General features: G+C 69.1%; 49 protein-coding genes (1 of these 49 only partly in view). 23 read left to right on the top strand and 26 right to left on the bottom strand.

Going from position 1 to position 48,340, the window contains the following annotated elements:
* Positions 1-560, bottom strand: a 560-nt coding sequence (locus F787_RS0102745) for a metal ABC transporter solute-binding protein, Zn/Mn family (RefSeq protein WP_042805591.1), incomplete at its 3' end; no start/stop codon positions are given.
* A 25-nt stretch (positions 561-585) separates the two neighbouring features.
* On the opposite strand from F787_RS0102745, the gene F787_RS0102740 reads away from it, so the two are divergent.
* Positions 586-1,476: an ATP-binding cassette domain-containing protein gene (locus F787_RS0102740; RefSeq protein WP_019590105.1), complete on the top strand. Its 891-nt coding sequence runs from the start codon at positions 586-588 to the stop codon at positions 1,474-1,476.
* On the top strand, positions 1,476-2,300 hold the full coding sequence (gene znuB / locus F787_RS0102735; RefSeq protein ID WP_018870875.1) for a zinc ABC transporter permease subunit ZnuB: 825 nt from the start codon (positions 1,476-1,478) through the stop codon (positions 2,298-2,300). Before F787_RS0102740 ends, znuB begins: the two co-directional genes overlap by 1 nt.
* A 6-nt stretch (positions 2,301-2,306) precedes the next feature.
* Here znuB and F787_RS0102730 read toward each other — a convergent pair whose 3' ends face one another.
* Genes F787_RS0102730 through lgt form a run of 4 tightly spaced genes read right to left on the bottom strand, consistent with a single transcriptional unit; the run spans position 2,307 to position 4,725 of the window.
* Complete coding sequence (locus F787_RS0102730) at positions 2,307-2,813, bottom strand: dihydrofolate reductase (protein ID WP_028491233.1); 507 nt, start codon at positions 2,811-2,813, stop codon at positions 2,307-2,309.
* Positions 2,803-3,021, bottom strand: coding sequence for a type II toxin-antitoxin system HicB family antitoxin (locus F787_RS0102725; RefSeq protein WP_018870877.1), 219 nt, complete (start codon positions 3,019-3,021; stop codon positions 2,803-2,805). Before F787_RS0102725 ends, F787_RS0102730 begins: the two co-directional genes overlap by 11 nt.
* A gap of 42 nt (positions 3,022-3,063) precedes the next feature.
* Positions 3,064-3,897 carry a thymidylate synthase gene (locus tag F787_RS0102720; RefSeq protein ID WP_028491232.1) on the bottom strand — a complete coding sequence of 278 codons (834 nt, stop codon included), beginning with the start codon at positions 3,895-3,897 and terminating at the stop codon, positions 3,064-3,066.
* 9 nt (positions 3,898-3,906) lie between these two features.
* Positions 3,907-4,725, bottom strand: coding sequence for a prolipoprotein diacylglyceryl transferase (gene lgt, locus F787_RS0102715; protein ID WP_028491231.1), 819 nt, complete (start codon positions 4,723-4,725; stop codon positions 3,907-3,909).
* Positions 4,726-4,840: 115 nt separating this feature from the next.
* On the opposite strand from lgt, the gene F787_RS0102710 reads away from it, so the two are divergent.
* The 6 genes from F787_RS0102710 to F787_RS0102685 all read left to right on the top strand — a co-directional run bounded on the left by F787_RS0102710 (position 4,841) and on the right by F787_RS0102685 (position 11,101).
* On the top strand, positions 4,841-6,874 hold the full coding sequence (locus F787_RS0102710) for a thioredoxin domain-containing protein (RefSeq protein WP_028491230.1): 2,034 nt from the start codon (positions 4,841-4,843) through the stop codon (positions 6,872-6,874).
* Between the two features lie 96 nt (positions 6,875-6,970).
* Positions 6,971-7,384 (top strand): rhodanese-like domain-containing protein, encoded by a 414-nt coding sequence (locus F787_RS0102705; RefSeq protein ID WP_018934855.1) that lies wholly within the window; start codon positions 6,971-6,973, stop codon positions 7,382-7,384.
* A 123-nt stretch (positions 7,385-7,507) separates the two neighbouring features.
* Complete coding sequence (locus tag F787_RS0102700) at positions 7,508-8,341, top strand: GNAT family N-acetyltransferase (RefSeq protein ID WP_028491229.1); 834 nt, start codon at positions 7,508-7,510, stop codon at positions 8,339-8,341.
* Positions 8,342-8,343: 2 nt separating this feature from the next.
* A complete protein-coding gene (locus F787_RS0102695) occupies positions 8,344-9,627 on the top strand; it encodes a glycosyltransferase family 1 protein (RefSeq protein ID WP_028491228.1) in 1,284 nt (427 codons plus the stop codon).
* Positions 9,602-10,141: a phosphatase PAP2 family protein gene (locus F787_RS0102690; protein WP_028491227.1), complete on the top strand. Its 540-nt coding sequence runs from the start codon at positions 9,602-9,604 to the stop codon at positions 10,139-10,141. The genes F787_RS0102695 and F787_RS0102690 overlap by 26 nt, the downstream gene beginning before the upstream one ends.
* A 189-nt stretch (positions 10,142-10,330) precedes the next feature.
* Positions 10,331-11,101 (top strand): lysophospholipid acyltransferase family protein, encoded by a 771-nt coding sequence (locus F787_RS0102685; RefSeq protein ID WP_081694072.1) that lies wholly within the window; start codon positions 10,331-10,333, stop codon positions 11,099-11,101.
* A 20-nt stretch (positions 11,102-11,121) separates the two neighbouring features.
* On the opposite strand, the gene F787_RS0102680 is transcribed toward F787_RS0102685, so the two are convergent.
* The 8 genes from F787_RS0102680 to F787_RS0102645 all read right to left on the bottom strand — a co-directional run bounded on the left by F787_RS0102680 (position 11,122) and on the right by F787_RS0102645 (position 19,631).
* Positions 11,122-11,958: a symmetrical bis(5'-nucleosyl)-tetraphosphatase gene (locus tag F787_RS0102680; RefSeq protein ID WP_028491225.1), complete on the bottom strand. Its 837-nt coding sequence runs from the start codon at positions 11,956-11,958 to the stop codon at positions 11,122-11,124.
* A 7-nt stretch (positions 11,959-11,965) separates the two neighbouring features.
* Positions 11,966-12,349, bottom strand: coding sequence for a Co2+/Mg2+ efflux protein ApaG (apaG, locus tag F787_RS0102675; RefSeq protein WP_018946257.1), 384 nt, complete (start codon positions 12,347-12,349; stop codon positions 11,966-11,968).
* Positions 12,346-13,353: a glucokinase gene (locus F787_RS0102670; RefSeq protein WP_028491224.1), complete on the bottom strand. Its 1,008-nt coding sequence runs from the start codon at positions 13,351-13,353 to the stop codon at positions 12,346-12,348. The genes apaG and F787_RS0102670 overlap by 4 nt, the downstream gene beginning before the upstream one ends.
* A 91-nt stretch (positions 13,354-13,444) precedes the next feature.
* Positions 13,445-14,278, bottom strand: coding sequence for a 16S rRNA (adenine(1518)-N(6)/adenine(1519)-N(6))-dimethyltransferase RsmA (gene rsmA, locus F787_RS0102665; protein ID WP_028491223.1), 834 nt, complete (start codon positions 14,276-14,278; stop codon positions 13,445-13,447).
* A complete protein-coding gene (gene pdxA, locus F787_RS0102660) occupies positions 14,275-15,294 on the bottom strand; it encodes a 4-hydroxythreonine-4-phosphate dehydrogenase PdxA (protein ID WP_028491222.1) in 1,020 nt (339 codons plus the stop codon). Before pdxA ends, rsmA begins: the two co-directional genes overlap by 4 nt.
* Before the next feature lie 4 nt (positions 15,295-15,298).
* Positions 15,299-16,732 (bottom strand): peptidylprolyl isomerase, encoded by a 1,434-nt coding sequence (locus F787_RS0102655; protein ID WP_369774272.1) that lies wholly within the window; start codon positions 16,730-16,732, stop codon positions 15,299-15,301.
* A gap of 22 nt (positions 16,733-16,754) precedes the next feature.
* Positions 16,755-18,983 (bottom strand): LPS-assembly protein LptD, encoded by a 2,229-nt coding sequence (locus F787_RS0102650; protein WP_028491220.1) that lies wholly within the window; start codon positions 18,981-18,983, stop codon positions 16,755-16,757.
* A gap of 6 nt (positions 18,984-18,989) precedes the next feature.
* Positions 18,990-19,631 carry an adenylate kinase gene (locus tag F787_RS0102645; RefSeq protein WP_019021109.1) on the bottom strand — a complete coding sequence of 214 codons (642 nt, stop codon included), beginning with the start codon at positions 19,629-19,631 and terminating at the stop codon, positions 18,990-18,992.
* Between the two features lie 181 nt (positions 19,632-19,812).
* Here F787_RS0102645 and ppa point away from each other — a divergent pair, with 181 nt between their 5' ends.
* The 9 genes from ppa (at position 19,813) to lipB (ending at position 28,677) form a co-directional block, all read left to right on the top strand.
* Positions 19,813-20,349, top strand: a complete 537-nt coding sequence (gene ppa, locus F787_RS0102640) for an inorganic diphosphatase (RefSeq protein WP_018870894.1) — start codon at positions 19,813-19,815, stop codon at positions 20,347-20,349.
* A 125-nt stretch (positions 20,350-20,474) separates the two neighbouring features.
* On the top strand, positions 20,475-22,361 hold the full coding sequence (mrdA, locus tag F787_RS0102635; protein WP_028491219.1) for a penicillin-binding protein 2: 1,887 nt from the start codon (positions 20,475-20,477) through the stop codon (positions 22,359-22,361).
* Entirely contained in the window at positions 22,358-23,476 is a 1,119-nt protein-coding gene (gene rodA / locus F787_RS0102630) for a rod shape-determining protein RodA (RefSeq protein WP_019021106.1), read from the top strand. Before mrdA ends, rodA begins: the two co-directional genes overlap by 4 nt.
* Positions 23,473-24,483 (top strand): lytic murein transglycosylase B, encoded by a 1,011-nt coding sequence (gene mltB, locus F787_RS0102625; RefSeq protein WP_018870897.1) that lies wholly within the window; start codon positions 23,473-23,475, stop codon positions 24,481-24,483. The genes rodA and mltB overlap by 4 nt, the downstream gene beginning before the upstream one ends.
* A complete protein-coding gene (locus tag F787_RS0102620; RefSeq protein ID WP_081694071.1) occupies positions 24,455-25,459 on the top strand; it encodes a septal ring lytic transglycosylase RlpA family protein in 1,005 nt (334 codons plus the stop codon). Before mltB ends, F787_RS0102620 begins: the two co-directional genes overlap by 29 nt.
* Positions 25,460-25,565: 106 nt before the next feature.
* On the top strand, positions 25,566-26,801 hold the full coding sequence (locus F787_RS0102615; RefSeq protein WP_019570710.1) for a D-alanyl-D-alanine carboxypeptidase family protein: 1,236 nt from the start codon (positions 25,566-25,568) through the stop codon (positions 26,799-26,801).
* 7 nt (positions 26,802-26,808) lie between these two features.
* Positions 26,809-27,708: a D-amino acid aminotransferase gene (locus F787_RS0102610; protein ID WP_018870900.1), complete on the top strand. Its 900-nt coding sequence runs from the start codon at positions 26,809-26,811 to the stop codon at positions 27,706-27,708.
* Complete coding sequence (locus F787_RS0102605) at positions 27,701-27,976, top strand: YbeD family protein (protein WP_018870901.1); 276 nt, start codon at positions 27,701-27,703, stop codon at positions 27,974-27,976. The genes F787_RS0102610 and F787_RS0102605 overlap by 8 nt, the downstream gene beginning before the upstream one ends.
* On the top strand, positions 27,973-28,677 hold the full coding sequence (gene lipB / locus F787_RS0102600) for a lipoyl(octanoyl) transferase LipB (protein WP_196801912.1): 705 nt from the start codon (positions 27,973-27,975) through the stop codon (positions 28,675-28,677). The genes F787_RS0102605 and lipB overlap by 4 nt, the downstream gene beginning before the upstream one ends.
* 34 nt (positions 28,678-28,711) lie before the next feature.
* Here the strand turns inward: lipB and lipA are convergent, their stop codons facing one another.
* From lipA to F787_RS0102570, 6 genes are all read right to left on the bottom strand, one after another.
* Positions 28,712-29,680, bottom strand: a complete 969-nt coding sequence (gene lipA / locus F787_RS0102595) for a lipoyl synthase (RefSeq protein ID WP_028491216.1) — start codon at positions 29,678-29,680, stop codon at positions 28,712-28,714.
* 25 nt (positions 29,681-29,705) lie between these two features.
* Positions 29,706-30,923: an HDOD domain-containing protein gene (locus F787_RS0102590; protein ID WP_019570712.1), complete on the bottom strand. Its 1,218-nt coding sequence runs from the start codon at positions 30,921-30,923 to the stop codon at positions 29,706-29,708.
* Complete coding sequence (locus F787_RS0102585; protein WP_028491215.1) at positions 30,916-32,127, bottom strand: HDOD domain-containing protein; 1,212 nt, start codon at positions 32,125-32,127, stop codon at positions 30,916-30,918. The genes F787_RS0102590 and F787_RS0102585 overlap by 8 nt, the downstream gene beginning before the upstream one ends.
* 90 nt (positions 32,128-32,217) lie before the next feature.
* Entirely contained in the window at positions 32,218-32,730 is a 513-nt protein-coding gene (locus F787_RS0102580) for a hypothetical protein (RefSeq protein WP_028491214.1), read from the bottom strand.
* The gene (locus F787_RS0102575) at positions 32,727-33,131 is read right to left on the bottom strand and encodes a hypothetical protein (protein WP_019570714.1); all 405 of its coding nucleotides are present in this window, start codon (positions 33,129-33,131) and stop codon (positions 32,727-32,729) included. The genes F787_RS0102580 and F787_RS0102575 overlap by 4 nt, the downstream gene beginning before the upstream one ends.
* 18 nt (positions 33,132-33,149) lie before the next feature.
* Entirely contained in the window at positions 33,150-33,392 is a 243-nt protein-coding gene (locus tag F787_RS0102570) for a BolA family protein (protein ID WP_018870908.1), read from the bottom strand.
* A gap of 276 nt (positions 33,393-33,668) precedes the next feature.
* Between F787_RS0102570 and F787_RS0102565 the strand changes: the two genes are divergently transcribed.
* From F787_RS0102565 to F787_RS0102545, 5 genes are all read left to right on the top strand, one after another.
* Positions 33,669-34,421 (top strand): MBL fold metallo-hydrolase, encoded by a 753-nt coding sequence (locus F787_RS0102565; protein WP_028491213.1) that lies wholly within the window; start codon positions 33,669-33,671, stop codon positions 34,419-34,421.
* A 201-nt stretch (positions 34,422-34,622) separates the two neighbouring features.
* On the top strand, positions 34,623-35,108 hold the full coding sequence (gene ribE / locus F787_RS0102560) for a 6,7-dimethyl-8-ribityllumazine synthase (RefSeq protein WP_018870910.1): 486 nt from the start codon (positions 34,623-34,625) through the stop codon (positions 35,106-35,108).
* Between the two features lie 10 nt (positions 35,109-35,118).
* Positions 35,119-35,658 (top strand): transcription antitermination factor NusB, encoded by a 540-nt coding sequence (nusB, locus tag F787_RS0102555; protein ID WP_019590125.1) that lies wholly within the window; start codon positions 35,119-35,121, stop codon positions 35,656-35,658.
* A gap of 31 nt (positions 35,659-35,689) precedes the next feature.
* Positions 35,690-36,685, top strand: a complete 996-nt coding sequence (thiL, locus tag F787_RS0102550; RefSeq protein WP_028491212.1) for a thiamine-phosphate kinase — start codon at positions 35,690-35,692, stop codon at positions 36,683-36,685.
* A 55-nt stretch (positions 36,686-36,740) separates the two neighbouring features.
* A complete protein-coding gene (locus tag F787_RS0102545) occupies positions 36,741-37,274 on the top strand; it encodes a phosphatidylglycerophosphatase A (RefSeq protein WP_028491211.1) in 534 nt (177 codons plus the stop codon).
* A gap of 18 nt (positions 37,275-37,292) precedes the next feature.
* On the opposite strand, the gene F787_RS0102540 is transcribed toward F787_RS0102545, so the two are convergent.
* The 6 genes from F787_RS0102540 to F787_RS0102515 are packed head-to-tail and all read right to left on the bottom strand — an operon-like array spanning position 37,293 to position 45,877.
* Positions 37,293-38,186 carry an MBL fold metallo-hydrolase gene (locus tag F787_RS0102540; RefSeq protein WP_018870914.1) on the bottom strand — a complete coding sequence of 298 codons (894 nt, stop codon included), beginning with the start codon at positions 38,184-38,186 and terminating at the stop codon, positions 37,293-37,295.
* On the bottom strand, positions 38,183-39,055 hold the full coding sequence (locus tag F787_RS0102535) for an HDOD domain-containing protein (protein WP_028491210.1): 873 nt from the start codon (positions 39,053-39,055) through the stop codon (positions 38,183-38,185). Before F787_RS0102535 ends, F787_RS0102540 begins: the two co-directional genes overlap by 4 nt.
* Before the next feature lie 30 nt (positions 39,056-39,085).
* Positions 39,086-41,302: a CHASE2 domain-containing protein gene (locus F787_RS0102530; RefSeq protein WP_028491209.1), complete on the bottom strand. Its 2,217-nt coding sequence runs from the start codon at positions 41,300-41,302 to the stop codon at positions 39,086-39,088.
* Positions 41,302-42,843 (bottom strand): FecR family protein, encoded by a 1,542-nt coding sequence (locus F787_RS0102525; protein ID WP_196801911.1) that lies wholly within the window; start codon positions 42,841-42,843, stop codon positions 41,302-41,304. The genes F787_RS0102530 and F787_RS0102525 overlap by 1 nt, the downstream gene beginning before the upstream one ends.
* A 5-nt stretch (positions 42,844-42,848) precedes the next feature.
* The gene (locus F787_RS0102520) at positions 42,849-44,213 is read right to left on the bottom strand and encodes a tetratricopeptide repeat protein (protein WP_019021089.1); all 1,365 of its coding nucleotides are present in this window, start codon (positions 44,211-44,213) and stop codon (positions 42,849-42,851) included.
* A 23-nt stretch (positions 44,214-44,236) separates the two neighbouring features.
* Positions 44,237-45,877 (bottom strand): HD family phosphohydrolase, encoded by a 1,641-nt coding sequence (locus tag F787_RS0102515; RefSeq protein ID WP_028491207.1) that lies wholly within the window; start codon positions 45,875-45,877, stop codon positions 44,237-44,239.
* Positions 45,878-46,064: 187 nt separating this feature from the next.
* Between F787_RS0102515 and F787_RS0102510 the strand changes: the two genes are divergently transcribed.
* On the top strand, positions 46,065-46,562 hold the full coding sequence (locus tag F787_RS0102510) for an HPP family protein (protein ID WP_018870919.1): 498 nt from the start codon (positions 46,065-46,067) through the stop codon (positions 46,560-46,562).
* A gap of 10 nt (positions 46,563-46,572) precedes the next feature.
* On the opposite strand, the gene F787_RS0102505 is transcribed toward F787_RS0102510, so the two are convergent.
* On the bottom strand, positions 46,573-48,340 hold the 3' end of the coding sequence (locus F787_RS0102505; RefSeq protein WP_081694070.1) for an AAA family ATPase. 2,108 nt of this gene lie beyond the right edge of the window; the window shows 1,768 of its 3,876 coding nt (coding positions 2,109-3,876); its start codon lies off the right edge, out of view — the gene reads right to left on this strand; the stop codon is at positions 46,573-46,575.

Genomic DNA, 48,340 nt, shown 5'->3' with positions numbered 1-48,340 from the left:
TGGTCATGCCCGTGGTCGTGGTCATGGCCGTGGTCGTGGTCGTGGTCATGCCCGTGGTCGTGATCATGCCCGTGGTCGTGATCATGCCCGTGCTCATGGTCATGGCCGTGGTCATGCTCTCCGCCATGTCCTTCTTCGCGGGCCTCTTCATGCGCCGCATGATGATCGTGACCGTGGTCGTGCGGTTCCCAGACCCCGCCCGAGCGCGTGGGCAGCAGATCGAGGTCCATGTCCTCCATCAGGGTCACGACCGTGGTACCTTCTCCCCGATTGCGCAGGGGTGATTCGAGGAAGGTCTCCAGGTCGGGCCCGACCCAGACCACCACGTCGGCGTTCTGCAAACGCCGGGCTTCGGACGGGCGCATGGAGTAGCCGTGCGGTGAGGCATCCGGCGGCAGCAGGACATCGGCCTCCATGACGTCATCCACCAGGCCCGCGACCAGGCCGTGGATCGGGAGGATGCTGGAGACCACCCGCGGGTCGTCCGCCTGTGCGGGTATGGCCAGCGTGGCGCTGGCGACCAGGGTGCCGGTGAGCAGGGGGAAACGTTTGCGCATCATGACCGGGGCTCCGTCTGGGATCTGGATGTTATACAATACCATCATGTTCGCGAGCGTCCACAACTGGTTACGCGGTCACCGTGCGGGCCGCCATCCGCGGCCGCGCCCGGAGCGGGGTTCCGGGCCGCTGGTGGCGGCCCGCGAGGTGACGGTGGAGCGGGGCGGACGGACGATCCTCGACCGGGTGTCGATGGCGGTGCACGCGGGCGAGGCGGCGATGATCATCGGCCCCAACGGCGCGGGCAAGACCAGCCTGCTGCGTGTGCTGATGGGACTGTGGCAGCCGGACGGCGGCCACGTGGAACGCGCCCCGGATCTGCGGGTCGGTTACATGCCTCAGCGGCTGCAGATCGAACCGGTGCTGCCGCTGTCGGTATATCGTTTTCTGCGCATGCGCCAGCGGCTGCCGCGGCGTGAACTGCTGGCCAAGCTGGAGCGGGTGGGGGTCGGCCACCTCATCGATTCGCCGATCCAGTCGCTGTCCGGCGGCGAGACCCAGCGGGTGCTGCTGGCGCGGGCATTGCTGGGCGAGCCCGATCTGCTGGTGCTGGACGAACCGGCCCAGGGGGTCGACGTGGTGGGGCAGGGCGATGTGTTCGCGATGCTGGACGACATCCGCCGCGAGTCCGGCTGCGGGGTGCTGATCGTCTCGCACGACCTGCATTTCGTGATGGCCGGTGCCGAGACGGTGATCTGCCTGAACCAGCATGTCTGCTGCACCGGAAACCCCGAGGAAGTCTCGCGCCATCCGGAATACCGGCGCCTGTTCCCCAGCGTGGATCTGCGGGGTCTGGCGGTCTACACCCACGATCACAATCACGTGCACGGCCTGCACGGCGAGGTGCGCCCGCTGGATGGAGAGGGCACGGACACCTCCTGCAACGATCCGCAACACGGTCCGGGGTGCCGTCACTGATGGACATCGCCGGCTGGCTGGACGACTTCCTGGTGCGCGCCGTGCTGGCGGGCCTGATGGTGGCGGTGGTCGCGGGGCCGCTGGGGGCCTTCGTGGTGTGGCGGCGCATGGCCTATTTCGGCGACACGGTGTCGCATTCGGCGCTGCTGGGGGTGGCCCTGGGTTTCCTGCTGGGGCTCAATCTCAACCTGATGGTGACGCTGGTGTGCATCGCCATCGCGGTGCTCCTGGTGATCCTGCAGCGCTATCAGGAGCTGGGCTCGGACACCCTGCTGGGGATCCTCGCGCACAGCGCGCTGTCGCTGGGGATCGTGGCCGTGGCCTTCGTCGAGGGGCTGCGGGTGGACTTGATGGCCTATCTGTTCGGCGACATCCTCGCGGTGGGGCGCGACGACCTGCTGGCGATCGCCATCGGCGGGCTGATTGCGCTGGTGCTGCTGATCGCGCTGTGGCGGCCTCTGCTGGCACTGACCGTGCACGAGGAACTGGCGCGGGTGGAGGGCGTGCGGGCTCTGCCGGTGCGCCTGGGCATGATGCTGCTGATCGCGCTGGTGATCGCGGCGGCGATGCAGGTGGTCGGCGTACTGCTGATCACGGCGCTGATGATCATCCCGGCGGCGACCTCGCGACGCTTCGCCCGCACCCCGGAGCAGATGGCGATCCTCGCCGGGGTGCTCGGCATGCTGGCGGTGGGGGCGGGGATCGCCGGCTCGTTCCAGTGGGATACCCCCACCGGGCCGAGCATCGTGGTCGCGGCCCTGCTGGGCTTCATCCTGGTGCAGCTGCTACCCGCGCGGCTGCTGCCGCGCTTCGGCACGCGCTGATCCGGCTCAGCGCCGCTCCAGACGCTCGAAGGTGAACGCGCAGGCGTGCTGCTCGTCGGCCGGGTGGTATTCCGACTCGATCAGCGTCCATTCCGCGGGATCGATGGCGGGGAAATACGTATCGCCGGGATGGCGTTCGTGCACCTGGGTCAGGTGCAGGACCCCGGTGCGCGGCAGGGCCTCGGCGAACAGCCCGGCCCCGCCGATGACGAACGCCGGACCCGAATCGATATTCGCCAGCGCTTTGTCCAGGTCGGAAAAGACCTCGACGCCCTCGGGCTGCTGCCAGTCGGTCTGCCGGGTCAGCACCAGGTTGCGGCGCTTCGGCAGCGGCCGGCCGATGGATTCGAACGTGCGCCGGCCCATGATCACCGGATGGCCGGCGGTCACCCGCTTGAAGTGCCGCAGGTCGTCCGGCAGCCGCCACGGCAGGTCGTTGTCGCGCCCGATCACGTGATCCGGGTCCAGCGCCACGATGATATGGATCTCGGGTCCCCGGGCTTCAGGCTGCATCGATTCGCACGGTTTCGCTGGAATGGTGCGGTTCGGGAATCGGCTCGCCTTCGTCATGCAGGGCTTCCAGGTGCATGGTGATCGCCTCGCGAATCGCGGCCATGACTTCCTCGCGGCTGTCACCGGTCGCAATGCAGCCCGGGAGGTCCGGAACATAGGCTCCCCAGCCGCTGTCGCCCTGCTCGATAATGACCGTGTATTGCTTCATGGTCGCCTCCCGGTCCTCAGAACCAATCTAGCGCATGGCGGGCTAGATGGCGATGGGGGCGCGGATGGCGGGGTGGGACTGGTAGTCGCGGACCTCGATGTCCTCGAAGCGGAACGCGAACAGGTCGCGCACCTCCGGGTTGAGGTGCAGGGTCGGCAGCGGCAGCGGTTCGCGCTCCAGCAGGGTGTCGACCTGCTCGGCGTGGTTGGCGTAGAGGTGCGCATCGCCCAGGGTATGGACGAATTCGCCGGGCTCCAGGTCGACCACCTGCGCGATCATGTGCGTCAGCAGGGCATAGCTGGCGATGTTGAAGGGCACGCCCAGGAACACGTCGGCGCTGCGCTGGTAGAGCTGGCAGGACAGCCGGCCGTCGGCCACGTAGAACTGGAACAGGGCATGGCAGGGGGCGAGGGCCATAAGGCCGGCGGCCGCGTTCTCTTGCGGGGCACGGGTCTCGTCCGGCAGGTCGGCGACGTTCCATGCGGAGATCACGTGGCGGCGCGAGTGCGGGCGGGTGCGAAGGTTGTCCAGCAGCTCCGTCAGCTGATCGTGGGTGCCTCCGTCGGGCAGTGGCCAGGAACGCCACTGGGCGCCGTAGATCGGGCCCAGTTCACCGCCCTCGGTGGCCCATTCATCCCAGATGGTTACCTTGTTGTCGCGCAGGTAGCCCACGTTGGTGTCCCCCGCGAGGAACCAAAGCAGCTCGTGGATGACCGAGCGCAGATGGGTCTTCTTGGTGGTGACCAGGGGGAAGCCCTGCGCCAGGTCGAAGCGCATCTGGTAGCCGAACACCGAGCGCGTCCCGGTGCCGGTGCGGTCCGGGCGGTCGCTGCCGTGGTCGCGGATGTGGCGGACGAGATCCAGGTATTGCCGCATGGTGCGTCCTCAGGGCTTCCCGGAGGTGTCCGGGCGGGGTTCGGGCAGGGGATTGCGGCGCGACCAGACGATCAGGCCGAGGCCGAACAGGATCACCGGCAGCGACAGGACCTGCCCCATGGTGACCCAGCCGAAGGCGAGATAGCCGATGTGCGCGTCCGGTTCGCGCACGAACTCCACCACGAAGCGGAACGCGCCGTACAGGGTCAGGAACAGGCCCGAGACCAGACCGGTCCGCCGCGGCTGGCGCGACACCAGCCACAGCACCACGAACAGCACCACGCCTTCGAGAAAGGCCTGGTAGAGCTGCGAGGGGTGACGGGGCACGTAGTCGGCCGCGGGGAAGACCATCGCCCACGGCAGGTCGGTGGGCTTGCCCCACAGCTCGCCGTTGATCCAGTTGCCCACGCGCCCGGCGCCCAGACCGATGGGGATCAGCGGGGCGATGAAATCGGTCAGGCGGAAGAACGGCTGGTGCAGGTGCCGGGCGTACAGCCAGGCGGTGACCAGTACGCCGATCAGTCCGCCGTGGAAGGACATGCCGCCCTCCCACAGCCGGATCAGGCTCAGCGGGTCGGCCAGCACGCCGTCGAAGTTGTAGAACAGCGCGTAGCCCAGGCGCCCGCCGATGATCACGCCGATCGCGCCCCAGAACAGCAGGTCGCCGACCTGGCGCGGTTCCAGCGGATCCCAGTCGCGCGAGCGCGCGCGCCAGACCCCCAGCCCCCAGAAGGCCAGGAATCCGATGACGTACATCAGCCCGTACCAGTGGATGCTGACCGGGCCCAGGGAGAGTGCGACCGGATCGATAAACGGGTGAACAGGCATGGGCGCTTGCGGTGGCCGAAACAGCCGCACATCCTACCGGTCCTGCAAGGCATTCGCACGCATCGGGACCGTCTCCGTCCCGGCTTTCGCCACCCACGTTTCCAGGGAGGTCGCCATGAACCGTCTCGCCGGCGCCAGCAGCCCGTATCTGCAACAGCACGCGGACAATCCCGTGGACTGGTATCCGTGGGGCGAGGAGGCCCTGGAGCGGGCGCGGACCGAGGACAAGCCGATCCTGCTGTCGATCGGGTACTCCGCCTGCCACTGGTGCCACGTGATGGCGCATGAATCCTTCGAGGATCCGGCGACCGCGGAGGTGATGAACCGGCGCTACGTGAACATCAAGGTGGATCGCGAGGAGCGGCCCGATCTGGACCGCATCTACCAGAACGCGCACATGCTGCTGGCGCAGCGCCCGGGTGGCTGGCCGCTGACGGTGTTCCTGACCCCGGACCAGGTGCCGTTCTTCGCCGGGACCTACTTCCCGAACACCCCGCGGCACGGCCTGCCGTCGTTTGTCGACCTGCTCAACCGTGTGGCCGATTTCCTCGCCGAACACCCGGAGGAGATCCGGCGCCAGAACGATTCCCTGCAGCAGGCGCTCACGCGGATCTACAACCCGGAGGGCGGCAGCATCCCGGCGCTGAGCGTGGTGGACAAGGCCCGCGCGGAACTGGCGCAGAGCTTCGATGCGGAGCATGGCGGTTTCGGCGATGCGCCCAAGTTTCCGCATCCGGCCTCGCTCGACTGGCTGGCCTGGCATGCGGCGCGCCACGGCGACGGCGAGTCCCGGCGCATGCTGGACGCCACCCTGGACGCGATGGCCGCCGGCGGGCTGTTCGACCAGGTCGGCGGCGGGTTCTGTCGCTACTCGGTGGACACCCGCTGGATGATCCCGCATTTCGAGAAGATGCTGTACGACAACGGGCCGCTGCTGGGTCTGTACGCCGAGCGCGGCGCGCGCGGCGATGCCCGCTCGCGGCGGGTCGCGGAGCAGACGGTGGCCTGGCTCGAGCGCGAGATGCGGGATGCCAGCGGGGCGTTCTGTTCCAGCCTGGACGCCGATTCCGAAGGCGAGGAAGGGCGCTTCTACGTCTGGGACCCGGAGACCGTGGAGGCGCTGCTGCCGGCCGAGGAATGGGCGGTCGCCGCACGCGTGTGGGGTCTGCAGGGGCCGCCCAACTTCGAAGGCCGCTGGCACCTGCACGAAGTGGTGCCGCCGGACACCGTCGCGGATGCCCTGGGGATCTCCCCGGAGGAGGCGGCGGCCCGTCTGGACCGGGCGCGCGAGCGGCTCCTTCGGGCACGCGAGGAGCGCGTGCGCCCGCATCGCGACGACAAGCTGCTGGCGGGCTGGAACGCGCTGATGATCACCGGCCTGGCGCGCGCGGCCCGCGCGCTGGATCGTCCCGACTGGCTGGCGCTGGCACAGGACGCAATGGCGGCGGTGCGGCGCCTGCACTGGCACGACGGCCGCCTGTATGCCAGTTATCGCGAGGGGGCGACCTCGGCCATGCCGCGCGCCTGCCTCGACGACTATGCCGCGCTGCTGGAGGCGACCCTGGCGCTGCTGGAGACCGAATGGGACAGCGAGCTTCTGGACTGGGCCGTGACCCTGGCCGGGGCCCTGATGGAGGATTTCCACGATGATGCCAGCGGCGGCTTTTTCTACACCGCGCGCGACCACGAGGCCCTGATCCAGCGGCCCAAGGTGTATTCCGACGATGCCATGGCCGCGGGCAACGGGATCGCCGCGCAGTGCCTGATCCGGCTGGGGCATCTGCTGGCCGAGCCGCGCTATCTGGAGGCGGCCGAGGGTACGCTGGCCAATGCCGGGCCGATGATCGAACAGGCGCCGATGGGCCACATGAGCCTGCTGGTGGCGCTCGACATGCATTATCACGCCCCGCCGCTGGTGGTCCTGCGCGGGCAGGGCGAGACGCTGGCCGACGCGCGCCGGACGATCGCTGCCGCCGATGGCGCGGCGCGGGTCTTCCCCGTGCCCGACGATGCCCGCGATCTGCCCGACGCCCTGGCCGGCAAGGCGCCGCGCGAGGGCGGACCGCGCGCCTGGCTGTGCCGCGGTCTGCATTGCGAACCCCCGGTGGACGACCCCGCGACGCTGGCGAAGCGCCTGGCGGTGGAGTGAGCGGAGCTCGCTTGAAATCGGCCGCAAAGCCCGCAGACTGTCAGGGTTGTCCGTTTATCCCGAAACCGAAACGAACCCGAAGAAAAGGAATGCCCCATGAGCGAAAAGCTGATGAAGGACTTCGTCGCCGCGGCGCGCGAAAACATCCGCGAGATCTCCCCGGAAGAGCTGCACGAGGCGCGGCAGAAGGGCGAGGACTGGACCCTCGTCGACGTGCGCGAACCTTATGAATACGAACGCGCCCACGTGCCGGATTCGCTGCTGATCCCGCGCGGCCTGCTGGAAGGCGCGGCCGACCCCAATACCCCGCATCGCATCGAGGCGTTGTACTCCGCGCGCGAGAAGCCCGTGGCCATCATCTGTGCCACCGGCGGGCGGGCCGCCCTGTCGGTCCTGCGCCTGCAGGAGATGGGCTTCACCAACGTGGTCAACGTCGCCGGCGGGATGAAATCCTGGGAAGGCGAGGACCTGCCGGTCGAATCCGGCGCCTACACCGGCCAGCTGCCGTAGGCCGGGCCCGGCACCGTTTCCGGTATTCCATCGGGAGCGGTCACCAAAGCGTCATGCCCCGTTCAACGGGGTGCAAGAGTGCGGCCGTAATCTCCCCGGGCATGACCCGTGGAGATTGCCGCCATGCCCCACCCGAATCCTCCCGCCCCTCAGTTCGCCGATCGCACGCCGTCATCGTATGAGTGGCGCATTGCCAGCGGCCGCGAGGACCTGCGCGCGGCGCAGCGTCTGCGCTTTCGTGTCGGGGCCGCGCGGCGCGGAGGCTCGCTGTCACCGCGACTGGACGGGCTCGATCGTGACCCGCTGGATGGCCACGCTCACCACCTGCTGGTGTATGCCCGCGGGAGTCGCCTGCCAGTGGCCTGTGCCCGGCTGCTGCCGGAAGAGGGTGCCCTGGCGGGCGGTGGTTTCCCGTCCCTGGAATCGTTCGACCTGGGACCCCTGGTCACCCTGCCCGGACGCGGGGCGGAACTCGACCGCCTGCGCATTCTGCCCGCGCACGCTGGCCAGCCGGCTGCGTTCGAGGCGCTGTGGCGCGGCGTCGTTTATCTGCTTCAACGTCTCGACTGCCGGTATCTGATCGCCCGGGATCGTATCCCGGTGGCGAGTTCGATTCCTCCGGCGCTTGCGTGGCTGCGTGCTTTTCGGCGTGTACCCTCCCGGCAGCGTGTGGCTCCGCGCAGTGCGCTGCCCAATGCCCTGACCATCTGGCACGGGACGCCCTCCCCCGACGGGCTGCCGCCGTCCAGCCGTGCCTGGCTGGACCTCGGAGCGCGGGTGGCCGGCGAGCCCGCGCATGACACGCGGCGCAATGCGGCCTGTCTGCTCATGCTGCTGCAGCTTCGCGACGTGCCGGAACGCTATCGGATACGGACCCCGTACATTCCCGACGCGGCGCCCTCCGACGACATGTCATCGGGTGTCGGCAACGGCGGTTCCGCCGCCCGGGAGCTCTGATCATGACCGCGGTCATGACATCCCGCATTCCCGCCGCGGCGTCCTCGGGGGTGCAGGCAGCCCGCGGGGAGCCGCAGTTTCCGAAGGTCGCCGTGGTGACCGAGACCTGGCCCCCGGAGATCAACGGCGTGGCCCTTACGCTGTCGCGACTGGTGAACGGCCTGCGCGAGACGGGATATGCGGTTGAAGTGGTGCGCCCGCGGCAGGCCGGCGACCGCCCGCTCTCAGGGACCTCCGGGCCCGCGGCCGAGGAACACACGGTTCCAGGCGTGCCGCTGCCCGGCTATCCGGGCCTGCGTGCGGGGCTGCCGGTGCGCCGTCGTTTGCTCCGTCACTGGAAACGTGCGCGCCCGGGGGTGGTTCACATTGCTACCGAGGGTCCCCTGGGACACGCGGCGCTCAGCGCTGCGCGCCGACTCGGGATTCCCGTCAGTTCGGCTTTCCATACGCGTTTCGACGGATACATGGGTTATTACGGAATGGCCTGGGCCCGTCCCCTGGCGCTGGCTTTCCTGCGCCGCTTCCACAACCGCTGCGATTGCACCCTGGTACCCACTCGCGCGCTCGCGTCGGAACTGGAGTCATCCGGTTTCCGCGGTATCCGGGTGCTGGAACGGGGCGTCGATACCGGGCTGTTCAGTCCCGCTCGCCGTTCATGGTCCCTGCGCGACGAGTGGGAGGGCGGCGTGGATGCGCCGGTGCTGATCAGTGTCGGGCGGCTGGCCCCGGAAAAGGCGCCCGAAGACGTGATTCGGGCCTGGGAGGCGGTGCGTGCCCGCCTGCCGCGCGCGCGTCTGGTGATGGTGGGGGATGGCCCTTCACGCGCGGCGCTCGAGGCCCGTCATCCGGAAGTGATCTTTACCGGCATGCGGACCGGCGCCGATCTGGCCGCGCATTACGCCAGCGCGGATCTGTTCGTCTTCGCCTCACGTTCGGAAACCTTCGGCAATGTGGTGATCGAGGCCATGGCCAGCGGGCTTCCGGTGCTTGCCTTCGACGAAGCCGCTGCGCGCGAGCACCTGCGCGAGGGTGAAAACGGCGTGCGGGTCCCGCTCAGTGGAAACCCGGCGGACGACAGCGAGGCCTTCGCCGCGGCTGCCCTGGATCTGGCGGAGCGCCGATGCCGCGACCGCCTCGCATGGCGGGTGATGGGGCAGGCCGCGCGGCAGCGGGCCGAAGGCCTGGACTGGGAACGGATCGTCGGCCGCTTTGGCGCTCGCCTGACGGAGCTCGGCCGGATCGGAGGCGGGGAGGGTCAGCATGCGTCTGCTGCAACGGGTCGATAATCTGGATGAAAGGGTTTGCCGGCGTTTCAACCGGATCGCGCGAAAGCCGGCCATCGGGCGTTTGTTCGGGGGGGTATCGCGTCTGGGCGACGGGGTCGCCTGGTACGCCATCATGCTCTCGCTTCCGCTGATCCACGGGGCCTGGGCCTGGGTGGTCAGCGTGCACATGATGGCCGTGGGTCTGGTGTCCATGCCCCTTTATCGCGTGCTCAAGCAGGGTGCCGGCCGTCCGCGTCCCTGTCAGCGGCACGGCGACCCGCTGCACAGCATTTCTCCGCTGGATGAGTTCAGTTTTCCTTCCGGACACACCATGCACGCGGTGGGCTTCACTGTCGTGCTGGTGGCCTGGCTTCCGATCTGGGCCTGGCTGGTGGTGCCATTCGCTGCCCTGGTGGCGATGTCGCGGCTGGTTCTTGCCCTCCATTATCCATCCGATGTCGCCGTCGGGGCCCTCATCGGCGCGTTGATTGCCGGCGGCAGCCTTCTGCTTGCCGCACCACTGCTCCCTGCCTGAAACCTTTACTCTGCCCGCCGGGTCGAGAAGCCGGCCGCCTGGGTGCCGCGCTCCCTGCTGCTCCGTTGCCCCTCGCCGGGGGGAGGAACCCATATTAAACCGCAAGGCCTCCGGCTGCATGGGCGGCGGGTCGTTTACCATGGGCGCCCGCGCCGGGGTACACGCCCGGCAGTGACACGGGGGAGGAGCATGACAGGTACGGCAAGAGGGGTGTTCCGGCTGATCCGGATTCTGGGCCATCTGTTGGTCGGGGTCTGGGTCACCTGGCGACTCCAGCGACAGCGCGCCGGCCCCGAGGCACATTCGCAGGTGCGGCGCGCCTGGTACCGCAGGGCGCTGCAGCTGGCGGGCGTGTACTGCGAGGTCGCGGGGGAAGCGCCCCGCGAGGCGTCGCTGGTGGTCGCCAATCATGTGTCCTGGCTGGATATCCCGTTGCTGGGCGCGGCGGTGGACCCCTGTTTCCTGTCCAAGGCCGAGATCGCCCGCTGGCCGATCATTGGCTGGCTGGCGCGACGCCACGGTACGCGCTTCATCCGTCGCGGCGGCCACGAGGCCTCGGCGCACGTGGAGGCGATGCGCGAGGGGCTGGACGCGGGGCGGCATTTCGTGGTGTTTCCGGAAGGTACGACGACCCGGGGACACGGGCTGCGCCGCTTTCATCCGCGGCTGTTCGCCGCGGTCACGGGGACCGCGCATCCGGTGCAGCCGGTGGCGCTGGATTACGAAAGCTACAGCGACGGTACGGTGCCGGTGGCTTTCGCCGGGCATGACCGTCTGGTGCCCAACGTGTGGCGGCTGCTGTGTCGCCCGCGCACGCGGGTGAGCGTGCATGTGCTGGAGCCGCTGGAGGGGCATGATCGCCCGCGCCGCGAGCTCGCCGAGGCGGCGCGTTCGCAGATCGCCGAGGCGCTGGGCGTGCCCGCCGAGCCGGTCGACGATCCCCGCCCCGGGCGGAGCTGACGAGGTCCGTCCGGGGCTTCTCAGGTCCCCGGGCAGGGGACCTGTTCCTCCGCAGCGGTCTGTGGCGTGGCACCGTCCAGGCGTGCCAGGCTCATCGCATTCCCCCAGACGCAGCCGCTGTCCAGCGCCAGCCAGTCGGGGCCGCGGCGGTGACCCAGCGCGGCCCAGTGGCCGAATACCACCGGGGTGCCGCGGCTGCGGCGTGCGGGGTGGTCGAACCACGGGACCAGCGTTGCCGGGGCTTCTTCGGGCGGGCCGTTGCTGGCGAACTCCAGCTCGCCGTCGGGACCGGCGCCGACCATGCGCATGCGGGTGAAGCCGTTGATCGCGAAGCGCAGGCGATCGTAGCCCCGCAGGGCCGGGTCCCACTGCGCCGGGGTGTCGCCGTACATCACCTCCAGCAGGGCACGACGCCGGCGCGGTTCGCCCAGTTCGGCCTCCACTCGCCGCGCCTCGGCGGCGGCGGTGTCGGTGTCCCATACCGGCGGGATGCCGGCGTGGACCAGCGTCCAGTCGTTGTCGGGATCGCGATGCAGCAGCGGCTGGCTGGCCACCCATTCCAGCAGCTCCGCGGCATCCGGGGCGTCCAGCACCTCGCGCAGGGTGTCGCGCCGGCCGGGTTCGCGCAGGCCCTCGCTGGCGGCCAGCAGATGCAGGTCGTGGTTGCCGAGCACGGTCGTCGCGGCCGCGCCCAGCGAGCGGACCCGCCGCAGGCAGCCGGCCGAGTCCGGCCCGCGGTTGACCAGGTCCCCGACCAGCCACAGGCGATCGCGGGACGGGTCGAAGCGTACGCGTTCCAGCAGGCGCTCCAGCGGATCCAGGCAGCCCTGCAGGTCGCCGACGGCGTACAGTGCCACGCGGGCCTCAGTGCAGCGTGCGGGGGACGGACAGGGTGAACGGCGGGATGGTGGCCTCGAAGGTGTGCCCCTGCTCGTCGCGCATCTCGTAGCTGCCTTCCATCATGCCCACCGGGGTCTCGATCACCGTTCCGCTGGTGTATTCGAAGGAGTCGCCCGGGGCGATGTGGGGCTGTTCGCCGACCACGCCCTCGCCGCGGACCTCCTGGGTCTGGTCGCGTCCGTCGCGGATGATCCAGTGGCGATTGAGCAGCTGCACGCTGCGCTCGCCGGCGTTGTGGATCACCACGTGGTAGGCGAAGACATAGCGGTCTTCTTCGGGCTCGGACTGGTCTTCGACATAGGCACTGGAGACTTCGATCTCGACGGGATTTTCCTGCTGCATGGTCATGGGGCGGATGCTCCGTGGGGACGGGCGCGGGAAGCGGCGACCGCGGCTCCCAGCAGGCCCGGTTCGGGATGAATGATCAGTTCCACCGGCAGGCGTTCCAGCAGGTCTTCCATCGGCGGGCGTGCTCGGAAGGCCTCGCGGAAGGCCGGGGCGAGAAAATGGTCGGTCCAGCGCGGGGCGATGCCGCCGCCGATGAAGACGCCGCCGCGCGGCAGCGCGGTCAGCGCCATGTCGGCCAGCTGCCCGGCGTACAGGGTAACGAAGCGGCGCACCACTTGCAGCGCGGCCGCGTGGCCGGTGTCGGCCAGCGCGCTGATGGCGGCGGCGGGCTCCGCCGCGGCCAGCGCGCGCCCCAGTTCGGGGTCGTCGCGACGCTGCAGCTCGAAGCGGCCGATGCGCGCGATGCCGCGGCCGCTGAGCAGGTGTTCGCGGGTGCACCGGCCGGCCTCGGCGGTGACGAAGGCCGCCAGTTCGGTCTCGTCGGCGTCGGCCGGGGAAAAACGCGCGTGGCCGCCTTCGCCCGGATGGATCGCCGGCGGGGCATCTGCGCCCGCGGGCGGCGTCACCAGGCAGGTGCCCAGCCCGGTGCCGGCCCCGGTGACCAGCCGCGGTCCCGTGGGGTCGGCGTCGCCGTCCTGCAGGATCAGGCGATCTTCCGGGGTCAGGGCCTCGAGACAGGCGCCCACCGCGGCGAAATCGTTGAGCAGGGCCACGGGCACGCCGGCCACCGCGGCCAGGTCGGTGGTCGCGAGTTCGGGCCAGCGCAGGTTGGTGACCCGGGCGCGTCCGGCGTGCACCGGCCCGGCGACGGCCATGCCCGCGCCGCTGAAGGTCACCGCGGACTGTTCCGGGCGCGCCAGCCAGTCCTCGAGGATCGCACCCAGGCCGGCGTATTCGCGGCTCGCATAGCGGGTGGTCGCGTGCAGTTGCCACGTACCCCGGGCGTATTCGGCCTGCGCCAGGCGGGTGTGGGTCCCGCCGACGTCGGCGACGATCAGCTGCATGCGGTCCCTGCCAGTCATGTTCCCATGGTAACGCGAGCGGGGTGTGGAGTGAGAAAGACGGACCCGGGGCGGGGCCGAGCCCCTGCCCGGGTCACTCCGCCCCGGCGGATTCGGGGATCCGGCGGGCCAGGGCGTCGAAACCGGCGACGTCGACGGTCTCCGGACGCTGGCCCGGGTCCAGGCCGGCGGCCTCGATATCGGCCGCCTCCAGCAGTCCCGCCAGCCCGCGGCGCAGGGTCTTGCGCCGATTGGAGAACGCGCGGTTGACCAGTGCGGCGAAGGCGGGCAGCCGCGCAGCGGGCACCCGCGGCTCGGCATCCGGGACGATGCGCACCACGGCCGAATGCACCTTCGGCGGCGGGTGAAACGCCCCCGGCGGGACTCCCAGCAGTTCGGTGGCGCGGGCGCGCGCGGCAACCATCACGCTCAGGCGGCCGTAGCGCTTGCTGCCCGGCTCGGCGGTGATGCGTTCCACCACCTCGCGCTGCAGCAGGAAATGCATGTCGCGGATGTGCTCGCTCTGCTCCAGCAGGTGGAACAGCAGCGGGGTGGAGATGTTGTAGGGGAGGTTGCCGACCACGCGCCAGCCGGCGGGCGGGGGCGGGCCGAGCGCGGCCAGATCCAGTTCCAGGGCATCGCCGGTGTGCAGGGTCAGGCGTTCGGGCGGGAAGTGGCTGCGCAGCGCTGCGGCCAGATCACGGTCGATCTCCACTGCGTCCAGTTTCTGCAGGCGGTCCAGCAGCGGGGCCGTCAGGGCGCCGCGCCCCGGGCCGATCTCCAGCATGCGATCGTCCGGCTGCGGGTCGATGGCCCGCACGATGCGATCGAGGATGCCGGGGTCATGGAGGAAATTCTGGCCGAAGCGGCGGCGGACCGGGCCCGGTCCCTCGTCGGCTGCGGCCGGGCGCCGCGTGCGTCGGGTCATGCCGTGGTCCCCGCTGGCGGTGCCCCGCGGTGGCCCGCGAGGCGGGCGGCCAGATTCTCCGCCGCGGCCAGGCTGCCGACCTCGGCGCGTCCGCTGCCGGCCAGATCCAGCGCGGTGCCGTGATCCACCGAGGTGCGCACGAAGGGGAGGCCCAGGGTGACGTTTACCGCCTCGCCGAAGCCGGCGTGCTTGAGCACCGGCAGGCCCTGGTCGTGGTACATGGCGAGCACCGCGTCGACCCGGGCGAGGGCACGCGGGGTGAAGGCGGTGTCGGCCGGCAGCGGCCCGGTCAGGTGCATGCCGCGTTCGCGCAGGCGGGCGAGCACCGGTTCGATCACGAGCTCTTCCTCGCGTCCCAGCACGCCGCCCTCGCCGGCGTGCGGGTTAAGCCCGAGCACGGCGATGCGCGGCCGCGCCAGGCCGAAGTCGCGGCGGAGGTCGTGATCCAGGATGTGCAGGGTCCGTTCCAGCACCGGCGGGGTAATCGCGTCGGGGACCTCGCGCAGGGGCAGGTGAGTGGTCACCAGGGCAACGCGCAGATCACCGGCGACCAGCATCATCACCGGTCGGCCGGAGCCGGCGCGCTCGGCCAGCCATTCGGTGTGGCCGGTGAAATCGTGGCCGGCCCGATGGATCACCCCCTTGTGGACCGGGGCGGTCACCATGGCGTCGAAGTGCCCGTCGAGGCAGCCGTCGGCGGCCGTGGCCAGCAGGTTGATGACGTGGCCGGCATTGGCCGGTTCCAGGGCCCCGGGGGTCACGGGTGCTTCCACCGGGACCTCGAGCAGCTCCAGGGTGCCGGCGGGTGTGGCTTTGCGCGGGGCATCGGGGTCGTGCTTGCGCAGGGTGAGGTCGATGTGCAGCGCGTGAGCGCGGCGTTCGAGGACGCCCGCATCGCCGATCGCGACGCGCTGGGCCGGGCCGGCGTGGCGCGCCAGCATGGCCAGCAGGTCGGGTCCGATTCCGGCGGGTTCGCCGGCCGTCAGCGCCAGACGCGGAACCGGCTCCCCGGCCATCGGCTCAGGGCTCGAGGCCGTCGACGCGGTATTCGACATAGGCGCCCTCGCGCAGGCGGCGCAGCCACAGCTCCATCTCGTCCTGGCGCTTGCGGTTCTGCAGGACTTCGCGGGCGCGGGCGCGGATCTGCTCGCGGGTGGTGTCGACTTCGCGGCGGTCCAGCACCTCGATGATGTGCCAGCCGAACTCGCTCTGCACCGGCTCGCTGATCTCGCCCGGTTCGAGCCGGCCCATGGCCTGTTCGAAGCCGGGCACCAGTTCCCCGGGGCTGACCCAGCCCAGACGGCCGCCCTGCGCGGCGGACCCCGGGTCGTCGGAGTTGCCGCGGGCGAGATCGCCGAAGTCCTCGCCCTCCTGCAGGCGGTTATACAGGGCGCGGATCTGGCGCTCGGCCTCTTCCTCGCTGCGGACCTCGTCGGGACTCTTGAGGATGTGACGGACTTCGGTCTGTTCGACCAGGGTCTGGTCACCGCCCTCGCGGTCCTCGAGCCGGATGACGTGGAAGCCCTGCGGTGAACGCAGGACGTCGCTGACCGCGCCGGTGCGCATCAGGATGGCCTCGCGGGCCAGCACCGTGGACAGCTCGCCGGGGCCACGCCAGCCCAGATCGCCGCCCTGCAGGGCCTGCGGTCCGTCGGATGCTTCCATCGCCACCCGGGCGAATTCCTCGCCTTCACGCACGCGGGAGCGCAGCTCCGCGGCCTTTTCCCGCGCCTCGCGGATCTCGTCGCTGCCGGCGCCCTGCGGCACCGCGACGAGGATGTGCGAGAGGCGGTAGCGCACGTCGCGGTCGATGGCGCCGCTTTCCGAGGCGATGAGGTCTTCGATCTCCTGATCGGAGACCCGGACCCGGTTGTCGACCTGGCGGCTGCGCAGCTGGTTGATGGTCAGCTCGGTGCGGATCTGTTCACGAAACGCCTCGAAGTCCACGCCGTCCTGCATCAGGGCGCGGCGCAGCTGGGGCAGTGTCATGCGGTTTTCGCGCGCGATCTGCTCCATGGTTCGGTTCAGGGTCATCTCGTCGATGCTGATGCCGATCCGGCGGGCCTCCTGCAGCTGCACGCGCTCGGTGACCAGTTGTTCCATGACCTGGCGGGCGAGGGCGTCCTGGCCGGGCGGACGCTGCCCCTGTTCGGCCATCTGCTGCGCCACCAGGTTCATGCGTTCCACCAGCTCGCGCTGGGTGATCACGTCTTCCTCGACGATCGCGAGGATGCGGTCGGTGAACTGGTCTTCCTCCGGCGGAGTGATTGCCGGGGCGGGCGCACCGGCATCGGTGGCGGCACCCGGAGTGACCGGGGCCTGTACCCCGGCTTCGGCGCCGGGGCCCGCTCCGGTGCCCGTACCTTCGGGCATGGAGAGCGGGTCGTGCTGGGCCTGGGCCAGCGGCGCCAGGGCCAGGGCAAGCCCGGCCAGGAGCAGGGGGCGGGCAAGCATGCCCGCGCGGCGACCGGCGCTTTTAGCGGTCGGGGTGCGCATCATATCCGGCAATACCTTCGCTCAGGAGGCTGTCGACTCCGCCGTCGAAACGGGCCAGTCCGTCCAGCGTGATCTGGAAATGGATCGAGTTGTCGTAGCGCTGGTCGGAATCCAGCGAACGCCGGGCGACCACGCGCAAACCATAGCAGCAACTACGATACTGGAGACCGGCCAGAAGTTCGAGGTCGCGTTCACTGCGCAGGCTGTAGTTCCAGCGTCCGACCAGGTCCACGCGGTCGCCGGCCGGCCACAGTACGGACACGTCGGTCTGTTCCAGCTGATCGGCCCGCTGGCGGTAGCCGAGGTTGATGCGCCGGCGCTCATCCGGGCTCCAGGACACGCCGAGCGCGGCCAGCGAGGTGTCCTCGTGCTCGCGGTTGTAGAGCACCGAGCCGCGGCCGTCCCAGGCGTCGCCGATACGCAGGCGCCCCTCCACGGCGAGGTCCGAATGGCGGTCCTCCAGTGCCGGCGCGGAGGGGCTGCGGCGTACGCGGCGGTCGCGGAAATAGCGGATCTCGCCGACCGACAGCCGGGCGCGTTCCTGTCCGGTGGTCGTATCGAGGATGCGGCTGGTCAGGGCGGCGGTCAGCTGGTGGGTGTCGCCCACGCGGTCGGCGCCGGTAAAGCGCTGCAGGCTGAACAGGTTGTCGAAGCTGAACTCGCGCTCGCCGGTGTCGAACACCGGGATGTCGTCCTGGTCGCGGTAGGGCACGTAGCCGTAGAACAGTCGGGGCTCCAGGGTCTGCAGCCGTTCGCCGTCGGCCAGGTCGCGTTCGAAGATCAGGCCGCTGTCCACCGCGGCGTGCGGTACGGTGCGGCGGATGGACTCGGGGCCGGGCTCGCCGCGGCGGTCCAGCTCGTAGGCGGTGTAGCGCACCCCGGCGCGGGGTTCGACAAAGATCCCGCCGGTGTCGAAACGCCAGGCCAGTTCCGGGTCGAGGTCGAAACGCAGGCCGGTGGGACGGTCCGAGGCGCGTTCCTGACGGGCGAAACGCACCAGTTCGGCGTCCAGGTCCCAGGTGACTCCGCCGCCGGCCCATTGTCCCGCGTATTCGCCGGCTTCCAGGGTGATCTGCGGCAGCCGCTGGTAGGGCTCGCGCCGGTCGGCCAGCTCGGTGTCGACGATCTGATAGTCCTCGACCCGGGTGCGCAGGCGGTAGCGCGGTTGACTCCAGGTCAGGTCGGCCCGGCGACGCAGGTCGCGCACCGAGCTCGAATAGCGGTCGGCGGAGCCGAAATCGCGGAAATATTCGCTGTCGGAGACGTCCGCGGCATCGATGTCCAGGCGCAGGCCCGGGGCGATGCGGGTGCGGTGCTGCCAGGCCACAAATTGGCGATCCTCGCCGGTCTCGCGATCGTCCGGCAGGTAGCGAAAATCAACCTGTCCTTCGTGGGCAGGCTGCAGGTAGCGGAATTCGGTGCTCAGCTTGATCCCGCGGTCGGCCATGATGCGCGGTGTGAACGTGGCGTCGTAATTGGGCGCGATGTTCCAGTACCACGGCAGGGACAGATCCGCGCCGGTGCGTCCGCCGGTGCCGAAGCTGGGCAGCAGGAAGCCGGACTTGCGCCGGTCATCCAGGGGGAAATCGATATACGGGGTGTAGGCCACCGGCACGTTGCGCACGCGCAGCACGGCGTGGCGGGCGACCCCGCGTCCGCTTTCCTGGTCGAGGTCGAGGCGGGCGGCGTCCAGGCGCCAGGAGTCGCGGTTGACCGGGCAGGTGGTGTACTGCGCCTGTTCGAAGCGGTGCCGGTCGGGGTCGAGCTGCGTGCCGGCCCCGGCCTGTCCGCGTGCGGGCACCGAGCGCACCATGTAATCGATGCGGCTCAGCTCCCCGGTATCTTCGTCGAGCTGGAAGCGGCCGTCTTCGCCTTGCAGCAGCAGGTCGCCATCGAACAGCCGGACCGCTCCCTCGGTCCGTGCCAGCCCCCGGGCGCGATCGTAGTCGAGGACCTCGGCGTCCAGCCGTTGACGGTCTGCGTACAGCCGGACATCGCCCTCGGCGCGCACCTGGTCGCCCTCGCGCCGGACGTGATCCGCCTCGATCTCGCGCACGTCGGGCGGCAGTTCGCGCAGGGCGGGCCAGACGGCGTCGGGCGCGAATTCGCAGCCGGCGGGACGATCCCCGCCGAAGGCCGTCTCCGCGCCGGCCGCCGGGGCGGTGGCGACCAGCACGAGGGACACCGCCGCGGCACGCGCCGGCCGCATCGCGGATCAGTCCAGCAGGCCGCGGATCTCGTCGAAGATCCGTTCCATGTCGCGGGTGCCGTCGACGTGCTTGAGCAGACCGCGGGTGTCGTAATACTCGATCAGCGGCTGCGTCTGTTCCTCGTACACCTGCAGGCGGCTGACCACCGTCTCCTCGGTGTCGTCCGCGCGGTGGACCAGGTTGCCGCCGCACTGGTCGCAGATGCCTTCCTTCTGCGGCGGGAAGGTGTGGGTGTTGAACACCGCGCCGCAGCTTTCGCAGGAGACCCGGCCGGTCAGGCGCTGCTTCAGTTCCTCGAACGGCACGTCGATCTGGACCGCGCGGTCCAGCGGACGCTCGATGTCGGCCAGCATGCTGTCCAGGGCCTCGGCCTGGGCGCAGTTGCGCGGGAAGCCGTCGAGGATGAAGCCCTTTTCCGCGTCCGGTTCCTGCAGCCGGTCGCGGATCAGACCGAGCACCAGGTCATCGGGGACCAGCTGGCCGGCATCCATGGCACTCTTGGCCTTCAGGCCCAGTTCGGTCTCTGCGGCGACGGCCGCGCGCAGCAGGTCGCCGGTGGAGATCTGGGGGATGCCGAAGTGACTGACCATCTTCTTGGCCTGGGTACCCTTGCCGGATCCGGGGGCGCCCATCAGGACGATTCGCATAATTGACTCCTGCCGTGTGCCGTTCGCGCCCGCATCGGCGCCGGCACGTGGATTGGGTATCGAAAGCGCACGCGGTCTTATACCGACTGACCGGAGGCCTCGCAAGCGAGCGCGGGGAACCGTTCACCTGTCGCGCAGTCCCGTTATAATGCCGCGCCAACCAATCAAGCGGAAAGAGACGATGGATCTGAATCAGATTGAAGCCGGGAAGGATCTGCCCGATGACATGAACGTGGTCATCGAGATCCCTGCCCACGGTCAGCCGGTCAAGTACGAGGTCGACAAGGACAGCGGGGCGCTGGTGGTCGACCGTTTCATGACGGTCGCCATGTTCTACCCCTGCAACTACGGGTTCGTGCCGCAGACCCTGTCGGAAGACGGCGATCCGGTGGACGTGCTGGTGATCACGCCGGTGCCGCTGATGCCGGGCTCGGTGGTGCGCGCGCGGCCGGTGGGCGTGCTGCAGATGTCCGACGAGGCCGGGCAGGATGCGAAGATCCTGGCGGTGCCGGTCACCAAGCTGCATCCGGGGTACGAGAGCGTGAAGGGTCCGGAAGACGTGTCGCAGGAGCTGCTCGACAGCATCAAGCACTTCTTCGAGCACTACAAGGAGCTCGAAGCCGGCAAGTGGGTGAAGGTCGAGGGCTGGGCGGACGCCGAGGCCGCCAGGACGGAGATTCTTGCCAGCTACAAGCGTTTCCAGAAGAGCAAGATCTGAAGCCTTTCGCGCAGCCATGGGCGTGCCGTGCGGGCCCCGGGGGAGCCGGTCTCCCGGGCGCGCCGGTGCGCGTGCCCGTCCGCGACCCGATGGAGCGGTCCTGATGGCCGCGGGCGGGCGGCCCCATGGATGAGCGCGACGCCTATGGACAGGAACAGCACGATCACCGGCGTTTTGTCGCGCGGGTGGTGCTGTCCCTGGTGCTGCTGGCGGCGGTGCTGGGCCTGATCGGCTGGCACACCGCCAGTCTGCAGGTGGGTGCGCACGAGCACTACACCACGCTTTCCGAGAACAACCGGCTGCGCATCGAGCCCATCGCCCCCAGCCGGGGCGTGATCCGGGATCGCAACGGCGTGCTGCTGGCCGGCAACCGGGCTTCCTATCAGCTCGAGGTCACGGTGGAACAGGCCGACGACCTCGACCGGCTGCTGGAGCGGCTCGAGGACTTCGTGGAACTCTCCGATGCCGACCTCGAGCGGTTCCGCCGCGGGGTGGAGCAGCGGCGCCCGTTTCAGCCGGTGTTGCTGAAGGCGGGGCTGGACGACGAGACTGTCGCGCATCTGGCCGTGTCCCGGCATGAGCTGCCCGGGGTCGAGATCGAAGCGCGTCCGATGCGCTATTACCCGGCGGGCGAGGCATTCACGCATGTGGTGGGCTACGTGGGCCGGATCACGCGCGAAGACCTGCAGCGCGTGGACCGGCGTGCCTATGCCGGTGTGTCCCACATTGGCAAGACCGGGATCGAGCAGCATTACGAGGAGCTGCTGCACGGCCGCCCGGGCCACCGTCAGGTGGAGGTGAACGCCCAGGGCCGGGCGATCCGCGAGCTGGAGGTCAGCCCGCCGACGGCCGGGACCGACATCCATCTGACCCTGGACTACAACCTGCAGCTGGCGGCCCGCCGCGCACTGGGGGATCAGCGCGGGGCGATCGTGGCCATCGAGCCCGCCAGCGGGGACGTCCTGGCCATGGTCAGTGCCCCGGGATTCGATGCCGACCCGTTCGTGAAGGGGCAGTCGCAGGAAGAGTTTTCGGCGTTGCGCGACCATCCGGGGCGGCCGCTGTTCAACCGGGTGCTGCATGGCCAGTATCCGCCGGGGTCCACCATCAAGCCGATCGTGGCCCTGGCCGGCCTGCACGAGGAGGCGACCACCGCCGACCGCGAGATGTTCGCCCGCGGCTACTACCAGATCCCCGGGCACGAACGCCGCTATCGTGACTGGCGGCGGGAGGGCCATGGCCTGGTCGACATGTCGCGCGCGATTGCGGTGTCGTCGGACGTGTATTTCTATGACCTCGCCCACGACATGGGGATCGACCGGATCACGCCGATGCTGGAAGCCTTCGGTATCGGTGAACCCACCGGCATCGATCTCAGCGGCGAACGCACCGGCATCCGGCCGGGGCGCGACTGGAAACGTGCCACCCACGGCACCGTCTGGTATCCCGGCGAGACCCTGATCACGGCCATCGGTCAGGGGTACATGCTCAGTACCCCGCTGCAGATGGCCGATTTCACCACCACGCTGGCGAATCGGGGCGAGCGCGTGCGCCCGCGCCTGCTGCGGGCGATGGGGGATGGCCGGGAACGGGAAATCGGCGAGACCCTGCTGCCCGATTACCGCCAGCCGGTGGCGCTGGACGAAGCCCACTGGGACGTGATCCACGGATCGCTCGTCGAAGCGGTGCACGAGCCGCATGGCACCGCCTGGGGCAGTATCGGGAGCACCCGTCCGGAGTACACCATCGCCGGCAAGACCGGGACCTCGCAGGTCTTCAGCCTGGGCGAGGACGAAGAGTACGACGAGGATGAACTGGCCCGGCATCTCTGGGATCACGCCCTGTTCACCGGCTATGCCCCGGCGGATGACCCGCAGATCGCGGTTGCGGTGCTGGTGGAGCACGGCGGCAGTGGTGGCCGCGTAGCGGCACCCAAGGCGCGCGAGGTCATGGATGCCTGGCTGCTGGGCGGTGGCGGCATGAGGCTGCCCGTCGAGGAGGCCGGGGAATGATCAGCGTGACCGGACGTGAGCTCTCCGCCGGGCAGTGGGCCCTGCGCAGCCTGCGGATGGATGGCACGCTGCTGATCCTGCTGTCGCTGCTGCTGATGCTCGGTCTGGTGGTGCTGTTCAGCGCGACCGGCGAGAGTCTGGTCGCGCTGGAGAACCAGGTGTTGCGGATCGGTTTCGGGGTCGCGGCGATGCTGGTGATCGCGCAGATCCCGGTGCGTGTACTGCGGGTCATGGCCCCCTGGCTTTTCGTCGCCGGCCTGGTGCTGCTGGTCGCGGTGCTGTTCTTCGGCGAGATCGGCAAGGGGGCCCGGCGCTGGCTGGACATGGGGCTGGTGCGTTTCCAGCCTTCGGAGATCATGAAACTGGCCGTGCCGATGATGACCGCGTGGTACCTGTCGCTGCGCCAGGGTGCGCCGCGGGCGCGCGATCTGGCCGTTGTGCTGCCGATCATCCTGGTGCCGGTGTGGCTGATCATGGAACAGCCCGATCTGGGCACCGCGATGCTGGTGGGCGTGGCCGGGTTGCTGGTGGTGTTCCTCGCCGGGCTGTCCTGGCGCTGGTTCACCGGGCTCGGGGCCCTGGTGGCCGCGGCGGCGCCGGTGCTCTGGCTGCAGATGCATGACTACCAGCGCCAGCGCGTGCTGACGCTGTTCAATCCCGAGTCCGATCCCCTGGGGACCGGTTATCACATCATCCAGTCGCAGATCGCCATCGGCTCGGGCGGGTTCTACGGCAAGGGCTGGCTCAACGGGACCCAGTCGCAGCTGGACTTCCTGCCGGAACGGTCGACCGATTTCATCTTCGCGGTGTATGCCGAGGAATTCGGCTTCATGGGGGTGGTGCTGCTGCTGGCGCTGTATTTCGCCATCGTCGCGCGCGGGCTGTGGCTGGCATCCCTGGCGCAGGACCGCTTCGCCCGTCTGCTGGGTGGCAGCATCAGCCTGACCTTTGCGGTGTACATGGTGGTCAATATCGGCATGGTGACCGGGCTGCTGCCGGTGGTGGGAGTTCCGTTGCCTCTTGTGAGCTATGGCGGAACTTCGCTGGTGACGCTCATGGTGGCCTTCGGTATTCTCATGAGCATTGCCTCCGAAAAACGCCTGGTGAATCGATGAACCCCGTAAATCCGTGTCGCTTCGCGACGACTGTTGCCGTCTCCTGCCTGTTTCTGGCCGCCACCGCCACGGCGTCCAACTCCGAATACCGGGCGGGCGAGACGCCCTATCTCGAACGCGAGGAGGTGCAGGAATTCATCGACGAACGGGCGGAGGCGGGATTCGATCGCGAATGGCTGGAAGAACTGTTCGAGGAGGCGCAGCCGCGCCAGGACATCATCGACAGCATCTCCAGCCCCGCCGAGGCCCTGCCGTGGAAGGACTATCGACCGATCTTCGTGAATGATCGCCGGGTCCGCCGCGGGCGCGAGTTCATGGAAGAGCAGGCCGAGTGGCTGAAACGCGCCGAGGAACGCTTCGGTGTCGAGCCGGAAATGATCACCGCGATCATCGGCATCGAGACCGATTACGGACGCAACACCGGCAGCACCCGCGTGCTGGATGCGCTGGTGACCCTCGGGTTCGACTACCCGCCACGGGCGGCATTCTTCCGCAGCGAGCTGGGCCATCTGCTGGAGCTGGCGGAGGAGGAGGATCTGGAGATCCTTGATCTGCATGGCTCCTACGCCGGAGCGATGGGTTACGGCCAGTTCATCTCCTCCAGCTACCGTCATTACGCGGTGGATTTCGATGACTCCGGGCGGCGCGATCTGCTGAATTCCTGGCCCGACGCGATCGGCAGCGTGGCGAACTACTTCGCCGAGCATGACTGGCGCTGGGGGCAGCCGGTGGTGGCCCGCGCCGAGGTCGACGACCATCCGGAAGAACTGGTCGAGCAGGGCTATACCGCGCGCTTCGACCTGGACGAGCTGGCCGAGCACGGCGTGCGTCCGGCCGAAGGCGAAACGGTCGACCCGGACGGTGATTATTCGCTGGTGTATCTGGAGGCCGACGAGGGCGATGTCTATTATCTGGGGTATCCGAATTTCTACGTGATCACGCGATACAACCGGAGTCCGCTGTATGCGATGGCCGCCCATGAGCTGGCGCAGGCGCTGTACGACTGACGGGCGTGCGATCGGCGGGGCCGCCCTGCCGGTTGCGCTGCTGGCCGGTATGATCCTTGCCGGTTGCTCGGGTACGCCCGAGCGCGACCGCCCGCTGGGGGACGCCGCCCATGACAGCTATCCCGATCCCGACGAAGTACCGCGGGATCTGGCACTCCTGCCGGATGCCGAACCCACCGACGAGCCGCCCAGTCGTTACGGCAATCCGGCCGAGTACGAGGTGTTCGGTCAGCGCTACGTGACGCTGTCTTCTTCCGAAGGTTTCCAGGAGGAGGGGATGGCGTCATGGTACGGAACGAAGTTTCACGGCCGCCGGACCTCCAGTGGCGAGCCCTATGACATGTACGCCATGACCGCGGCGCACAAGAAGCTGCCGCTGCCCAGCTTCGTCGAGGTGACCCATCTGGAGAACGGGAAGCAGGTGGTGGTCCGGGTGAACGACCGAGGCCCGTTCGTGGATGACCGCATCATCGATCTGTCCTATGCCGCGGCCCATCGTCTGGGCATGACCGATGCGGGCGTGGCGCCGGTGCGTATCCGCGCGGTTGGCCCCGGGGACGTGAACGGCGAGGCGCGTACGGCCGAACGCGATCGCAAGGGTGCCGACACCCTCGCGGAGCCGGAGCCGCTGGCGGTGGACGCGAATGACCCGGACGCAACGCGGGAGATGGCCGGGACGGTCGACGGCGACGGGGCGTACAACGGTGACCCGGGGTCCGGAAAGGGGGGCAGCCAGGAGCCCGCGCGCTATATCCAGGTAGGCGCCTTCGGTGAACGGATGACGGCCGAGCGCCTGCGCGAAAGCCTGCGGGCGGACGGATTCCGGGTGGCCGAACTTGGTCGCGTGGAGACCGCCGGCGGCGAGGAGCTGCACCGCGTGCGGGTGGGCCCGCTGCACGGCGAGGACACCGTGCGCGACACGGCCCGGCGGCTGGAGGCGGTGGCGCCCGGGGATTTCCGTATCGTGACCGATTGAGAACCCGGACGGCGTGCCGGTCTGGTATCTTTGGCAACCTTCGGTGTCCGGCCGCCGTGTGCGCCCGCAAGCCCCCGGTCCTCATTCATGGAGACTCCTTCGGTTCATGAAGTCATTACTTCGCAATTCCCTGATCACCGTCAGTTTTCTGCTGTTCCTGCCCGTGGCGGCCAGCGCCGTGGAACTGGAACTGCCACGCGCCGGAACCGGGCCTTCGGCGCCCGGCAGCATCCCTTCGCCGCCATCGGACATCACCGCGGCCAGCTATGTGCTGAAGGACTTCGAATCCGGTGTGGCCCTGGCGGAGCGCGATCCGTCCGCGCGGCGCGAGCCGGCGAGCCTGACCAAGCTGATGACGGCCTACGTGGTGTTCGGCGAGATCCGGGACGGCCGACTGTCACTGGAGGAAGAAGTCACCATCAGCGAGCGGGCCTGGCGTACCGGGATGGAGGGCGCTTCGCGGATGTTCATCGAGGTCGGCGAGGAAGTCCGGGTCGAGGATCTGCTGCGCGGCATGATCATCCAGTCCGGTAACGACGCCTCCACCGCGCTGGCCGAACGCGTGGCCGGCTCGCAGGGTGCCTTCGTGGACATGATGAACAACCAGGCCCGGCGCCTGGGCATGCAGGATTCCTACTTTGCCAACCCCCACGGGTTGCCGGAAGAGGAGTCGCAGTACACCACGGCGGCCGACATGGCGACCCTGGCGCGGGCCCTGATCCGGGAATTCCCGGATCTGTACAACCTGTATTCCGAGCGCTCGTTCGAATACGCCGGCATCGAACAGAACAACCGCAACCTCCTGCTATGGCGCGATGCCGGTTTCGACGGCCTGAAGACCGGCTGGACCTCGGCGGCGGGCTACAACCTGGTCTCCTCCGCCGAACGCAACGATCGTCGTCTGGTGGCGGTGGTGATGGGCATCGACGCCCCCGACCATTCGACTGGAGGTACGCGCCGCGCGAACGAATCCCAGGCACTGGTGAACTGGGGCATGCGCTTTACCGAAACCCGGCGCTTGTTCGGTGCCGGCGAGGCCCTGGGCATGCCGCGGGTCTACAAGGGGAGCGAACAGGAGGCACCGGTCGGCCTGGCGGAGGATTTCTGGGTGGTGATTCCGCCCGGCGAGGGGGATGACCTGTCGGCTTCCATGGAGATCGACCATCCGCTGGAAGCGCCGCTGCGCGAAGGGGCCCGGGTCGGGCGTGTGGTTGCGACCCTCGACGGCGAAGCCGTCCACGAACAGCCCCTGGTCGTACTGCAGGAGATCGAGACCGGCGGGTTCATCCGCCGTGGCTGGGACAGCGCGGCGTTGTGGGTGCAGTCGGTGTGGCCGTTCTGAGGCGGACATGAGCATTGCCCTGTTCAATGGCGAATTCCTGCCGCTGGAGGAAGTCCGGATCTCCCCGCTGGATCGCGGCTTCCTGTTCGGCGATTCGGTGTATGAGGTCATCCCCAGTTACGCGGGCCGGTTCTTCCTGCTGGACGCGCATCTGGACCGTCTCGCGCGGTCGCTGGCGGCCATTCGTCTGCCGAACCCCTTCGGCCGCGAACAATGGGAACGTCATCTGGGCGATCTGCTCCGCCACAACGGCGCGGAACCGGCGGACGGGTCGACGCCGCCGGATCTGGGACTCTATCTGCAGGTGACCCGCGGGGTGGCCCCGCGGGATCACGCCTTCCCGGATGTCTCCGAACCCACGGTACTGGGGATGGTCAGCCCCATCCGTCCGCTGGGCCCGGCGGTGCGCGAGGCGGGCGTGAGCGCGGTGACCCGCACCGACGAGCGCTGGGGTCGCTGCGACATCAAGGCCACCACCCTGCTGGCCAACGTGCTCGCGCGTCAGGAGGCCGTGGAATCCGACGCGGTGGAGGCGCTGCTGTTGCGCAATGGTCGGCTGACCGAGGGAGCCGCCAGCAACGCGTTCGTGGTGCGCGACGGGACGCTGGTGACACCGCCACTGGACAGCGGGATGCTGGCAGGGGTGACACGCGATTTCGTGCTCGGGCTCGCCCGGGGCGAGGGTGTGCCCGTGGAGGAGCGGGGCGTGACCGCCGCGGAACTGCGGGCGGCCGACGAGGTCTGGCTCAGCAGTTCCACCCGCGAATTGCTGCCGGTGACCCGTATCGACGGTGAACTGGTGGGTTCCGGCCGGCCGGGTCCTCTGTGGGCGCGGCTGCACGCCGCCTACCAGGCCGCCAAACCCGGTGCCGCGCGTCGACAGTCGGAGGCCATGAATAATGAGTGACGAAGAAGAACGCGAGACCCTGATCGAATTCCCCTGCCGCTTCCCGATCAAGATCATGGGGGACTCTCACCCCGAATTGATGGAAGCGGTGGAATCCTGCGTGAACGACCACGTGGACGAGCCCGGGGATGCGGTGATCCAGCAGCGAGCATCCAGTGGCGGGCGCTTTGTCGGGATCACCGTGACCATCACCGCCACCAGTCAGCTGCAGCTGGACAATCTCTACCGGGCCCTGGGGCAGTGCAACCGGGTACGGATGATCCTCTGAATACGCTGCGGGTTCATCGTCTGGGCGAACAGCCCTACTTGCCGGTATGGCGGGCGATGCGCCTGCATGCGGCGGAGCGCGGGCCGCACACGCCCGATCAGCTGTGGTGCGTGCAGCACCCGCCGGTCTATACCCAGGGGCGCAACGGCCGTGCCGAACACCTGCTCGATCCCGGCGTGGTGCCGGTGATCGCGATCGACCGCGGCGGACAGGTGACCTGGCACGGGCCGGGGCAGCTGGTGGTGTATACCCTGCTGGACCTGCGACGCCGCGGGCTGGGGGTGCGGGCGCTGGTGGAGCGCCTGGAACAGGCAGTGATCGATGCCCTGGGAGAATGGGGCATCGTCGCGGGCCGCCGCGAGGGCGCGCCCGGGGTCTACACGGGCGATGCGAAGATCGCTGCACTGGGCCTGCGCGTGCGCCACGGGGTCAGCATCCACGGGCTGGCGCTCAACGTGGATCCGGCCCTGTCGGCCTTTGGCCGTATTCATCCCTGTGGTTATGCCGGACTGGCGACGACCTCGGTGGCTGCGGAGGGGAGACCCGCGAACCCCGAGCGGGTGCGGCGCGTGCTCCTGCGGGCGCTGGCCGTGCAGCTGGCCACCGGGGGGCAGGAAACGCCGTCGGCCTGCGAGGAGGTGCCGACGCTGCCCCCGGAACTGCTGCGCTGCCTGGCGCGGCCGCTGGCTCCGGTGGCCTGAACGCCGCCGGGTGGGCGGCGATTCAGCGGGGTGTTCAGACGGCTTCGGTTTCTTCGGTAACGCCCTGCGCCTGCAGGTCGGCGTGGTAGGAAGAGCGGACCATGGGGCCGCTGGCCACCTGCCGGAAGCCCATCTCGCGGGCGCGCTCGCCAAGCTCGTCGAACTCGTCCGGCGTGAGGAAGCGGGTGACCGGCAGGTGGTGCCGCGAGGGCTGCAGATACTGGCCGAGGGTCAGCATGTCGCATCCATGGTCGCGCAGATCCTGCAGGACCTGCAGCAGTTCGTCGCGTTCCTCGCCCAGACCCAGCATCAGCCCGGACTTGGTGGGGACGCCCGGATGCTGCTCCCGGAAACGACGAAGCAGGTCCAGCGACCACTGGTAATCGGCGCCCGGGCGCGCCTCGCGGTACAGTCGCGGCACGGTCTCGAGGTTGTGGTTGAAGACGTCCGGCGGGGCCTGGCGCATGATCTCCAGCGCGCGATCCATGCGCCCGCGGAAGTCGGGGACCAGGACTTCGATCTTCGTTTGCGGGGTGCGGCTGCGGATCTCGCGGATGCAGTCGACGAAGTGGCCGGCGCCGCCGTCACGCAGGTCGTCGCGGTCCACGGAGGTGATCACCACGTACTTCAGGCCGAGGACCTCGATGGTCTCGGCCAGATGGCGGGGTTCTTCCGGGTCCAGGGGGTCCGGGCGGCCGTGGGCCACGTCGCAGAATGGACAGCGCCGGGTGCAGACCTCGCCCATGATCATGAACGTGGCCGTGCCATGGTTGAAGCACTCGCCGAGGTTGGGGCAGCTGGCCTCTTCGCACACGGTGACCAGCTTCTGCTCGCGCAGGATGCCCTTGATGCGCTGGACCTCGGGGCGCGCCTGGCTCTGCGCGCGGATCCATGAGGGCTTGCGCTGCGGTTTCGTGGTCGGATTGATCTTCACCGGGATGCGCGAGACCTTGTCGGCGGCGCGCTGTTTCTCCCCGGGTTGCGGACGGTTCGTTGCGGTCATGGTTCGGTTCCTGCCGGTTGACGCCTCAGGCGAGTTCCTGCATGAGGGCTTCGATCTTCGGCCGTGCCTTCTCCACCGCGGCCAGTTCACCGTTTTCGTCCAGCGTGAAGCCGAGCCGCCGGATGGCCTGGAGGTTTTCCAGCGGGATGGCCCGGGCGCGTTCCACCTCGGAGGCGTCGCGCAGACAGGCGTTGCGCGCGATGCGCACGATGTCGGTCAGGGGCGCAGCATCGGGCTGTTCCGGCCCGCCGGAGTCACGGATGGCCGCCATGATATCGGAGGCGAGTCCCCATTGCTGGGCAACCAGCTCGCCGGTCATGGATTCCAGGCGCTGAATGACGTGTTCCACCTCGACGGCATCCGGCCGCTCTTCGCGCGAGGCGATCTCGCCGAGGATCGGGAGGGCGCCGACCCGGTGCAGCAGGCCGGCGAGCAGCGCACGGTGACGATCGGCTGCACCGGATTCATCCGCCAGTACGAAGGCGATGGCGGAGATGCGCGTGGACTGACGCCACAGTTGCTCCATCAGGGTCCGGTACGGGCTCTGCCGGTCGATGAACACCTGCTGGGCGGCCAGTGCGAGCACCAGCTGGCGCGTGCGTTCGAGGCCCAGACGCGCGATCGCATCGCCGAGGCGCGTGATCTCGCGCCGTGAACCCATGGCCGGGCTGTTCGCGACCGAAAGCAGGCGGGCCGCGGTGCTGGGGTCGCGTTCGACGATCTCGGTGACCCGGCGGAACTCGATATCGGGGTCGTCGATGGCTTCCTGCAGGTGCAGGGCCACGTCCGGAAGCTGCGGCAGGGCCAGTTCGCCGGTCTGGGCCTTGTGGAAAAGGGTGGCCAGCAGTTCGCCTTCCTGCGCCGTGAGGTCGACTTCACCGACCTCCATGGCGTCGCCGACGCAATTGAGCTGGGTTTCGTAGACGTTGCGGTCGAAGCGGACCAGCGTGCTTGGGCGGGCGGCAACGGCGTGGGTACGGTAGTCGTGGGGGGCGAACAGGGGCTCCAGCGCGGCCGGTTCGTCATCCTCCACGGTGTGCGCCTTGTCGCCATGCGCCAGGACCATGCGGCCCTTCAACAGGAACAGCAGGTGGCGGTATTCCTCGCGCGCATACACCTTCTGCCCGGGCTTGAGTTCGACCATCCGGGCATGGCGGATCAGTTCGCGGCGGCCGCTTTCGCCGAGGTCGGCGAACGGCTTCAGCCGCGGGACGACGGGGTCGAGGGTGAGGGCTTCATGCATTGAACAGGAGCTTCAGTTCGTTCAGGTCGTCGTTGCGTTCCTCGAGGAACGGGATGGGATCGCCCGGCGCGGGCGGGTCGATGCCCAGCACCTCGAACGCCGCGACCTCACGGGCGTCCGGATGGGGCTTGCCGCTGTAATGCAGGGCGGCCCATTCGGCGACGATGCCGACGCTGGCGTAGTCCGGCTGTTCGGCGCGGTAGGACCAGTCGTACGCGTGTTCGGCCACCGCCACCAGGTCCTGGCCCAGATCCCAGTAGTTGATGACCAGGACCCCGGCGAGGTTGCGCAGGCGCTCGATCAGCATTCCGAGACGCTCGGCGCCGGGGTTCTCCTCGCGCATCTCGGCGAACTGGATGATGGGCACCGCGCCGATCCCGGCCACCAGTCCGCCCAGCAGGGCCCGCTCCCGGTCGAGCAGGCGCAGCGAGTCGGCGATCAGGTAGGCGAACGCGGAGTTCAGCACGCCTTCGCTCCACACCTCGGCCATGGCCTCGCGGGTGGCCGCGTGCTTCGCCTTGAAGGTCTGGCGCAGGGCCATGTTCATCGCCAGCATGCGGGTGTTGCGAAAGCCCAGACGGGTGACCGCTTCACGCACCGACTGGATCTGCTGGGCGCCGCGGAACAGTGGACTGTTGGTGGCGTGCAGCAGGGCGCCGGCAATGGTTCCGTCACGCTGGATGACCTCGGTGAGGTCGTCCATGCTGGCTTCGGGGTCGTTGGTCAGTTCCTGGATGCGCAGCGCGACCTCCGGCATGGTCGGCAGCTCCAGGCGATTGCTGGTGATCAGGTCGTAGAGCTCGCTGAAAAACGCGCCCTCGGTGTCGTCCAGCTCGGTGTCGCTGACCACCACGGAAGATGAATACGCCCTTTCCAGGGCGGCCTTGGGCAGCGCGAGGATGCGGCAGGGCTGTTCGGTGAGGACGAAGTCCTGATGCCCGGGGCTGCCCTCGAACAGTTCGACCGGGACGTCGCCATCCTCGCCATCGAGGCGGATGCGCTCGGGGGTACCGCCGACCACGCGCACCAGCTGGCCGCTCAGCAGGAACAGGTGGTGTTCGCTGGCCGCATCGGGTCGCAGGCGCCTGCCGGCGGCTTCATCGAGGATTTCGCACTGGGCTGCGACTTCGTCACGGGCGCCTTGCGACAGTCCGGAGGTCGGGTCCAGTTGCTCGAGCAGCGGGCTGATCGTCGGGGTGTCCATGGGCAGGCCTGAAATCCGTGCGGTTTCCGAACAAATTCGGAGTGTACCATCGTTTTTTACGTCTGCCGTGAGATGAGCGTTAGTCGCGGCTCAGGTGCCGCGCGCTCGTCCGGTCAGGCGGCCACCGGCGTCGATCAGGCCATGCTGCTGCAGGAACCGGCGCGCATCGTCCGCGTCCTCGCGGAACCAGGCCGCGGTGCTCCCGAGACGGAAGCTGTAACCCCAGGCGTCCATGTCGCGCATCAGCCGCTCGCGGCCGACACCGGGCAGGGCGTCGGCCAGCAGGATCTGCAGATAGCACACACCGCATTCCTCGAGGTCGTCGCCGCCGGCATTGGTGTGCAGGGTGGCGCGGCGCGCAGGGTCCATGCACAGGGTATGTCCGGCCTCGTGCAGGGCCGAATGGACCGGCGTGTCCGGGCGGACGTGCACCTGCAGGCCGACGATGCCGGCTTCCGGTTCGCCCCACCAGGAGCCGGGCAGCGCGGCCCCCGCCGGATGCAGAATCAGCTCGAGGCCGTAGCCCTCGAGCAGGGCGGCGAGTGCCCCGGCCTGCTGCGGGTCGCCGCAATACAGGATCTCGTCTTCGGACGCGGTGTTCATGTATCGGCGTCGTGGTCCAGCCCGCGCTGGTGGCGTGCGGCCCGCCGCGGGCACTCTTCGGGGTGGTCGCGGCACCAGCGGTCGACCCGCTCGGTCAGGTCATCCTGAAAGCACAGCAGGTAGAAGCGCGCCTGTTCCCGGTTGACGATCTCCGGGCGCCCGAGGGCGTCGACCACGCCGGTGCGCAGCGCGGCGATGATCGCGTTCGCGGCCTTTTTCTGCGGCCAGGAAGTGATCTCCCGCCAGGCCTGCGGTTCGAAGTACAGGCGCAGCAGGTCGGGCCGGGTGGTCAGCAGCATGCGCGTGACATTGCGCAGCGTGGTTTCCGCCTCGGCCCAGTCTTCCACCAGGCCGCCCTCCAGCAGGCGCTGGATCTCCTCGCGACCCTTGGGTGACAGCATGACGGCGACGCTGGCCGTTCAGCCTTCCGCCTCGGCTTCCTCCGGCGTCAGGGCAACAATCGACAGGGCGTGCAGTTCGCCGCTGTCGATCTGCTCGCGTACGGTGGCGTAGACGGTCTGGTGTTTCTTCACGCGGGACATGCCCTCGAACTGCGGGCTGATGACCCGCGCCTCGAACTTGCCTTCACCCCCGGTCACTTCGACCGACCGGGCATCGGGCAGGCCCGCGCGGATGAGTTCGGCGACCTGACTGGCTTCCATGGGGATTCTCCTGATTGAATGCACTGTCGGCACGGGATTCGGACCGCGATGATAGCGGTCGCCCGCGGACGACAGAAGAGCCCCCGCATGCGGGGGGAGACCCGGGACCCGGAGCGGCGGAACTTGTGCCCGCGCGCAGGGCTCCACCGGAGATGGAAACGTTGCGTGGCGCAGGGTGACGGGAAAAGCCAGCACTCGAGGTGTCGGTGGTTGGTCACGCGCTCATGACACGGGCTAGTATTTCAGGAACTCCTAATACACGTCGGAGGACACGACATGATCTTCAAGCAGCTGTTCGAACCCGAATCCTCGACCTACACCTATCTCCTGTCCTGCCCGGATACCGGCAAGACGGCCCTGATCGACCCGGTCCTGGAGACCGTGGATCGCGATCTGGAGGTCCTGCAGCACATGGGCCTGAGCCTGGACTATGCGGTCGAGACCCATATTCATGCGGACCACATCACCGGCGGCAAGATGCTGCGCGAGAAGACCGGCTGTCAGCTGGCCGGCCCGGCGCTGGACGAGCTGCCCTGCCGCGACGTCGGCATCCGCGAAGGCGAGCCCTTCCGCGTGGGCAACCTGGTGGTGAACCCGCTGTTCACTCCGGGGCACACCGATACCCACCATGCATATCTGCTGGATCACGTGGGGCTGAAGATGCTGTTCTCCGGGGATGCGCTGCTGATCGAGGCCTGCGGCCGTACCGACTTCCAGTCGGGGGATCCGCATACCCTGTATCAGTCGATCCACGACAAGTTCTTCACCCTGCCGGACGAGACCCTGGTCTACCCCGGGCACGACTACGAGGAACGCCAGATCACGACCATTGGGCAGGAAAAGATGCGCAACCCGCGTCTGGGCAAGGACAAGCCCGAGGAAGAGTTCGTGAAGATCATGAACGAGATGGATCTGCCCTATCCGAAGAAGATCGACTGGGCGCTGCCCGGCAACGAGGGCTGCGGCATCTGCCCGGACAACATGCCGGAGGACAAGAAGCACCTGTGCGATCCGGACGCCCAGGGCTGAGCCCCTGAGCCACGGCAGACGGCGTCCGCGGTGATGATCCGCGGGCGCCACTGGTCCGAGCCGTTTTTCGACCCGGCCGTGGGGGCTGTGCGCTCCGACGGCCGGGTTTTCTTTCGGTGGCAGCGGCGCGACAGTGCTACACTGTGCGTTTTCGTTGTGACCTTCGCGATCGCCGCATCGCGACGCAAAAGGGAAGACCCCATGCACGAGATCGAGACCCTGGAAGGGAAGTTTACCGACGCCGGCGGGCGCCGTTTCGGCCTGCTGCTGGCGCGCTTCAACAGCCTGGTGGTGGAACGTCTGCTGGAAGGCGCGGTGGACACCCTGCGCCGGCATGGCGTGGCGGATGACAACATGACCATCGCCCGGGTCCCCGGGGCCTTCGAACTGCCGCTGGCGGCCCGCACCATGGCGGGCTCCGGTCGTTACGACGCCATCATCGCTCTCGGCTGCGTGATCCGCGGGTCCACGCCGCATTTCGACTATGTGGCGGGCGAGGCCGCCAAGGGGCTGGCCCAGGTGCAGATGGAGGCCGACCTGCCGATCAGCTTCGGCGTGCTGACCACCGATTCCATCGAACAGGCCATCGAACGCGCCGGGACCAAGGCGGGCAACAAGGGGGCGGATGCCGCCATGGGGGCCATCGAAATGGTCAGCCTGATGCCGCGCCTGCGTACCGGCGCCTGAGCGGGATGCCGTGAACGCCGTGACTGAATCCAGCAACTCCGGTTCTCCCGACCGCCCCCCGCGCGAACAGACCCGCGCCGACAAGGGCGGGCGCAAGCAGCGGCCGCGCAGCACGCCCGAGCAGCGCGCGCGGCACGCGCGCTCGGTCGCGCGCCGCCGCGCGATGCAGGCGCTCTACTCCTGGCAGCTGACCGGGGACGATCCGAAGAACATCCTGCTCGCGTTCCGCGAGGAGGACGAACACGCCAAGGCGGATCCGGAATACTTCCGCGAGATCCTGATGGGCGTGACCCGGGCGCACCAGGAACTGGACGCACGCATGCAGCCCTGGCTGGGGCGCGAACTGGATCAGCTCGATCCGGTGGAACACGCGCTGCTGTGGATCGGCCAGTGGGAACTGGCCGAGCGCATCGAGCTGCCCTATCGGGTGGTGATCAACGAGGCGGTGGAGCTGGCCAAGCGCTTCGGCGCCGAGCAGTCCCACCGCTACGTCAACGGCGTGCTGGATCGTCTGGCTGCCGAGCTGCGCAGCGCCGAGATCCGTCGCTGAGGCGGATCCTCCACCGTCCGGTGCGCGGCGCATGGCGTCCCCGTCCCTGTCCGAATTCGATCTGATCCGGCGCTACTTCCGGCCGGCCGGCCCCTCCGGGGATCCGGTCGCGGACGCGCGCGTGGTCCTCGGCGTGGGCGATGACGCCGCGTTGCTGCGCCCGGATGCCGGCCACGAGGTGGTCGTCAGTACCGACACCGTGGTGGAGGGGCGGCATTTCTTTCCCGACCACCCACCGGCGAGCCTGGGGCACAAGGCCCTGGCCGCGAGTCTCAGCGACCTGGCGGCGATGGGTGCGGAGCCGCTGGGCGTACTGCTTTCGCTGGCGGTTCCGCAGGCCGAAGATGCGTGGCTGAGGCCCTTCAGCGAGGGATTCCTGCGGCTGGCGCGGGAAACGCGCGCTCCGCTGGTGGGGGGGGACACCGTGCGCGGGCCATGTTCCGCGGGGGTCACCGTGCTCGGCCAGGTGCCCGCGGGATGCGCGCTGCGTCGCGACGGGGCGCGCTCCGGGGACCGGCTGGTGGTGACCGGCGAGCTGGGGGGCGCCGCGGCCGGGCTGGCGGCCGAGACCCGACGCCGCGAGCAGGGGGCGGGGCCGCCGGACGCCAGCGCCGCGGTCGTTCGACGACTCTTCTGGCCGCAGCCCCGGCTGGCGGCGGGGCTGGCCCTGCGCGGACATGCGCACGCGGCCATCGATCTGTCGGACGGACTGCTCGCGGACCTGGGGCATATTTGCGCCGCCTCCGGCTGCGGGGCCCGCGTCGACTGGCCGGCGGTGCCGCTGGATCCGGCACTCGCCGGGGCGGATGCGGCGCTGGCGCGGGAATGCGCCCTGGGCGGGGGCGATGACTACGAACTGCTGCTGGCGGTGCCTCAGGAGGTGGAGCTGGCACCGCTGGCGGAGGCCGCCGGCGTCGCGCTCCACGTGGTCGGGGAGTTCACCACCGGCGACGCCATCCGCGTGGTGGATGCCACCGGCGCCCCTCTGGACGCGGGGCGTTCGGGGCACGATCATTTCGCGGACTGACTGAACAACGAGACGAGGGCCGGACTGCATGGTTCCAGGGATGACGAAAACGACGATGCCGTCGGCACGCACCGTGTTCGGCGACCCCATCCATCTGCTGGCCTTCGGCTTCGGCTCCGGGCTGTCGCGCTGGGCCCCCGGCACTACGGGTTCGCTGGCCGCCCTGGTGCTGTATTTCGCGATCATGAACTTCCCCGAGTGGGCCTATCTGGCGATCACCGTGATCGTGACCATGGCCGGGTTCCACATCTGCGGGGAGAGCGCACGGCGCCTGGGCGTGCACGACCATTCCGGGATCGTGTGGGACGAGTGGGCGGGGATGCTGGTGACCCTGGCCTTCATCCCGCCCGGGATCACCCTGGCGGGTGACGCCGCCGGGCTGGTCTGGGTCGCGCTGGGTTTCTTCCTGTTCCGCCTGTTCGACATCCTCAAGCCCTGGCCGGCGCGCTATTTCGACGAGAAGTGGCACGACGGCACCGGGATCGTGATGGATGACGTGGTGGCCGGGCTGTATGCGGGCCTCGCCCTGATGCTGATCGTGCTGGCGGCGCAGCAGACCGGGCTGGCGGTGGGCACGCCGCCGGCCTGATTCAGCGGGCGGCGCGGCTTACAGCGTCACCGTGACGCCTTCGCGGGCGAGCTGGATGGCCGGTTCGTCCGCGGGGTCCGGCGGCGGGTTGCGTTCCAGGGCTTCGGCGAAAATGCGTTCGAGTTCGTCGTCGTCGCGCGTCGGTTCGTGGTGGGTCAGCCACACCTGCCGTACCCCGGCCTCGCGCGCGGCCCGGATGCTGGTGTCGTAGGTGCCGTGGCCCCAGCCCGTGCGGCGCCGATATTCCTCGGGCGTGTAGGCGGTGTCGATGATCAGGGCATCGGCGCCGCGGAAGAAATCGATGATCGCCGCCCGGCGTTCCTGCACCATCGCTTCGTATTCCGCATGGCCGTCCTCGCCCGGGGGATGGATGTTGTACGGCCATTCGTGGTCGCCGGTGAACACCAGCGTTCGCCCTCCGGACTCCAGACGGTAGGCGAAGTTGAGTACCGGATGGCCCATGATCATGGGCGTGACGGTCACGCTGCCCACCTGCGTGGCCTGACCTTCGTGCAGGGTGGCGTACTCCATGCTGGCCGCCAGTTCGTTGTCGCGCACCGGGAAGAACGCGTAGTCCATCTGCCGTGCGAGGACCTCGTGGATGTCGCGCTGGTTGACCGGGTCCGCCGCTCCGTGGATCCGGATGCGGTTTCCCGCCACGAAGATCGGGATGAAGAAGGGCAGCCCCTGGATGTGGTCCCAGTGGGTGTGGGTGATGAAGATGCTGGCCTCCAGCGGCATGTCCGCCTGCAGCTGCCGGGCCAGCTGGAAGATGCCGGTACCGGCGTCGAGGATGATCAGCTCGTCGTCGGCGCCGCGCACCTCGATGCAGGTGGTGTTGCCGCCGTAGCGCACGGTCTGCGGGCCGGGAACGGGGATCGAACCGCGCACGCCCCAGAAGGTGAATTTCATCGACCGTCCTCCTCGCTCTGCATGAACAGGCGGGTGGCTTCCAGCTCCGCGCCCGGGTCGTCCAGGGCTTCCGTCAATTCCGCAAGATCGGCGCCGAAACGCTCGCGAATCGGTCGCGGGAAGGGTTCGATCACCGGATTGCCGGAATCGCCAAAGTCCAGGTGACGCACGATCTGGTTGGCCGCGAACACCGTGTCGCGCAGCAGGCTCCAGTCGCCGTCGCGATCCGGCGCGTGATGGTAGCGGATCGCCCCGGCCAGCGTGGCGGGCAGGCCCCAGTGTTCGATCAGCAGACCGCCCAGTTCGGCATGATCCACCTCCAGGCGCCGGGCCTCTTCCCGATGCAGCGGTACAGGACCGGCGGCCGCGGCCGCGAGGACCGGAGCGTAATCCTCGCCGGCGTGTCGGATCAGCACGATCTTGCCGAAATCATGCAGCAGGCCGGCGACAAAATGGTCGGTGTTCTCGCTCTCCGGCACCCCCAGGCGCCGCGCCAGCAGGCGCGCGATGGTGGCCACGCCCAGCGAGTGCTCGAGAAAGCGGCCGGTGTCCATGCCGGCATCGTTGCGCGCCGGCAGCATGCCCACCGCCGCGATGCTGAGCGCCAGGTTGCGCAGGGTGTTGAATCCGGTGATCACCAGGGCCTGGCGCACCGAGCTGACCGGGCGCGCCAGGCCGAACCACGGTGAATTGACCAGCTTGAGGACGCGCACCGTGATCACCGGATCGCGTTCCAGTGCCGCGACCAGCTCACCGGGCGAGCTGTCGGGGTTGGCGGTCAGCTCGAGGATGCGCTGCACCGATGCGGGGAATCCTGGCATGCGGTCGATCAGCCGGGTATAGCGCTTCAGGCATTCATCCCGGGCCATGGTCTGTTCTCCTCGCATTCCTGTAGCGGGTCATTTGCTCTCGCGGGTCCAGCTGCCGTCCCAGTCGGGGGGCGGTGGCTCGCGCCGCAGGTGCTCGATGCGGTCGAGGTACAGCCGGTAGAGTCCGACTCCGGGGTACGCCCCGGTCAGCCGCCGGAAGGCTTTCTCCGCCGCATCCAGATCCGCTGACCGGAATGCGTCCAGGGCCTGCGCCAGCGAATCCAGTTCGGCCTGCAGCTCGGGCGTGTGCTCCGAGGACCGGCAGACCGGCTCGAACACCCGTACCGGCCGGTCGCGTCCCTTGACCCGCACGCGGTCCAGCTCGCGCCAGACGAAGCGTTCGCCGGTCAGTTCCCGGGTGCGCTCGCCGACCACGATCCCGACTCCATAATACTTGCTGCTGCCCTCCAGGCGTGAGGCGAGGTTCACGGCATCGCCCAGGACGGTGTAGGCGCGGCGGTACTCCGAACCCATGTCGCCCACGTTGACTACGCCGCTGTTGATGCCGACTCCGACATGGATCGCTGGCAGTCCCTGCGCGACGAAGGCCTCGCGCAGGCGCGCGGTCTCCGCCTGCATTGCCAGGGCCGCCTCGACCGCGTGGGTGGCGTGCTCGCGATCGTCCACGGGTGCGCCCCAGAACGCCATCACCATGTCGCCCACGTACTTGTCGATGGTACCCCGGTGTTCGGAGATCACCCGGGTCATGGGGGTGAAATAACGGTTCAGCAGCCGCTTGAGCTGGTCGGCTTCCAGCGATTCCGACAGACCGGTGAAGCCGCGGATGTCGGAAAACAGGATACTCAGCTCGCGCGAGCGGCCCTCGAAGTCGAAGGCCTCCGGATGCTCGCTCATCTGCTCCACCAGCGCGGGCGGCACGTACTGCCCGAACATCGCCTTCAGCCGGTGCCGGGTGCGCGCCTCGAACAGAAAGCCCCAGCCGAGATTGAACACCGCGATCAGCACCACCGCCAGCAACGGGGACGCCAGATCCAGCACCAGGCCATGCGCCGACCACAGCCACGTGGTGAACGCGAGCAGGACACCGCCGACGGCCAGGGACGCCGCAAGCTGGCGCAGCGGCGCCAGACGGGGCAGGACCAGGGCCAGCAGTCCGCCGGCCACCAGCAGCATGGTCAGGTTGGCGCCCGGGGCCCAGGCCGGTTCGGTGAGGAAGGCCTCGTCCAGCATCGCCGCGATCAGGTTGGCGTGGATCTCCACTCCGGGGAACACCGCATCCATCGGGGTCGCGCGCAGGTCGAACAGCCCCGGCGCCGTGGTCCCCACCAGCACGATCGCCCCGGGCGGGATGCGCTCCGCGGGGTCGTCTTCCAGCACCTGCCAGGCCGATACGTACGGAAAGCTTCCGGAGGGGCCGCGGTACGGCACCAGCATGCGGCCCCGGCCGTCGACCGGTACCGCCAGATGGTCGTCGAGGTGCAGCGCCTCCAGATGCTCGCGCCGGTCGATGGTCTCGGTGGTCAGGCGGGCCTCTTCCAGGAACAGGAACTGGCGCACCGTCTCCGTGGCCAGCGAGCCGTACAGCTCTCCGTCGATGCGTGCCAGCAGCGGGGCGCGGCGCAGGGTGCCGTCGGCGTCGGGGATCAGGCTGAAGAACCCGGCCGTCGCGGCCGTTTCGCGCAGCACCGGCAGCGGCGCGCTGTAGCCACTGGCCGGGGGCAGGGCCAGCGTCTCCACCGCAAGCGGTTCCGCCAGCGGCAACGGCTCGGGGAGGGCACCCGAACGCGAGCGCTCCCGCGCGTGGAAGACATAGCCCAGGACTACCTCGCGGTCCTCCAGGACCCGCGCGAGCCGGTGGTCACCATCGAGTTCCGGCGCCAGCCGGTCCAGCCGGGCCTGCAGCGCGGCGTCCTCCGGCAGGTGTTCACGGACGGCCTCGACCGGATTGCGCTCGGCCTCGGCGAACAGGATATCGAGTGCGATGACCCCGACCCCCGCCGCGTCGAGGCGTTCGACCAGCTCGGCAATGCGCCGGCGCGGCCAGGGCCACTGGCCCTCGCGTTCCAGCGAGGCCTCGTCGATGTCGACGATCACGATCGGGACCTCCGCCTCGGTGGCCTCGCGGGCGGGCGGATGCGCCTGCATGCGCAGGTCATAGACCAGCCGTTCGACCCGGTCCAGCGCCGGGGTCACCCCCGGGATCCCGGTCACCTGCGGCAGGGCCAGCAGCGCGACCAGGAGGCCCCCGAGGGCCGTCGCGAACCGGCGGGAGCGGGCGGGGCTCACTAGTCCTGTTCGAAGGCGATTACGCCGGTGTTCAAAAAGAGTGTCCCGTCCTGACGGAGCTCGAAACCGGCGATGGCGCCCTCCGCGTCGGAGCCGACGAAGCGGCCCCCCAGGCTGCCCTGGACGTTGGTACCAAACTCGAGCGGAATCCCGTCGCCGTGGAACTCCGCGATGTCGACCGGACCCCCGACCGTTTGCAGCAGTTCGCCACCCCCGAACTCCAGGGTGGCGTCAATCGTCGCGGCGCCGAAATCCACGTCCAGGAACCCCGCATCGATCACGAAGGAGGGACCGGTCTGCTCGATGCCCACATCCGAATAGGTTGCGGTGCCGGTGCCGGGCAGGTCGGATTGTGCGTGGATGATCTCGGTGGCCGTAATCCATGCGAAGCTGGCGGGACCCAGATTGTAGGGGGCATCGTTGAGTTGCTGTACGTCGGTATCCGACCATCGGCCCCAGGAAATCGATGCATCGCCGATCTCCGTGGTCCCGGTAGTACCGGTGCCGCCACTGTCGACCTCGAAGCTCTCGATGGTCGTATCCGGGTCGAGGAATGCCTCGCCCTGATCGGACTCCAGCCATTCCCGGTCATCGCCCAGGGTCACCGGCGAATCCAGGAAACTGCCGGCGTAGAAATCAGTGCCGATCTGGCCAACCAGGAAACCCTGAGCGTCGCTGTCTTCCTCCGGGACGGCGAAGAGTCCCGCGTCGGTGAAGATGTCGCGGTCGTGTTCCAGCAGGGCGGTCTCGCCGAAGCCGTCGTCCGCGGTGCGCGCCACCGGGCGGCCGGCTTCGCCCCAGCGGTCTTCCGACGGGCCCGGGGCCGCGCCCGGGTCCGTGGTAGCGGTCGGCTCGGGGTCGTCGGCCATGGCCCGGTCCACGTCGCCCTCGAAGGCGTCGAAGAAGAAATCCGGGAGTTCGTCGCCTTGCAGTGCCTGCGGGGCCGAATCCGGGTCGCGGATGTAGGCGGCATCGCGCGCGGTGCCTGCGGTGATCTCGACGCGCCCGTGCGGGTTCTCCACGTACAGCGCGCCTCGGCGAACATGCACGTACAGGTCGTCACCGCGGGTGAAGGCGTCGAAGGAGGTCCCGCGGATGCCGATGGTGCCGGCGCGGGTCTCGACCCGGTAGCCATCCCCGGCGACCGCGCCGGTGATGGTGCGCAGGCCGCCCTGCAGCAGGCGTTTGATGCTGCGGTCCGCGGCGTCGGGACCGGCTTCGGGGGCGTGTTCCAGGGTATCGATGTAGAGTTCGCTGGATTCGCTCAGGGACAGGATCTCCCCGTCGATCATGCGCAGCTGGGCACGCCCGCCCTCCGGTGTCTGCACGGTGTCGTGCACGTAGACTTCGGACCGCCGCGCCAGGTCGCGCGGGTCCTGGTCGCGGTACTCGGCGGTCACGCCGGTGGTGGCCACCAGCACGCGCCCGGCGTCCTCGCGTTCGGCTGCGCCGGCCACCGGCGGGCCGGCCAGGAGGAGGATGGCGGCCAGCATGGCCGGGATGGCCTGCGCGAACGGAATACGGAATCGGGACGGGTTCATGCTGGTCACCATTCGCGGCGCACGCCGGCGGTGACCTGCGTGCGGCGGTAAGAATAGAGATCGAGGCTGGAATCGTTGTCGGCGTGTTCCACGCTCAGTTCCAGCCGCCAGTCAGGAGCGGGATCCCAGGCCCAGCCCAGTCGGGCCCGGTTCAGCCGATCGCGGCGCCGGTCGAGGAACGCGGGGTCGTCTTCGCGGTGACGGCTGACGAGATGGTCCAGACGCAGGTCGATCCGGTGATGTTCGTCGACGGCCCAGCCCGCCCCCGCCTGCAGTCCCGCATAGCGGCGTCCGAAGTGCTCACCGCGCGAGCGGCGAGGGCGTTCTTCGCCCGCCAGCGTCCCGCCGAACACGCGCAGCCGGGGGTCCGGGCGCCAGCTGACACGGGCACCGACCGCGCCCCCGTCCACGTCGCGGGCGTTGCCGGGCTTGTGCTGGACCCGGCTGACCTGCCCGAACAGGGTGTACTCCAGCGGCCGACCCGGGCGCAGGGTCCATTCGGCGCCGGCCGTGGCCCGGGTGTTGCGGACATCGTCGTCGCGGCGGGTGTGACGCAGTTCCAGGGGCAGGGTCAGGCGCCAGCCGTCTCCGAGCAGTACCGGCCCGCCGCGCAGCCGGGCGGTGTAGCGGTCGAAGTCGCGTTCGGAATGATACCCGCGTCCTTCCAGGCCGCCCTGCAGGAACCAGCCCCGGCGGTCGCTCGTCTGGCGTTGGTGGGCGAAGCCGCCGTACAGCTCGAAGAAACGGTCGCTTTCGGGGTCGGGCAGCTGCAGGGGCAGCACGCCGAACAGGGCCACGTCGTCATCGGTGTGGGCGCCCACGTTGCTGTCGTGTCCCAGGCGCGCGCCCAGGTGCCAGCGGGTGACGGCATCGCGGACCGGCGCGGGACGCCCGGCCTCGCGCTCCTCGATCGCCGTCAGGAACCATTCGATGCGGCGGATCACCGTCGAGGGCGGTGGCGGGTCGCGTTCCAGGACGCGGCTGAAATGGCGGCGGGCGGCGATCGTGCTGCCCATGGCGAAATGCGCCCGGGCCAGCTCCAGGCGTGGCAGCGGGGCCCCGGGGTCGTGCATCAGCACACGCTCGAAGGCCAGCAGGGCATGGTCGGGTTCGCCGCTTTCCAGTGCGGCGATGCCGAACGCCAGGTCGAAGTCCGGATCGCCGGCATGGGCCTCGAACTGCTCCTGGCCGAGGGTGAAGGCGTCGGCGTGGTTGCCGGCCTCGTTCAGCTGTTCCAGCCGTTCAACGGGGCTGTCCTCCCGGGCCGAAGCAGACGAGACAGCCAGGCCGAACGCGGCGATCAGGACGAGGACCGGCAGATGCCTCCAGTGCCGACGGATTCGAGGGGGACGGGTAGTCGGGACGGACATGGCGCGATCTCCGTGCGCGGGGTTCAGGGACGCCGGATCCCGGGGAGGCGGTCGGTGTCGATCTCGTCAATCTGGCGCGGGTCGAGCTGCTGTTCGGCGTAGCGCCGATACACGCCCTCGTCGACGAACACCCGGAACAGGTCGGGGTCGAGATGGCCGTCCTCGACCATGCGTCCCATGATGGTCAGTGCCTGGGACAGGGGCATGGGTTTCTTGTACGGACGGTCGGGGGCGGTCAGCGCCTCGAACACATCGGCGATGCCCATGATGCGTGCCGGGATCGACAGCTGGTCGCGCGTGAGTCCGCGCGGATAGCCTCGCCCGTCCATGCGTTCGTGGTGGCCCAGGGCGTACTCCGGGACCCGCTGCAGGTGACGCGGGAAGGGGAGCTGTTCCAGCATCTGCATGCCCACGGTCATGTGGCCCTCCATGATGCCGCGTTCCTCGTCGTTGAGCGTGCCGCGCCGGACGCACAGATTGCGGACCTCGTTTGTGTCCAGCAATGGACGTTGCGTGCCGTCCAGCGCGGTCCAGCGGCGATGGGCGAGGGCCTCGATACGGGCGATGTCCTCGTCGGTCATGAATTCGCCACCGGTGTTGGAGCGGCGCAGGAATTCGAGGTCCTGGTTCAGGCCCTCGCGGCGTTCGGCGCTGGCGCGATCCACCTCCTGCAGGGCTTCGCTGCCGCCGGGCTGGCGGGCCAGGGCCTCGCGCAACTGCCGGATCTCGTGGTCGCGTGCGAGGATTTCGACCCGGTCGCCGATTCCGTCGATGCGGTCGAAGATACCTTCCAGTTTGGTCGACTTTTCCATCACGTGATGCGGCGTGACGACCTTGCCGCAGTCGTGCAGCCAGGCGGCGGTGCGCAGTTCGTAGAAGTCGTCGGGCCCGAACCGGAAATCGCGGACCGCGGGGTCGCCGGATTCGCTGGCGGCCTCGGCCAGCAGCAGGGTGGCCTCGGGGACCCGGCGGCAGTGCGCGCCGGTGGAGGGCGATTTGGCGTCGATGGCGGTGGCAATGACCTGGACGAAGTGGTCGAACAGTTCGCGCAGCTCGTCGATCAGGCGCTGGTTGGTGAGCGCCACCGCGGCCTGCGAGGCGAGTGACCGGGCAAGGTCCCGGTCCTGTTCGTCGAACGCCCGGATCTCGCCGTCCACGGTCTTGTTGAGCAGCTGCAGCGCCGCGATGACGTTGCCTTCGTGGTTGCGCAGGGGCACGGTCAGGACCGAGCGGGTGTGGTAGCCGGTGCGCTGGTCGAAGGCGCGCGTGCCGGAGAAGTCGAAGCCCTGTTCGCGGTAGGCATCGGCGATATTCGCCGTGCGGTCGTTGAGCACGGACCAGACGACCACCGCCTGGTCATTGGGACTGGCGTCCTCGCGATACAGCGGTACCGCCGGCAGCTGGCCGTCGACCGGCTCGCCGGTGCCGCCAAGGTGCAGGCCCAGGGTGTCGTTCTGCACCAGGGCGAATTCGAGCTCCTGGCGGTCGGAATCCAGCAGATAAACGGAGCCGGCGTCGGCACCGGTCAGGGCCCGGGCGTGGCTCAGGATCTGTTCCAGCAGCTGCGGCTTGTCGCGTTCGGCCGACAGTGCAATCCCGATCTCGTTGAGCCGGCGCACGCGTTCCAGCAGGTCGTCCCGGGCTTGCTCGTTGCTGTGCGTCATGGCGCCTTCCCCGCGGGGTGACTACCGGCCACACGCGCGATCCGCGTGCCCGGCAGGACTTCCCGCCATTCCCCCTTTGGCAGAATAATGGACCGGACCGGCGTGGCCGTCCAGAAAATCCGGAGGTGTACCCCCGTTGGGTGTTTGCCTAAACTTCGGCTTCCGCCACTCCCCCGGAAACCGCAGCGTGAAATTCTACCTCATAGACCGTCAGTTTTTCCGGCATCCGCAGCATTACCTGCAGCAGGTGGGCGTGGCATTCCTGGTGATCGCGGGGCTGGTGGCGGGACTGGGTATGGTCACCGAGGTGGTCGTGGTGGCGGCCATTGGTTCCAGCGCGTTCATTACCTTCGCGATGCCGCATTATCCGACCGCCACCGCCCGCCGGCTGATCGGCGGACACGTCCTCTGCATCGCAGTGGGGTGGCTGTGGTCGGTACCGTACGCCGCGGGCGTCTTCGGCAACGGTGATGCGGCCCTCGCGATGGCCGCCGGGGCCGCACTGGCGAGCGCCAGCCTGCTGATGCTGATCACCGACACCGCCCATCCGCCGGCGGCCGGCAACGCGATCGCGTTCGCCATCCTCGGGATGTCGCTCCCGCATGTGCTGTTCTCGGTGGTGGCGGTTCTGCTGCTGGCCCTGATCCGCTACATGCTGCGCGGCTGGCTGCGCAACCTGGTGTGACCCGCGCGGATCAGGCCTCGCGCGGCAGGTCGTGGCTGAGGGCCTCGGCACCCGGGTTGCCGATGATGCACTGGTCGACCTGGCGCAGGCTGCGGGCCACCCATTGCCGCCAGTCGGGGTCGCGGGCATGCCGTTCGACCTCGAGCAGCACCAGACGCTCCACGTTGGGATTGCCCTGTTCCCGCGCATCGGCGCGTGCCCGTTCCAGTTCCTGCCACCCCTCCGGATCTGCCCCGTGCGCGAGTTCCAGCAGGCTGCGGGCACGCTGGAGGCGGATGGTCGGCTGGAAACAGCGGTCACCGCGCTGCAGCGAGCTGGCCAGTGCCGCATCGGCGATCGTCAGGCATTCCTGCGGATCGGGGGCTCCGCGCCGGATCGCGTCCAGCAGGAACAGCCGGAACAGGGTGCTGACGCCGTCCATCACGCTGCGCATGATCTCCACCTGCTCGCGGATGATGTCCACGGCCTGGTCATCGCCCAGTCGGGTGCGCGCCCAGGCGGATACCGCGACGGCCCCGGTGCGCCACAGCGGGTAGTCGTAGGCCTCGGCGATGTCGTGGGCCTTGCGCGAGGCCGCCAGTGTTTCGTGCGGGCGGTCGGCGAAGAAGCCGAGGGCCGAGCGAAAGCTGTAGACGAAGGCCTGGGTCGGCCGGTGATCGAGCTGGTCGGCGTGCTGGCAGGCCCGGTCCATCTCCACCCACGCACGTTCGTGGTTGCCGGAGAAGAGCAGCGTCCAGGCGAAAAAGGCGCGTGACAGAATGGCGGGGTTCTCGGTGTGGCGGGCGATCAGGCGCGCGTGATCACGCGGCTGGTAGAGCTCCAGCGTCCTTGTCTGGTGGTCCATGGCCTGGCGGAAGTGCCCGGTCCAGAAGCAGGTGTTGCCCTGGACGTAACCGGCGGCGATCCGCAGCAGACGATCGCCCGAGCGCTCCGCCACCACCTCCGCCTCGTGCGCCAGGCGGGCCGCTTCGTCGAAGCCCTGACAGGACCCGGCTCCGTGCCACAGTCCCCACAGTACGCGGAAATGCTCCACGGGGTCGCGCTCGGGCCGCGACAGCTCCGCCGCGCGTTCGAACAGGCCGTGGACCGTGCGCGAGCCGTATCCCATCAGCGCCAGGCTGGCCGAGCCCAGCCCGCTGAGGGCCCGCAGGGTGTCGGCCTCGTTGAGCGAGGCGCTGTCGGCGAGGTCGTTCTGGAGGCAGTCGAGGGCATCCTGAAAGTGCTGCGCCGCTTCCGGCAGCATGCCGCGGGCAAAGGCCTGCTCGCCGGCCTGCAGCCAGTGGGTCACCGCTTCGCGGTAACGGCCGGCCTGGTGCAGGTGCAGCGCGACCCGGCCGCCGGCCGGGGCCCCGTACGGACGTTCCGCCTCTTCCTGCAGCAGATCCGCGAGCCGGTCGTGCAACCGGGAGCGCTCCGAACGCAGCATGGCCTCCAGCGCGCTTTCCCGGTACAGCGCATGGCGGAAACGGAACAGGCTCCCCTCGGAGGCGCCGGCGGGTTCGACAAACCCCTTGCGCATCAGCAGTCCCAGTTGCTGGCGTACGTCATCGGTGGAGCGTTCCAGCAGCCGGGCCAGGATGTTGACGCTGAAATCGCGCCCGATGACCGCTGCCGCACGCGCCAGTTCGCGCGCCGGACCCAGCTGTTCCATGCGCGCGATCAGGAGGTTGTTCAGGCCGGGGGGCAGTTCATCGCCGGGAGTGCCCGGGTGCCCGTGTTCGAGGGCGAAGCGGGTCAGCTCCTCGAGGAACAGGGGGACGCCCTCGCCCCGCGCGACC

This window comes from Thioalkalivibrio sp. ALE19 (assembly GCF_000428605.1).
Taxonomy (GTDB): domain Bacteria; phylum Pseudomonadota; class Gammaproteobacteria; order Ectothiorhodospirales; family Ectothiorhodospiraceae; genus Thioalkalivibrio.
This window is presented reverse-complemented; position numbering and strand designations above follow the sequence as displayed.

Bases quoted from the DNA above. Each gene is read 5' to 3' on its own strand.
- F787_RS0102740 (WP_019590105.1), top strand. From the start codon at position 586: ATGTTATACAATACCATCATGTTCGCGAGCGTCCACAACTGGTTACGC.
- znuB (WP_018870875.1), top strand. From the start codon at position 1,476: ATGGACATCGCCGGCTGGCTGGACGACTTCCTGGTGCGCGCCGTGCTG.
- F787_RS0102730 (WP_028491233.1), bottom strand. From the start codon at position 2,813: ATGCAGCCTGAAGCCCGGGGACCCGAGATCCATATCATCGTGGCGCTG.
- F787_RS0102725 (WP_018870877.1), bottom strand. From the start codon at position 3,021: ATGAAGCAATACACGGTCATTATCGAGCAGGGCGACAGCGGCTGGGGA.
- F787_RS0102720 (WP_028491232.1), bottom strand. From the start codon at position 3,897: ATGCGGCAATACCTGGATCTCGTCCGCCACATCCGCGACCACGGCAGC.
- lgt (WP_028491231.1), bottom strand. From the start codon at position 4,725: ATGCCTGTTCACCCGTTTATCGATCCGGTCGCACTCTCCCTGGGCCCG.
- F787_RS0102710 (WP_028491230.1), top strand. From the start codon at position 4,841: ATGAACCGTCTCGCCGGCGCCAGCAGCCCGTATCTGCAACAGCACGCG.
- F787_RS0102705 (WP_018934855.1), top strand. From the start codon at position 6,971: ATGAGCGAAAAGCTGATGAAGGACTTCGTCGCCGCGGCGCGCGAAAAC.
- F787_RS0102700 (WP_028491229.1), top strand. From the start codon at position 7,508: ATGCCCCACCCGAATCCTCCCGCCCCTCAGTTCGCCGATCGCACGCCG.
- F787_RS0102695 (WP_028491228.1), top strand. From the start codon at position 8,344: ATGACCGCGGTCATGACATCCCGCATTCCCGCCGCGGCGTCCTCGGGG.
- F787_RS0102690 (WP_028491227.1), top strand. From the start codon at position 9,602: ATGCGTCTGCTGCAACGGGTCGATAATCTGGATGAAAGGGTTTGCCGG.
- F787_RS0102685 (WP_081694072.1), top strand. From the start codon at position 10,331: ATGACAGGTACGGCAAGAGGGGTGTTCCGGCTGATCCGGATTCTGGGC.
- apaG (WP_018946257.1), bottom strand. From the start codon at position 12,349: ATGACCATGCAGCAGGAAAATCCCGTCGAGATCGAAGTCTCCAGTGCC.
- F787_RS0102670 (WP_028491224.1), bottom strand. From the start codon at position 13,353: ATGCAGCTGATCGTCGCCGACGTCGGCGGGACCCACACCCGCCTGGCG.
- rsmA (WP_028491223.1), bottom strand. From the start codon at position 14,278: ATGACCCGACGCACGCGGCGCCCGGCCGCAGCCGACGAGGGACCGGGC.
- pdxA (WP_028491222.1), bottom strand. From the start codon at position 15,294: ATGGCCGGGGAGCCGGTTCCGCGTCTGGCGCTGACGGCCGGCGAACCC.
- F787_RS0102655 (WP_369774272.1), bottom strand. From the start codon at position 16,732: ATGCTTGCCCGCCCCCTGCTCCTGGCCGGGCTTGCCCTGGCCCTGGCG.
- F787_RS0102650 (WP_028491220.1), bottom strand. From the start codon at position 18,983: ATGCGGCCGGCGCGTGCCGCGGCGGTGTCCCTCGTGCTGGTCGCCACC.
- F787_RS0102645 (WP_019021109.1), bottom strand. From the start codon at position 19,631: ATGCGAATCGTCCTGATGGGCGCCCCCGGATCCGGCAAGGGTACCCAG.
- ppa (WP_018870894.1), top strand. From the start codon at position 19,813: ATGGATCTGAATCAGATTGAAGCCGGGAAGGATCTGCCCGATGACATG.
- mrdA (WP_028491219.1), top strand. From the start codon at position 20,475: ATGGATGAGCGCGACGCCTATGGACAGGAACAGCACGATCACCGGCGT.
- rodA (WP_019021106.1), top strand. From the start codon at position 22,358: ATGATCAGCGTGACCGGACGTGAGCTCTCCGCCGGGCAGTGGGCCCTG.
- mltB (WP_018870897.1), top strand. From the start codon at position 23,473: ATGAACCCCGTAAATCCGTGTCGCTTCGCGACGACTGTTGCCGTCTCC.
- F787_RS0102620 (WP_081694071.1), top strand. From the start codon at position 24,455: ATGAGCTGGCGCAGGCGCTGTACGACTGACGGGCGTGCGATCGGCGGG.
- F787_RS0102615 (WP_019570710.1), top strand. From the start codon at position 25,566: ATGAAGTCATTACTTCGCAATTCCCTGATCACCGTCAGTTTTCTGCTG.
- F787_RS0102610 (WP_018870900.1), top strand. From the start codon at position 26,809: ATGAGCATTGCCCTGTTCAATGGCGAATTCCTGCCGCTGGAGGAAGTC.
- F787_RS0102605 (WP_018870901.1), top strand. From the start codon at position 27,701: ATGAGTGACGAAGAAGAACGCGAGACCCTGATCGAATTCCCCTGCCGC.
- lipA (WP_028491216.1), bottom strand. From the start codon at position 29,680: ATGACCGCAACGAACCGTCCGCAACCCGGGGAGAAACAGCGCGCCGCC.
- F787_RS0102590 (WP_019570712.1), bottom strand. From the start codon at position 30,923: ATGCATGAAGCCCTCACCCTCGACCCCGTCGTCCCGCGGCTGAAGCCG.
- F787_RS0102585 (WP_028491215.1), bottom strand. From the start codon at position 32,127: ATGGACACCCCGACGATCAGCCCGCTGCTCGAGCAACTGGACCCGACC.
- F787_RS0102580 (WP_028491214.1), bottom strand. From the start codon at position 32,730: ATGAACACCGCGTCCGAAGACGAGATCCTGTATTGCGGCGACCCGCAG.
- F787_RS0102575 (WP_019570714.1), bottom strand. From the start codon at position 33,131: ATGCTGTCACCCAAGGGTCGCGAGGAGATCCAGCGCCTGCTGGAGGGC.
- F787_RS0102570 (WP_018870908.1), bottom strand. From the start codon at position 33,392: ATGGAAGCCAGTCAGGTCGCCGAACTCATCCGCGCGGGCCTGCCCGAT.
- F787_RS0102565 (WP_028491213.1), top strand. From the start codon at position 33,669: ATGATCTTCAAGCAGCTGTTCGAACCCGAATCCTCGACCTACACCTAT.
- ribE (WP_018870910.1), top strand. From the start codon at position 34,623: ATGCACGAGATCGAGACCCTGGAAGGGAAGTTTACCGACGCCGGCGGG.
- thiL (WP_028491212.1), top strand. From the start codon at position 35,690: ATGGCGTCCCCGTCCCTGTCCGAATTCGATCTGATCCGGCGCTACTTC.
- F787_RS0102545 (WP_028491211.1), top strand. From the start codon at position 36,741: ATGCCGTCGGCACGCACCGTGTTCGGCGACCCCATCCATCTGCTGGCC.
- F787_RS0102540 (WP_018870914.1), bottom strand. From the start codon at position 38,186: ATGAAATTCACCTTCTGGGGCGTGCGCGGTTCGATCCCCGTTCCCGGC.
- F787_RS0102535 (WP_028491210.1), bottom strand. From the start codon at position 39,055: ATGGCCCGGGATGAATGCCTGAAGCGCTATACCCGGCTGATCGACCGC.
- F787_RS0102525 (WP_196801911.1), bottom strand. From the start codon at position 42,843: ATGAACCCGTCCCGATTCCGTATTCCGTTCGCGCAGGCCATCCCGGCC.
- F787_RS0102520 (WP_019021089.1), bottom strand. From the start codon at position 44,213: ATGTCCGTCCCGACTACCCGTCCCCCTCGAATCCGTCGGCACTGGAGG.
- F787_RS0102515 (WP_028491207.1), bottom strand. From the start codon at position 45,877: ATGACGCACAGCAACGAGCAAGCCCGGGACGACCTGCTGGAACGCGTG.